Source organism: Streptomyces sp. AK010 (genome assembly GCF_014207295.1).
GTDB classification, from domain to species: domain Bacteria; phylum Actinomycetota; class Actinomycetes; order Streptomycetales; family Streptomycetaceae; genus Streptomyces; species Streptomyces massasporeus.
Map to the genome: position 1 here is coordinate 203,787 of NZ_JACHCX010000011.1, position 48,011 is coordinate 251,797.

Annotated in this window: 46 protein-coding genes and 1 pseudogene (1 of these 47 only partly in view); 27 read left to right on the forward strand and 20 right to left on the reverse strand. The window is 69.8% G+C overall.

Translation table 11 applies throughout. The annotated features are described in order from the left end of the window. The 7 genes from HDC93_RS22210 to HDC93_RS22240 form a co-directional block, all read left to right on the forward strand. Positions 1–55, forward strand: partial view of a response regulator transcription factor gene (locus HDC93_RS22210; RefSeq protein ID WP_185012610.1) — the final stretch only. The gene continues 914 nt to the left of window position 1, outside the view; only the last 55 of its 969 coding nucleotides appear in the window; its start codon lies off the left edge, out of view; its stop codon occupies positions 53–55. A 148-nt stretch (positions 56–203) separates the two neighbouring features. Continuing rightward, positions 204–437 (forward strand): hypothetical protein, encoded by a 234-nt coding sequence (locus HDC93_RS22215; protein WP_185012611.1) that lies wholly within the window; start codon positions 204–206, stop codon positions 435–437. Further along, positions 434–1,057, forward strand: a complete 624-nt coding sequence (locus HDC93_RS22220) for a pilus assembly protein TadG-related protein (RefSeq protein ID WP_185012612.1) — start codon at positions 434–436, stop codon at positions 1,055–1,057. The genes HDC93_RS22215 and HDC93_RS22220 overlap by 4 nt, the downstream gene beginning before the upstream one ends. Positions 1,058–1,073: 16 nt before the next feature. Next, positions 1,074–1,655 (forward strand): hypothetical protein, encoded by a 582-nt coding sequence (locus HDC93_RS22225; RefSeq protein ID WP_185012613.1) that lies wholly within the window; start codon positions 1,074–1,076, stop codon positions 1,653–1,655. Positions 1,656–1,663: 8 nt separating this feature from the next. Further along, positions 1,664–2,317 (forward strand): OmpA family protein, encoded by a 654-nt coding sequence (locus tag HDC93_RS22230; protein WP_185012614.1) that lies wholly within the window; start codon positions 1,664–1,666, stop codon positions 2,315–2,317. 157 nt (positions 2,318–2,474) lie between these two features. Then, on the forward strand, positions 2,475–5,015 hold the full coding sequence (locus tag HDC93_RS22235; RefSeq protein ID WP_185012615.1) for a hypothetical protein: 2,541 nt from the start codon (positions 2,475–2,477) through the stop codon (positions 5,013–5,015). Positions 5,016–5,061: 46 nt separating this feature from the next. Continuing rightward, the gene (locus tag HDC93_RS22240) at positions 5,062–5,799 is read left to right on the forward strand and encodes a hypothetical protein (RefSeq protein WP_185012616.1); all 738 of its coding nucleotides are present in this window, start codon (positions 5,062–5,064) and stop codon (positions 5,797–5,799) included. Positions 5,800–6,120: 321 nt separating this feature from the next. Here HDC93_RS22240 and HDC93_RS22245 read toward each other — a convergent pair whose 3' ends face one another. Together HDC93_RS22245 and HDC93_RS22250 are read right to left on the reverse strand one after the other, a co-directional pair. Beyond that, on the reverse strand, positions 6,121–6,315 hold the full coding sequence (locus tag HDC93_RS22245; protein WP_030842601.1) for a hypothetical protein: 195 nt from the start codon (positions 6,313–6,315) through the stop codon (positions 6,121–6,123). Positions 6,316–6,325: 10 nt separating this feature from the next. Beyond that, complete coding sequence (locus HDC93_RS22250) at positions 6,326–7,177, reverse strand: helix-turn-helix transcriptional regulator (protein WP_185012617.1); 852 nt, start codon at positions 7,175–7,177, stop codon at positions 6,326–6,328. Between the two features lie 291 nt (positions 7,178–7,468). On the opposite strand from HDC93_RS22250, the gene HDC93_RS22255 reads away from it, so the two are divergent. The 4 genes from HDC93_RS22255 to HDC93_RS22270 all read left to right on the forward strand — a co-directional run bounded on the left by HDC93_RS22255 (position 7,469) and on the right by HDC93_RS22270 (position 12,272). Next, positions 7,469–7,969 (forward strand): ATP-binding protein, encoded by a 501-nt coding sequence (locus HDC93_RS22255; protein ID WP_185012618.1) that lies wholly within the window; start codon positions 7,469–7,471, stop codon positions 7,967–7,969. Positions 7,970–8,389: 420 nt separating this feature from the next. Then, positions 8,390–10,921, forward strand: coding sequence for a Tox-REase-5 domain-containing protein (locus HDC93_RS22260; RefSeq protein ID WP_185012619.1), 2,532 nt, complete (start codon positions 8,390–8,392; stop codon positions 10,919–10,921). Between the two features lie 18 nt (positions 10,922–10,939). Continuing rightward, positions 10,940–11,668 (forward strand): Imm52 family immunity protein, encoded by a 729-nt coding sequence (locus HDC93_RS22265; protein ID WP_185012620.1) that lies wholly within the window; start codon positions 10,940–10,942, stop codon positions 11,666–11,668. A 148-nt stretch (positions 11,669–11,816) separates the two neighbouring features. Beyond that, positions 11,817–12,272 carry a hypothetical protein gene (locus tag HDC93_RS22270; RefSeq protein ID WP_185012621.1) on the forward strand — a complete coding sequence of 152 codons (456 nt, stop codon included), beginning with the start codon at positions 11,817–11,819 and terminating at the stop codon, positions 12,270–12,272. 181 nt (positions 12,273–12,453) lie between these two features. Here the strand turns inward: HDC93_RS22270 and HDC93_RS22275 are convergent, their stop codons facing one another. Further along, complete coding sequence (locus tag HDC93_RS22275) at positions 12,454–12,855, reverse strand: DUF192 domain-containing protein (RefSeq protein ID WP_185012622.1); 402 nt, start codon at positions 12,853–12,855, stop codon at positions 12,454–12,456. Between the two features lie 340 nt (positions 12,856–13,195). On the opposite strand from HDC93_RS22275, the gene HDC93_RS22280 reads away from it, so the two are divergent. The 6 genes from HDC93_RS22280 to HDC93_RS22305 all read left to right on the forward strand — a co-directional run bounded on the left by HDC93_RS22280 (position 13,196) and on the right by HDC93_RS22305 (position 20,474). Continuing rightward, complete coding sequence (locus HDC93_RS22280; RefSeq protein ID WP_260419701.1) at positions 13,196–14,080, forward strand: LLM class flavin-dependent oxidoreductase; 885 nt, start codon at positions 13,196–13,198, stop codon at positions 14,078–14,080. Between the two features lie 89 nt (positions 14,081–14,169). Next, positions 14,170–14,646 (forward strand): GNAT family N-acetyltransferase, encoded by a 477-nt coding sequence (locus HDC93_RS22285; protein ID WP_185012624.1) that lies wholly within the window; start codon positions 14,170–14,172, stop codon positions 14,644–14,646. Positions 14,647–15,443: 797 nt separating this feature from the next. After that, entirely contained in the window at positions 15,444–16,217 is a 774-nt protein-coding gene (locus tag HDC93_RS22290) for an isoprenyl transferase (protein ID WP_031103025.1), read from the forward strand. A 342-nt stretch (positions 16,218–16,559) separates the two neighbouring features. Further along, positions 16,560–17,885 carry a PhoH family protein gene (locus HDC93_RS22295; protein WP_185012625.1) on the forward strand — a complete coding sequence of 442 codons (1,326 nt, stop codon included), beginning with the start codon at positions 16,560–16,562 and terminating at the stop codon, positions 17,883–17,885. A 452-nt stretch (positions 17,886–18,337) separates the two neighbouring features. After that, positions 18,338–19,030 carry a transglycosylase SLT domain-containing protein gene (locus HDC93_RS22300; protein ID WP_185012626.1) on the forward strand — a complete coding sequence of 231 codons (693 nt, stop codon included), beginning with the start codon at positions 18,338–18,340 and terminating at the stop codon, positions 19,028–19,030. 136 nt (positions 19,031–19,166) lie between these two features. Further along, complete coding sequence (locus HDC93_RS22305) at positions 19,167–20,474, forward strand: AI-2E family transporter (RefSeq protein ID WP_185012627.1); 1,308 nt, start codon at positions 19,167–19,169, stop codon at positions 20,472–20,474. Between the two features lie 80 nt (positions 20,475–20,554). Here HDC93_RS22305 and HDC93_RS22310 read toward each other — a convergent pair whose 3' ends face one another. Together HDC93_RS22310 and HDC93_RS22315 are read right to left on the reverse strand one after the other, a co-directional pair. After that, the gene (locus tag HDC93_RS22310) at positions 20,555–21,088 is read right to left on the reverse strand and encodes an alkyl hydroperoxide reductase (protein WP_185012628.1); all 534 of its coding nucleotides are present in this window, start codon (positions 21,086–21,088) and stop codon (positions 20,555–20,557) included. Between the two features lie 6 nt (positions 21,089–21,094). Next, positions 21,095–21,649, reverse strand: a complete 555-nt coding sequence (locus tag HDC93_RS22315) for a peroxiredoxin (RefSeq protein WP_030842656.1) — start codon at positions 21,647–21,649, stop codon at positions 21,095–21,097. A 133-nt stretch (positions 21,650–21,782) separates the two neighbouring features. Between HDC93_RS22315 and HDC93_RS22320 the strand changes: the two genes are divergently transcribed. After that, positions 21,783–22,733: a LysR substrate-binding domain-containing protein gene (locus HDC93_RS22320; protein ID WP_185012629.1), complete on the forward strand. Its 951-nt coding sequence runs from the start codon at positions 21,783–21,785 to the stop codon at positions 22,731–22,733. A gap of 28 nt (positions 22,734–22,761) precedes the next feature. Here the strand turns inward: HDC93_RS22320 and HDC93_RS22325 are convergent, their stop codons facing one another. From HDC93_RS22325 to HDC93_RS22345, 5 genes are all read right to left on the reverse strand, one after another. Next, positions 22,762–25,104 carry an ABC transporter permease gene (locus HDC93_RS22325; protein ID WP_185012630.1) on the reverse strand — a complete coding sequence of 781 codons (2,343 nt, stop codon included), beginning with the start codon at positions 25,102–25,104 and terminating at the stop codon, positions 22,762–22,764. Further along, positions 25,101–25,790: an ABC transporter ATP-binding protein gene (locus HDC93_RS22330; RefSeq protein ID WP_185012631.1), complete on the reverse strand. Its 690-nt coding sequence runs from the start codon at positions 25,788–25,790 to the stop codon at positions 25,101–25,103. Before HDC93_RS22330 ends, HDC93_RS22325 begins: the two co-directional genes overlap by 4 nt. Beyond that, positions 25,787–26,311 carry a PadR family transcriptional regulator gene (locus HDC93_RS22335; RefSeq protein WP_031103036.1) on the reverse strand — a complete coding sequence of 175 codons (525 nt, stop codon included), beginning with the start codon at positions 26,309–26,311 and terminating at the stop codon, positions 25,787–25,789. The genes HDC93_RS22330 and HDC93_RS22335 overlap by 4 nt, the downstream gene beginning before the upstream one ends. A gap of 128 nt (positions 26,312–26,439) precedes the next feature. After that, entirely contained in the window at positions 26,440–26,706 is a 267-nt protein-coding gene (locus HDC93_RS22340) for a hypothetical protein (protein WP_185012632.1), read from the reverse strand. Continuing rightward, positions 26,703–27,638 (reverse strand): SPFH domain-containing protein, encoded by a 936-nt coding sequence (locus HDC93_RS22345; RefSeq protein ID WP_185012633.1) that lies wholly within the window; start codon positions 27,636–27,638, stop codon positions 26,703–26,705. The genes HDC93_RS22340 and HDC93_RS22345 overlap by 4 nt, the downstream gene beginning before the upstream one ends. Positions 27,639–27,899: 261 nt before the next feature. Here HDC93_RS22345 and HDC93_RS22350 point away from each other — a divergent pair, with 261 nt between their 5' ends. Further along, positions 27,900–30,188, forward strand: coding sequence for a transglycosylase domain-containing protein (locus HDC93_RS22350; RefSeq protein WP_185012634.1), 2,289 nt, complete (start codon positions 27,900–27,902; stop codon positions 30,186–30,188). Positions 30,189–30,256: 68 nt separating this feature from the next. On the opposite strand, the gene HDC93_RS22355 is transcribed toward HDC93_RS22350, so the two are convergent. From HDC93_RS22355 to HDC93_RS22370, 4 genes are all read right to left on the reverse strand, one after another. Further along, a complete protein-coding gene (locus HDC93_RS22355; RefSeq protein WP_185012635.1) occupies positions 30,257–32,401 on the reverse strand; it encodes a SpoIIE family protein phosphatase in 2,145 nt (714 codons plus the stop codon). 322 nt (positions 32,402–32,723) lie between these two features. Beyond that, positions 32,724–33,416 (reverse strand): DUF402 domain-containing protein, encoded by a 693-nt coding sequence (locus HDC93_RS22360; RefSeq protein WP_185012636.1) that lies wholly within the window; start codon positions 33,414–33,416, stop codon positions 32,724–32,726. Positions 33,417–33,499: 83 nt separating this feature from the next. Beyond that, on the reverse strand, positions 33,500–34,903 hold the full coding sequence (locus tag HDC93_RS22365) for an aspartate ammonia-lyase (protein WP_185012637.1): 1,404 nt from the start codon (positions 34,901–34,903) through the stop codon (positions 33,500–33,502). A gap of 318 nt (positions 34,904–35,221) precedes the next feature. After that, a complete protein-coding gene (locus HDC93_RS22370) occupies positions 35,222–36,892 on the reverse strand; it encodes a fumarate hydratase (RefSeq protein WP_185012638.1) in 1,671 nt (556 codons plus the stop codon). 164 nt (positions 36,893–37,056) lie between these two features. On the opposite strand from HDC93_RS22370, the gene HDC93_RS22375 reads away from it, so the two are divergent. Continuing rightward, a complete protein-coding gene (locus HDC93_RS22375) occupies positions 37,057–37,776 on the forward strand; it encodes a DUF1707 domain-containing protein (RefSeq protein ID WP_185012639.1) in 720 nt (239 codons plus the stop codon). A 114-nt stretch (positions 37,777–37,890) separates the two neighbouring features. Further along, positions 37,891–38,268, forward strand: coding sequence for a WhiB family transcriptional regulator (locus HDC93_RS22380; protein WP_097219911.1), 378 nt, complete (start codon positions 37,891–37,893; stop codon positions 38,266–38,268). Positions 38,269–38,390: 122 nt separating this feature from the next. On the opposite strand, the gene glpX is transcribed toward HDC93_RS22380, so the two are convergent. Further along, positions 38,391–39,425: a class II fructose-bisphosphatase gene (gene glpX / locus HDC93_RS22385; protein WP_030842703.1), complete on the reverse strand. Its 1,035-nt coding sequence runs from the start codon at positions 39,423–39,425 to the stop codon at positions 38,391–38,393. A gap of 126 nt (positions 39,426–39,551) precedes the next feature. Between glpX and HDC93_RS22390 the strand changes: the two genes are divergently transcribed. After that, a complete protein-coding gene (locus tag HDC93_RS22390; protein WP_185012640.1) occupies positions 39,552–40,076 on the forward strand; it encodes a DUF4245 domain-containing protein in 525 nt (174 codons plus the stop codon). Between the two features lie 57 nt (positions 40,077–40,133). Here the strand turns inward: HDC93_RS22390 and HDC93_RS22395 are convergent, their stop codons facing one another. From HDC93_RS22395 to HDC93_RS22410, 4 genes and pseudogenes are all read right to left on the reverse strand, one after another. Then, a complete protein-coding gene (locus tag HDC93_RS22395) occupies positions 40,134–40,724 on the reverse strand; it encodes a malonic semialdehyde reductase (RefSeq protein WP_185012641.1) in 591 nt (196 codons plus the stop codon). A 147-nt stretch (positions 40,725–40,871) separates the two neighbouring features. Beyond that, positions 40,872–41,117: an exodeoxyribonuclease VII small subunit gene (locus HDC93_RS22400; RefSeq protein ID WP_185012642.1), complete on the reverse strand. Its 246-nt coding sequence runs from the start codon at positions 41,115–41,117 to the stop codon at positions 40,872–40,874. 9 nt (positions 41,118–41,126) lie between these two features. Then, positions 41,127–42,335, reverse strand: coding sequence for an exodeoxyribonuclease VII large subunit (gene xseA / locus HDC93_RS22405; protein WP_185012643.1), 1,209 nt, complete (start codon positions 42,333–42,335; stop codon positions 41,127–41,129). Positions 42,336–42,396: 61 nt separating this feature from the next. Beyond that, positions 42,397–43,241 (reverse strand): annotated as a pseudogene (locus tag HDC93_RS22410) (hypothetical protein). Positions 43,242–43,344: 103 nt separating this feature from the next. On the opposite strand from HDC93_RS22410, the gene HDC93_RS22415 reads away from it, so the two are divergent. Next, complete coding sequence (locus HDC93_RS22415) at positions 43,345–44,370, forward strand: 4-hydroxy-3-methylbut-2-enyl diphosphate reductase (RefSeq protein ID WP_185012644.1); 1,026 nt, start codon at positions 43,345–43,347, stop codon at positions 44,368–44,370. Positions 44,371–44,438: 68 nt separating this feature from the next. Further along, positions 44,439–45,185 (forward strand): polyphosphate--glucose phosphotransferase, encoded by a 747-nt coding sequence (gene ppgK, locus HDC93_RS22420; RefSeq protein WP_185012645.1) that lies wholly within the window; start codon positions 44,439–44,441, stop codon positions 45,183–45,185. Between the two features lie 70 nt (positions 45,186–45,255). Here the strand turns inward: ppgK and HDC93_RS22425 are convergent, their stop codons facing one another. Then, entirely contained in the window at positions 45,256–45,849 is a 594-nt protein-coding gene (locus tag HDC93_RS22425; RefSeq protein WP_185012646.1) for a DUF6542 domain-containing protein, read from the reverse strand. Positions 45,850–46,017: 168 nt separating this feature from the next. Between HDC93_RS22425 and ychF the strand changes: the two genes are divergently transcribed. From ychF to HDC93_RS22440, 3 genes are all read left to right on the forward strand, one after another. Beyond that, positions 46,018–47,106, forward strand: coding sequence for a redox-regulated ATPase YchF (ychF, locus tag HDC93_RS22430; RefSeq protein ID WP_185012647.1), 1,089 nt, complete (start codon positions 46,018–46,020; stop codon positions 47,104–47,106). 199 nt (positions 47,107–47,305) lie between these two features. After that, on the forward strand, positions 47,306–47,587 hold the full coding sequence (locus HDC93_RS22435; RefSeq protein WP_185012648.1) for a type II toxin-antitoxin system Phd/YefM family antitoxin: 282 nt from the start codon (positions 47,306–47,308) through the stop codon (positions 47,585–47,587). After that, positions 47,584–47,838: a Txe/YoeB family addiction module toxin gene (locus HDC93_RS22440; protein ID WP_185012649.1), complete on the forward strand. Its 255-nt coding sequence runs from the start codon at positions 47,584–47,586 to the stop codon at positions 47,836–47,838. Before HDC93_RS22435 ends, HDC93_RS22440 begins: the two co-directional genes overlap by 4 nt. The last annotated feature ends 173 nt before the right edge of the window (positions 47,839–48,011 follow it).

The window sequence follows — 48,011 nt, forward strand, 5'->3', positions numbered from 1 at the left end:
GGCCGCCGCGAAGTGGATCGGCACGGCGCCGGACGCACACCGGGGACGGGGGTGACCTCCGGTGACGCGATGGGGGGACTGCCGACGGCTGGGCCCGGTCGATTGGGCCCGGAATTGGGCCCAGGGGCCCTCTGGCGGACAGGGTGTTCCGCCGTACGTTCCTCGTGTCGAAAGCGACACAGCCGAAACCGGAGGGGAACACCATGAGCGACCTGATGCTGAAGACCGCCGTCGCGACCAAGGTCCGCATGAACGGCTGGAAGAACACGACGGCCGAGGCGATGCGCCGCCGCGCCGGCGACAGGGGGCAAACGGCGGTCGAGTACCTGGGCATCATCGCGGTGGTGGTGGCTATTGTGCTGGCGATTACGGGTACCGACATCGGTCAGACGATCCTGGACAAGATCAAGGCACAGGTCGCCAAGGTCGCTCCTTGACGCGAATCAGCCGGTACGGCGATACAGGGCAGGCTTTCCCCATCTACATCACTGTGGTGGGGGGCCTGCTCTTTCTCGCGTTCGCGTACTTCGCGGTGGGCCAGGCAGCGGCAAATCGAAACGGTGCCCAGACGGCCGCCGACGCGGCGGCCCTCGCCGCAGCGCAGGACAGGCGGGAGCAGCTCGCCGATGCATGGGTGAAGGACTTGCTCGATCCGGCCAAGTGGCAACGCATTTTCGATGGGAACGCAGAAGGACTTGGTCCCTCGTGTTGGCGTGCACAGCAGCTGGCCGCACAGAACGATGCTCAGGTGACCGGTCAGGGTTGCGTTCCGGATGGGCCTCTAAGCTTCACGGTCGAGGTCGAAACGAACAAGTCCGTAGGTGAATCCATAGTTCCCGGTACGGAGAAGCAGAAGTCGAACGCGACCGCCACAGCGGTGATCGAGCCTCTGTGTACCTTCGACCTCCCGGACGATGGCAGCGATGAGAAACTTCCTGCGCTCACCTGCGACGAGGATAAGAAATGGGACTTGGACGCGGATGATCCCGCACTCATCCCGAAGCCCGAGGACCTCTTCGACGTACACCTGGCCGAACCACAAGCGAACGACGAGTGATGAAGGAAGCGGAGAGATGAGCATTCGGTTCACTGCGAAGGCCCGCAGGGGGATGGTCGCACTGACCGTTGCGACTGGTTTGGCCCTCGGTGCGGCCGGCTGCGGCGGCGGTGGAAGTGACGACAAGAAGCCCGAGAAGTCGGCGTCCCCCTCCAAGGACGATGGATCCAAGCCGAGTGCTCAGGAAGGAACGTCTCAAGATCCGTTGGCCGAAATGAAGGGGCCACAAGGCCTCCTCCTTCAAGTCACGTCGGCCACTCGAGACTCCGGCGGATTCGTCACAGTGAACGGCGATCTGAAGAACGACGGTTCGGAAACGGTGGTCGTCCCCTCCAATCTGAGCGGCAACGAGACAGAGATCATCAAGAACGGCAGTTCACTGGGCGGAGCCACGTTGGTGGACTCCAAGGGCAAGAAGCGCTACTACGTGCTTCGCGACACGGACGGCCGTCCACTCACCACAACAGGCCTTCCGACCCTCAAGGCCGGTGAAACCGTGCCGGTGTTCATGCAGTTCCCGTCCCCGCCGACCAGCACGACCGAAGTCGGCCTGCAACTCCCGGGTTTCCCCACCTCCACCATCACGATCTCCGGGTGAGGCCCACCATGACCGTTGTCCGCACTCCGTCATCGGTGGGAGCACCTCGTCTCGCCCTGACTCTTACGGCAGCCACTGTCATGGTCGCCACCAACTTGTTCGGCGCCGTGTCGGCACATGCCGCCGACGGCCCCAGCGTGCCTCCGGGGACCGAGGCGACTGCCACAGCGCCCGTAGAGGTGGATCCGAACGACCCTGACCTCAAGATCCCGGACGGCGCCACCCTCGCCGAAGCCAAGGTCCTCGACATCAAACAGGTCGTCGAAGATCAAAGCGGCGACGAACGCCGTGAAGACACCAACGCCGACGTCAAGTTCGCCCTCCAGGCCGAGGTCCTCTTCGGCAAGGACAGCGCGAAACTCAGCGGCGAGGCGAAGGCCCGGATCTCCGCGATCGCCGAGGAGATCAAGACGCAGAACGCGACGAAGATCCGCGTCTTCGGCTTCACGGACAACCTCGGCTCCTCAGCCCACGGCGACGTCCTGTCCCGGAAACGAGCCGACGCCGTGCAGAACGTCCTCGATCAGGAACTGACCGACTCCAACGTCACCTACGAGGTCCGCGGCTACGGCGAGCAGTACCCCATCGCCGACAACTCCTCGGAGAGCGGCCGAAAGAAGAACCGCCGGGTCGAGGTCTCCTTTCCGCGCACAGAGAGCTGAGTCACCGAAAGTGGGCCCAGGGTTGGGGCCACGGGCCCACGTGTGACTGATCGACGTTCCTTAGCCTCGGCTCAATGCCCGTCGTGAAAGGCCGTTTTCCCGAGCTGAGCTGAGGTCGCGCATGTCCCCTGCCGGTGACCGGATACCCCCGTACGGAATGGAGGGTGCACAGAACAGCCCGTCCTGGGAACGGCACTCGCCGTTGCCGAGGGAACTGGGCTGGGCGCAGGTACTGCTGTGGGTGCAGTTCGCGCTGACGGCGCTGTACGTGATCACCGTGCTGTCGGTGGTGACGTACTACTCCGGGGAGATCTTCGGGATCCTGGTGTACGACTCGCTCCCCAGCGTGGTCGGTGTCTACCTGGCCCGGCGCCTGTGGCAAGGCGGGGTGTGGACGAGCCGCGCACTGATCGCCGAACAGGCGTGGATCGTGTGGCTGTCGTTCGGCACGCTGATGCACGGCGACCTGCGGGGCATCACGCAGGCGGCGATGCCGGTGGCGGTCATCGTGCTGTTGCGCCGGGCCCGGTCGCGTGAATGGTTCGAGAGTCCTCCCGAGGACAGGGAGGAGCGGCGGGCGTTCAGCCTGGCGAGGATGATCCGCTGGCGGCAGGACGAGGGCCAGACCGCGGTGGAGTACGCGGGGCTCATCGCGGTCGTCGCCGCGATCATCGTCGCGCTGTCGGTCGGCGGCCTCGGCGGACGCATCGCTGACGGCATCCAGTCGGCGATCTGCTCGGTGACAGGCACGGCGTGCCGCGCTCCGCAGGGCGACGGAACGGAGACGGGCGCGGCCGGGGGCAACGACGCCGCGCACCAAGGCGATGCGGACGCAGGTGCCGACGGCGGCAACGGCGCGAACCCGGACGGCGGCACGGCCACGAACGACGATGCGGGCACCGGCGACTCGGGAACCCAGGGCGACTCGAGAACCCAGGGCGGTGCGGGCGGCCAGGGAGACACCGAAGCCGGCGGCGGCACGGCAATCGACGGCGACACGGAATCCCGCGACGGCACGGGCGTCGGTGACACGGGCGGCAGCGGCATCCCCGCGTCGGCCCAGATCATCACCTACGAGGGCGCGGGCCCTGACGACACGATCCCGCTCGCTCCGGGCCCGTTCGAGGACAAGTCCCTATGGGACGACGTTCACGACCAGGAGCGCCACGACAAGACGTTCATGGACCATTTCCGCGGCTTCTTCGTGGCCCCGACCAAGAGCTTCCTGGCCAGCACGATGGACGTCGTCAGCGACCCGGTCGGCTCGATCAAGGACACCTGGAACGGCCTGAAGGGCTACACCACGAACTGGTGGGGCGACAAGGCCGACGAACTGGGTGAGGAGTGGGACAAGGGGAACCACGTCTCCTCCGTATGGGGCTGGGTCAATTCGCCCGAGGACTTCGTGTCCGACCTGGCGGTCGACACGATCGTCGACAAAGGGAACTGGGAGAAGGGCAACTACGGCGCCTCCATCGGCAACACCATTGTCGGCGTCATCGGCATCTTCAGCCCGAAGACCATCACGAAGTTCACTAAGTTCAAGAATCTGGCCGAGGTCGGTGAATCCCTCGACAAGGCGGCGGACGCGGCCGAGAAGGCGCGCAAGGCGGCCAGGGCAGGCGACTTCGACGGCGTGAGGAAGGCCGCGGACGCGGCGCAGAAGCACGCCGACGAGGCGCAGAAGAAGGCCGAGAGGAACGGCAGCTGCACGATCGCGATCGGGCGCATTCCGTACGGCGGTGGTGGCGGCCTGCGAGGAGTCCCTGGCACCGGCACAGGCGTCCTGGCGGCTCCGCAGGCCGGCCGGATCGTCGTCGCCGCAGGCGGCAAGGAGTGCACGGGCGACGACGCCGACGACGCACGCCAGGCCCAGCAGGAGGCGCTCGACGCCAGGGCCGAAGCGGCGAAGGCCGCACTGCGGGAGCGGGGCTCTTCGGTGCCTGAGGACCAGATCGACGGGCTCGTCAACCGCGCCAAGGACCCCCCGGAACCCGGTGAGATCAGCAAGAAGGACGCGGCCGACTCGCTCGACGAGATCACCGACCTCGCACGCCGCGAAAACGTCAACGGCGATGCCGCCGCGGCGCTGGAAGGCAAGGTCGCCAATGCCTCCGACGCCAACAAGCTTGCCGAGGCACGCGCGGAGGTGAACGCCGTACGCCGCGCTGCCGACGACGCGGCCCCCGGAACCCACGTAGACGCCGGAGTCGGCGGCAAGATGAACCGCAAGGAGGCTGACCTGGGCAACGGGGAGAAGGTGAATCTCGACGAGATCCCGGACGCGGACGTGGTCTACAAGGACAGGAACGGCACCGTGCACGTCAAGGAGGTCAAGAACGCCGGCTCGGCCACGCGCAAGGCGGAATTCGCCAACCAGGTCGAGAGGCTCAAGAAGTGGGCGAGCAAGGAGCCGGGCCGCAAGGCCACCGTGGAGATCGAGACAGCGGACCGCTGGACGTCGGTCTTCAGCGAGTTCAAGCCCGCCCGGAACGGCAAGCCGGCGAAGGACACCAGGACGGCGGCCGGTGAGATGGCCAAGAACGGTGTGGACGCGAAGGTGGCGGGCCAGGGTCTGTCCGCCGACCAGCTCGGCAGGATGCAGCGTTGCATCGACGAGCGGACGGCGAACGGCACGATGGAGTGGTCGAAGATGAAGGACCCGGACAGCGCAAAGGCGTACCTGGGCATCGAATGAGACGAACGAGTGGACGACAGCCACGAGACATGGCAGGACGGCGGAGATGAGCGAGTCGGACGCGGAGTTGAGTGCCGAGGCGATGTGGGATCCGCAGGTCGCGCGATGGCGTGATCAGGAGGGTGACTACGTTCTGCCCCGCGCCCTTCGGTCCTTGCCACAGCCTTGGGACGAGGGCGACTGGGGTCGGATCGGGGACCTGCCGCGCACCGATGAGCGGGTGGCGGAGGCTCGGCAGGTGGTGACCGAGCTGCTGGAGGACCCGGAGTTGGCGCCGGATGTGCCTCAGCCGCCGTCTCCGGGCCTGTTGTGGCACGTGTGGGAGGAGTTCCACCAGGCGGTGGGGGAGAGGATGCCCTGCACGAGCCAGGTGACGTGGGCCGGTGTGGACGAGCTGGTGCGCGAGTGGCGGGGACGGGAGAGGCTGTACCCGCTTCAGCGGCATGTCGTTGAGCACGTCGAAGCGGCGATACTCGCCATGATCCCGCGGCTGCGGGACGACATCGCCGACTCGGTGTTCCGCTGGCTGGCCCTGGACTCCGACCCCGGCCGTTTCGCCGACTGGGCGGTGGATGCGGCCGAGCGCTGCGTGATCGAGGACATCGGCGCGGACTCTGCCATCGAGCTGCTGGGCGCGATGGGGAGTCCTGAGGCCAGGGCCGCTCTGGATCGCCTGTCGGTGAAGCCGGGCGGTCCGGCGAGTTGGGACAACGCGGAGGCGGCACAGGGGAAGCTCTTCGATCCGGGGACGGAGAGGCGGAGCGGCAGTAGGCGCGGAAGCTGAAGGAAAGGGCGAGTAGCCTCTCCTGCCCCTACCTGTACAAGAGCTTCCCTACACGTGGGGCTCCGGCTTCCGGTGGCCGCAGGAGTTGCCCGAGACCGGCGAAAACCGTGGGTCTTCGAATGGAGCAGGAGCGTCACGACAGGACGTTCATGGAGCCCCAGTTCCAGCTGTCCTTGATCGAGCCCACCGGGTCGTCGACGAAGTCCATCGTGCTGGTTCCTGAAGCCGCAACAATGGCGTCCCGGGGGCGGGCAGGCCTGGCAGGCCCTCGGCGGACGGCTCCGCCGAGGGGCCGACCGACAGGCCACGCCTGCGGTCGGCCTACAGCAGGTGGTCGGCCTTGCCCGCCTTGATGTCCCGGATGAGCGTCCGGAGGGCATCGCGGCTGTCGGTCAGATGGTGCTCCTCCTGCCCGGCGACGGCGATATAGGCGTTGCCTTGCGCGTCGGTGCCTATGCGGAAGCAGTTGTTGCCCTCGCCGCAGAAGGGCTCTTCCCAGGTGATGCCGGCGGTCATGGTGGCTCCTTCAGAGTTCACGGGCGATGTTGCGGATGAGGTCGCGGGAGGCTGCCGAACGCAGCGCCGCGTCGTCCATCCAGTCCAGATGGGCACGGTACTTCGTGAGCTGAGCCTCCGCGCCGGTGAATTCCGGCCCGTGCGCGGAGTCCAGTTGCACGGTGTCCAGCTTGGGTACGGCCCCGTCGGCATACAGCAGTGCGTGCCCCGCCCCTGGAAAGCCGCTCACGCTCGTCGGAACGACCCGCACATCGACGCTGTCGCGCTCGGACTGCGCGGCCAGGTGCTCCAGCTGTCGCCGAGTCGCCTCAGCGTCACCGTAGGGCATGCGCAGCGCGGCTTCGTGGACGTAGGCGACGTACGGAAGCGGCACGGTCCGGTCGAACACCTGCTGCCGCTCCATACGATGGGCCACTCGCAGCTCGACTTCGAGCCGACTCAGCCGGGGGAGTACGGCGACGAAGACGGCGCGGGCGTACTCCTCGGTCTGCAGCAGCCCCGGTACGTGCATGACCTGAGCCGTGCGCACGCGCGTGGCATGCCACTCCAACTCGGCGATGTCCAGCAGCCCGGCGGGCAGCGTGCCCCGGTACTGTTCCCACCATCCCCGCTCCTTGCCCTCGGCCATGGTGACCAGTGCTGAGACGTAAGTCCCGTCCGTACAGGCATAGTTACAGGCAAGGGTGCGAATGCGGTCGGCCGAGAACGGCCGGATTCCCGACTCCATGTTGGACAGCCGTGTCCGGTCAATGCCGAGCAGGCCGGCGGCGTACTCCGTGGTGACACCCGCCGCGAGCCGCATCCTGCGCAGCTCCGCCCCCAGTCGCTTCTGCCGCTCCGTCGGCGTGCTTCTCGTCCCCATATTGCCCCTTCTTCACCGTGTGAGTCTCAGTTTGCCGGTGGGTAGTGCCTTCTACGCCTCATAGGTAGGGGTAATTATCTCTGAATCGTTGGACACGGTGACTCCGCTGTACCTACAGTCAGTGACAGGTCGATCACACCGCCCCGCCCGTCGGAAGCGCATCGCGTGAGCCTGCCCGCAATCTCCTGCCCTGGGAGGGCTGGGCTCGCGTCAGGGAGACAGGCCACCGCTCGGATTCGGAGACGGAGTTCGTTCCTCACCATCCACCTGTACGCCAAGGGAGTTGCCGCCATGCCCGCACCCTTCACGACCTGCCCGCCTCCGTCCGCCACGGACACGGACCTTCCGCCCAACCGCCCCACCCCCGAAACCCTCGCCTACAGCTTCACCCTCCCCGCCGCCCCGCAGAGCCCGTTCATCGCACGCGCCGCAACCAGAACGGTCCTGCGAGCCCACTCCCTCGACGACCTCACGGACGCGGCGGTCCAGGTGGTGAGCGAGCTGGCGGCCTGCGCCTGCCGTTTCACCCCCGCCGCCGAGGTCTACGTGTCGCTCCGCTACCGGGACGGCGACCTGCGCGTGATCCTCTATGACGGCCATCCCCGCCACCTCAACCCCCGCCTCGCCGCGGCCTGCGAGTCCCGTCGCCGGGCCGCCCTGCGGGTCCTGTCCTGCGTGGTGAAGTCCTGCCGCGGAGACTGGGGATTCGGCGAGGCCCGCGAACCGGGGGGCGGCACCAGGATGTGGGTGGTACTGCCGAGGGAAAGCGCGAGGTCGTACCTGTACGGCTGAGTCGTCCTACGTCGCAGCAGAGGGCAAGCAAGCGCGGAGGCACGTCGCTGCCGGTTCTTGAAGCGTGGTGCCTGTGTCAGCCGCAACGGGCCCATACCTTGCAGGAATTGGGCCTGGGGTTGGGTCCCTGGGCCCAGGTGGCCTGCCGTGACCGAAAGTTACGCTCTGGACCTGGATCGACGAGGGGGATCGAGGTCATCCGGAGCAGCTGGGCGCGGCAGCGCCTGCTCGTTCACGGGCCCACGGAAGCGTGGAGCCAGGGCTGTATGACGTACGTGAGCGGGCCCCAGGGCGGATGCCGTCACGACTCGACGCACAAGTCTCTGCAGCCGTAGCCGCCTTCGCACCCACTCCTGGGGCGCGCCCTTACGACCCTCCTTCCCCTGACTCGTCCTCCTGCTCGGCGAGTTGAGGAGTGGCATGTCTGCGTTCGGGGGCGTTCCGGTGTTCGGGGGCGAGGGATGGTCGTCGACGGGGAGTGGGCGGCGCCGGGAGCTGCCTGGATCGCTGTCGGTCGCGTTGGTGCTCGTCCACACGCTGTTCGCGTTCACGGTGCTGGGCGGGATCGGTCTGCTGTTGACGGCGGCGTCGCTGGACGCCGTGGACGTTCGGCTGCTGGCGCAGGTGGCGTTCGCGGCGGCGCCGGGCACGATCGGGTGGGTCCTCGCGCGCAGGTCCTGGTCAGGCGGCGTGTGGGTGTGGCGGGGCCTTCTCGCCCTGCAGGCATGGCTGATCGCCGCTGCGCTGGGCAACGTCGGAGACGGCTCGGGGCGAGGCTTCACGCAACTCTTCCTGCCCGTCCTGATCGTCGTGTTCCTGAGCCGTCGGGAAAGCCGGGAGTGGTTCCGGCTGCCGGATCCGGAGCGAGCGGATCGTCGCCCGTTCTCGATGGCGCGGATGATCCGCTGGCGGCGGGACGAGGGCCAGACGGCGGTGGAGTACGCGGGGCTGGTGGCCGTGGTCGCGGCGATCATCGCCGCGCTGGTGGTCAGCGGGCTGGGGACGCAGATCTTCACCGGACTTCAGTCGGCGGTGTGCAAGGTCACCGGTACGGCGTGCCCGGCGGCGGGATACGGCGGTGGGGAGGTACAGGCCGGGGACGGCGCGGACGGGACTGACGCTGAGGGCCCCGACGGCTCCGGGCCGGTCGGCCAGGACCAGGAGGGCCAAGACCAGGGTGGCCAGGGCGACGGTGATCAGGGCACCGGCGGTCAGGGCCGGGGTGATCAGGGCACCGGCGGTCAGGGCGACGGCGGCCAGGGTGACCAGGACGGTGGAGCCGGTGACGGCGGTACCGGGAGCGGCGGCACCGGAGGAACCGGGCCCGGCGGAGCCGACACCGGAGGAACTGGACCCGGCGGAGCCGACACCGGAGGGACCGGGCCCGGCGGAGCCGACACAGGAGGTCAGGACACCGGCGGATCCGGCTCGGGTGGCCGGACCGGCGGGGACAGCGGAGGGAACGGTTCTGCCTCGCAGGGCGTCGACGGCGGACCCGGCGGCGGATCCGGCGGTGTTACCGGCCAGGACACCGGCGCCTCCTACACCGAGGAGACCGACGAGGAGAAGAACGACGCGGCAGAGGGCGAGCCGGGCTGGGAGGAGGACGAGCAGGCCGCCGAGGACGGCGTCGACGAAGGCGGCGACGAGGGCTGCACCTCAGGCTTCGGGGCCTTCTTCGGATGCGTGGGGGACCAGTTCAAGCAGGTGGGACAGGGTCTCTTCGTCGACGGCATCTGGGGTGACGTCACGGGCATCTGGGACACGGTCACCGACCCGGGCAAGGCGTGGGAGGGCCTGAAGGACTACGGCAGCTCGCTGGGCGATCAGTGGTCCGAGGATGCCGAGGACGCGTCCGGGAAGTGGGCGAACGGCGACTACTTCGACGCGCTCACCGACTGGGGTGGCGCGTCGTGGAACACGGGCGTCACGGTCCTGGACGACATGTTCGTGGGCGACGAGGTCCGCGACCAGTGGAACAACGGCGAGAAGACCCGAGCGGCCACGAACGTCGTCTGGAACGTCGGCTCGCTCTTCATCCCCGGCTATGGCGAAGCCAAGATCGTTCAGAAGCTGGGCAAACTCGGGAAGCTCGGCAAGCTCACCGAGAACGCCGCGGAAGCGGCGGCGGATGCTCGGAAGGCGGCCAAGGCCGGTGACGTCGACGCCGTCGAGAAAGCGGCGAAGGAGACCGACGAGGCGGCGGACGCGGCCGAGGAGAGGGCGAGGCAGTCCGGCTGCACCATCACCTCCGCTCCCGGCCGCCGTGTCCCGTACGGCGGCGGCACCCCGGGCCTGACCGGGTCGGCCGGCGGCGGCACCACCGTCCTCGCCGCCGGAGTGTCCCGTTCCCCGTACGTCGTGCTGGCCGAAGGGGGCTGCGACGAAGAGGCCAAGAAGCAGGCCGAGGAAGCCCGCAAGCAGGCCGAGGAGGCCGAGAAGGCCGAGAAGGAGGCGAAGAAGGAGGAAAGCCGCAAGAAGGTCGCCAAGTGGAAGAGGCCGTCCTGGTACAACGACCTGAAGAACCCGCGGAAGGGCTCCAAGGACGGTGGCGACGGCCACTGGAAGGCCAAGAAGGCGGTGGCGTACTGGCCGAAGTCAGAGGTGTGGATGCGCTACCAGGAGCAGGTCTCCAAGGTGAAGCGCGGCAAGGAATACGCTGTCAAGGACCCGAAGACCGGCAGGGACGTCGACTTCGACGGGTGGGATTCGGCACGGCAGACTTACGTCGAGGCGAAGTTCGGCTACAGCGACAAGGTGCGGGCGGACGGCACACTCGAACCCGCTCAAGCGACCAAGTTCGTCGAACAGGCGCGGCGGCAGCTGAGCGCGGCGAACGGGAAGCCGGTCGAGTGGAACTTCTCCAACAAGGCGGTGGCCGAGGCGGCGGAGGAAGCCTTCGACGATGCCGGTATCGGGGTGGTCGTCAAGTACACGCCGTGGGAGAAGTGAAAGACGGGAGTGCGGATCATGAGTGCGGTGACGGTGGCTGTGCACTGGTGGGCCAGATCCGAGACGCCGCAGGAGCAGGCGGAACGCTGGCTGGTGCTCCTCGCCCGGCTGACGGAGCTGTCCGACGGTGAGCTGACGGAGTGGCGCTGGGACGTGGACGATGACGGCCCCGGTCCCCTGGTGCCCCGGAGCGCGGATGAGTTCGCGACAGCGCTCCAGGCGGCGAACACACATGACGACGTCGACGTCATCGGCTGGACAGCCCACGTGGTCGGACGCCGACAGGACGGCGGCTACGTCCAGGTGTGGATCTCGGCGGGCGGCACGAACGAGCACAGCCCGTTCTTCGTGATCGTGAAGCTCTTCCCCGGGCCCGGAGCGTCGGCCTCGCCGCTCGCGGACCGTCTCGCCGAGACCCTCGCCGCGCTCGCGGGGGCCTGGGACCCGGACACCGGTCTTGCCTACGATCGTGAACTGTTCAAGACCGTCAAGACCACCTATGGTCTGCCGGCCCCCGCCCCCCGCTGCGGCTGGTCGGTCTACCTCTCCGAGAACCGCGCCGCGCGCGTCCCCGGCGACCTCACGGCCCGACGGCTGCCCACCGAGCACGGCGGACTCGTCCTGGACCTCGCGGCGAGCCCCGGCGAGACCCCGGCCACCGAAACGGTCCTTGCCGCCCACAGAGCCCTCGCTGGGAGCGGCGCCTTGGACCCCATGCCCGTACCCGCAGCGAGTGCGAAGCTGTGACGACGAGGGCCTGCGAGCGGTTCGAGGCCTCCCGGAGTGCCGGGCGACGAGAGGCGCCGCTGACGCCACCGGCCGTCGGCCCGGACAGCGGCTGCACCGTCGCCGAGCTTGAGGGCCGGCGGTGAACGACGAAGGAGTGAGCCCCTCGATGAGCGTGCAGCGGCATCTCGCCCGGATCAGCGAACTCCTTGCCCGCCCCCTGACCGGGAGCGACGCCCACCACCTCGTGATCTTGCGCGAGAGCCGTGACTTCGCTCCGCCGAACGACGACTGGGACGAGCTCACGCGGACCAGTGAGGAGTTCGAGGGGGAGCTGATCGCCCTGGCAGCTGCCTTGGACGCCCGATGGGGCCCGCACGCCACCCTGTCGATGGAGGGTTACGTCCAGACCTTCATGGATCCGGACGACGACGACCTCCCGCCCTTCTTCCGGTACCTGTGCGAGAGCGGATACTTCGGCGACCTCCTGTACTGGCGGGTCGGCGACCGTCTGCTCGCCGCGAGCGTCGGCCACGAGGACAAGGAGGAGCCGGTCGTGCTGTTCGCGCGGGTGACCGCTTCCGGGGAGGGATTCCCCACGCCGGAGCGAGCGGGCCCCGGGTAGGCGCCTGGGCCGCTGTCGGCTGATCCCGTGTTCGAAAGGCGGTCCGGGTGGACTGCCACGCGCTGACGCACTCGTGTCCCGGCCGCGCCCGCGCTTCCCATGACACTGGCCGCCGACATACTGCGCGCGGCGCGGCCTTCTCCCCCGACTCGGCCGACCGCCACCCCTGTCACGAGCGGGTTCAACCTGCGCCGGTGTCGTGCGCCTGACTCCGCGCCACGACAACGTCCACCCGAGTCCCTTCCCGCACCCCCCACCCACTCATCGCCCCGGCCTCCGCCTCCACCACATGCCGGGCCCGCGGCCGAGGCATCCCCAGCCGCCCGGGTCGCATGGTGCGCACGGCGACGACGCGAAGGTGCCGATCGAGATAGGCGACGTCGATCGCCATGCGCATCCGAAAGGTGTGCACGCTGTTGGCGGGGGAGAGCAGGATCGCCCCATCGAGGGAGTCACGCCCCAACAGCCCCCTGGTCCGGGCCCGATAGGAGGCGGCGATCTCCAACGGCACCCGGACGGACGCCTCGCCACCACCCCCGTGCACGACCAGCTCCCCACGCCCGTCCCGCCAACGCCGCCCCATCCGGGCCCCCTCCGACCGTGCCGCATGCCAACGGCTCTCCGCCCCGAAGGTATCCGCAGACAGCAGCCCTCACATGGGCCCACGGACCCAGGCCCGACAGCCACTCGTGAGAGGGGCGGCCCCCCCCCGGCCGGTGCGCATCACGTGTCGCTCGCGCCCCGGCCTGGGTAGGAAGAGCGGCATGACCCCACTAGTGCCGCGGCAGGCAACGTTTGCCCGTCAAGGAGCGGCGTCCGGTGCGTGCTCTCGGCGTGCCGGGTGCATGCCCTCGTACTGGATGTACTTGGGTTTGTGCCCGGTGCGGCGAGAGTGCGTGCCGGGCGTCGCGACGGGGCGAACGTTGCCTGCCGCGGCACTAGGTGCCGTGTTCCGTCCCCAACTCGCCCCCGAGCGACTCCGACGTGTGGCCAGGCTGGCCGATGACGCCGGGCTCGATGAGCTCTGGCTCTGGGAAGACTGTTTCAGAGAAGGCGGTATCTCCACCGCCGCCGCTGCCCTGGCGTGGACCGAGCGGGTGCGGGTCGGGGTCGGGCTGTTGCCCGTGCCGCTGCGGAACGTGGCCATCACCGCCATGGAGGCCGCCTCGCTGCACCGGATGTTCCCCGGGCGGGCGATCCTCGGTGTGGGGCACGGCGTGCAGGACTGGATGGGGCAGGTCGGCGCCCGCGTGGAGTCGCCCGTCACCCTGCTGCGAGAGCATCTCCACGCGCTGCGGGCCCTGCTGGCCGGTGAGCGGGTCACGGTCGACGGGCGGTACGTCAAGCTCGACGACGTCGCTCTCGACTGGCCGCCGGACGGCCCGCCCAGCGGCGTGCTGGCCGGGGCCACCGGACCGCGGTCGCTGCGGCTCACCGGCGAGGCCGCCGACGGCACCATCCTCACCGCCTCCACCAACGCCGAGGGCGTGCGCGCGGCACGGCAGCTCGTCGAGGAGGGGCGGGCGGCGGCCGGCCGTGGGGCCGGGCACCACCCCGTCGTCGTCTACCTGCTCACCGCCACCGGGCCCGACGCCGACACCCGGCTGCGTGCGGAACTCGTCGCCGAGGGAGTCGACTCCGTACCGGACCTCGGAGTCGCCGGGGACGCCGGAGCCGTCGCGAAGGCCGTCGAGCGGCTCGTCGAGGCCGGGGCCGACAGTGTCGTCCTGCAACCGACGGCGGACGAACCCGACCCGGAGGGGTTCGTGCGGTTCGCGGCGGAACAGGTGCGTCCGCTCGTTCCCTGAGGCGCGCTCGTTCCCCGAAGCCCGCTCCTCCCTTGAGGCCCGCTCGTTCCCTGCGGCCCGTTGTCAGTGGTCGCTGCCACACTCCGGGCATGAGCGATGACGACGTGGACGTGCGCCTGCGAGACGTGGTGGAAGACGACCTCGAGTTCTTCCTGGCGTACGAGCACGATCCGGAAGCCGTTCGGCGGTCGAGGTTCACCCCTCGGCCGCGCGAGGCGTTCCTGCGGCACTGGAAGACCAAGGTCCTCGGGGACGACACCGTCTTCGTGCAGGCCGTGACCGTCGACGGCGAGGTCGCCGGCAGCGTCGTCGCCTGGTGGGAGGCGGACCGCCGCTTCCTCGGGTACTGGCTCGGCCGCCCGTACTGGGGCCGCGGCATCGGCAGCCGGGCCCTCTCCCTCTTCCTGGAGCGGGAGCGGAACCGGCCTCTGCATGCCGACCCCGTCATCGACAACACCGGCTCCGTACGCCTCCTCGAGAAGCACGGCTTCCAGCGGACCGGCACCGTCCGGCACGGCGAGGACGAGCACGTCATGCTCGTCCTCGCGGGAGCAGAAGGCGCGTGACGTCCCCGTCCGCCCCCTGTCACCATCGGCCCATGCGGCTCGCGCGGCACTTCTTTCACCCACTGCACTTGCGCATCTTCCGACGAGAGTTTTCACATCGTTATCGCTCGCAGCTCGCCTCCGCGTCGCCGCTCACGTAGGTTCGGAGCGGGGTAATTCGCGTGAGCAAAGCTGCGCGGGCGGTACCGCGCAGTGGAGGGGGCTGCGCGGTGCCAGGGCCTCCCGGTCGAGTCGGTCCACCGGCGATGTCGATTCGGCAAAGGGGCGAATCGGAGCCGACCCGGGGGCTGGTGAAGGCCGGGTGGCGGTCAAGGGGGCGTGCGCGGCCGGTTCACCCGTCGGGGGGATGCCGTGACAAGTCACCCGACTGGCCCCCAAGTGGCGTCAAATTCTCCGGATCTCGTCCCGGGGTGCCCGATTCCCCAGCGTATGCACGGTGTTTCAGCCAGAAGCGAGCCCTGGACGAGGGATTCCGTGAGCATCGCCGCGTTGCCGGGCGATTCCGGAGAGTAGTTGTGGCACGCCGATGCACGCAGCATCACTTACGAAGGGTTATGGTGGAACCCCCCCCTCGGGCCGGTCCGTCTCCCCCCCACGGACCGGCCCGTTTTTCTTGCTCCGCCGGGCGGCTCGAACCACCGGCCGGAACCGATCGTTCCGCCCCTGTTGGCGGCCCGGGGCCGCGGCGGGGGTAGGCTTCGCCCCCGGGGACCGCCATACGGGCAGGGACCGCCCGCGGCCAAGACCGGGCCGCACGCCGCGGCCTGTCCGATCCGTACGGAGGGGCTGACAATCACGTGAACCTGCGCGACAAGCTGCGCGGCCTGCTGGTCAGGCTGTACGCACGCCGGGTGGAAGGTCACCTGGACCACGCTCAGGTGCCCAAGCACATCGGCGTCATCATGGACGGCAACCGGCGCTGGGCGAAGGCCGCCGGTTCCAGCACCGTCGACGGTCACCGGGCCGGGGCCGGGAAGATCGAGGAGTTCCTCGGCTGGTGCACCGAGACCGACGTCGAGGTCGTCACCCTCTGGCTGTTGTCCACGGACAACTTCGACCGGCCGCAGGAAGAGCTCGTCCCCCTGCTCGGCATCATCGAGGACGTCGTCCGCACCCTGGCCGCGGACGGCCGCTGGCGCGTGCACCACGTCGGCACGCCCGACCTGCTGCCCTCCGCGATGCAGACGGTCCTCAAGGAGGCCGAGGAGACCACGGCGCACGTCGACGGGATAGTGGTCAACGTCGCCATCGGCTACGGCGGACGGCAGGAGATCGCCGACGCCGTGCGGTCGATGCTGCTCGACGCCCAGGAGAAGGGCACCTCGATGGAGGCGCTCGCCGAGGCCGTCGACACCGACATGATCGGGCGTCACCTCTACACGAGCCATCAGCCCGACCCCGACCTGGTGATCCGCACCAGTGGCGAGCAGCGGCTGTCCGGATTCATGCTCTGGCAGACCGCGCACTCCGAGTACTACTTCTGTGACGTGTTCTGGCCGGCGTTCCGCAAGGTCGACTTCCTGCGCGCCATGCGCGACTACGCGGCCCGCCACCGGCGCTACGGCGGCTGACACCCCCGGAAGCACAGGACGTCCCACGTCGCAACACCTCCCGGTACCCCCTTGAAGACGGGCGTAACACGGAGTTCACCGGGTTGCCGTCATATGCCGTGGCATGGCGACGCTCGTTCGAGGGCATAACCCAGACAGGTCGACGCCCGAACCACGGGTGTCGGATCTCAGCGGACGGCACGGGGCCGTCCGCCCGGGAGGCCCTTTGCACCAGCCCGATCGTGCGGTCACAGCACGGACGAAGAGGCGGAGGGCCGGTTCTCGGCCCGCGCAGGGCGGCCGACGACCGGTCCAGCTCCATACCGTCGCTCCCCGACCTCATCCGAGGGGGTACGTCCTTCCGTGGTGACCAGCACAAAGCGCCACAAGCCCGACCGGCGCACCTATGTTCTCGACACCAGCGTCCTGCTGGCCGACCCGAACGCCCTGAACCGCTTCGACGAGCACGAGGTCGTGCTCCCCATCGTCGTGGTCACGGAACTGGAGGCCAAGAGGCACCATCCCGAACTCGGCTACTTCGCCCGGCAGGCCCTGCGTCTGCTCGACGAGTTCCGCGTCCGGCACGGTCGCCTCGACGCCCCCATCCCGATCGGGGATCTGGGCGGGACCGTCCGTGTCGAGCTCAACCACTCGGACCCCAGCGTGCTGCCCAGCGGCTACCGCCTGGGGGACAACGACTCCCGCATCCTCGCGGTCGCTCGCAATCTGCAGGCCGAGGGGTTCGACGTCACCGTCGTGTCAAAGGACCTCCCGCTCAGGATCAAGGCGTCCTCCGTCGGACTCCTCGCCGAGGAGTACCGCGCGGAACTCGCCATCACGGACTCCTCCGGCTGGACCGGTATGTCCGAACTGACCCTGCCCGGCGAGCAGGTGGACATCCTCTTCGAGGAAGGGCACGTCCACGTCCCCGAGGCCGCCGGCCTGCCGGTGCACACGGGCCTGATGATCCAGTCGGAGCGCGGCAAGGCACTCGGCCGGGTCACCCCCGACGGCGACATCCGTGTCGTGCGCGGGGATCGTGAGGTGTTCGGCATCAAGGGCCGCAGTGCCGAGCAGCGGATCGCGCTCGACCTGCTGCTCGACCCGGACGTCGGGATCGTGTCGATGGGAGGCCGGGCCGGCACCGGCAAGTCGGCGCTGGCGCTGTGCGCGGGTCTGGAGGCGGTGCTGGAGCGCCGTCAGCACCAGAAGGTGATGGTCTTCCGTCCGCTGTACGCGGTCGGCGGGCAGGAGCTGGGTTATCTGCCGGGCTCCGAGGCCGAGAAGATGAGCCCCTGGGCGCAGGCCGTGTTCGACACGCTGTCGGCGGTCACCAGCCGTGAGGTCATCGAGGAGGTCACCGCGCGCGGGATGCTGGAGGTCCTGCCGCTCACCCATATCCGCGGCCGCTCGCTGCACGACGCGTTCGTGATCGTGGACGAGGCCCAGTCGCTGGAAAGGAACGTACTTCTTACCGTTCTGTCCCGGATCGGGTCCAATTCACGGGTGGTTCTCACCCATGACGTGGCCCAGCGGGACAACCTCAGGGTCGGCCGGTACGACGGTGTCGTCGCCGTCGTCGAGAAGCTGAAGGGTCATCCACTCTTCGCGCACGTGACCCTGACGCGGTCCGAGAGGTCCCAGATCGCCGCGCTTGTGACCGAAATGCTCGAAGACGGGCAGATCTGACCGACTGCACCAAGTCGTGGCGGTTATCCGATAGTTGGCGCCGTCCGGAAAAGGCCAAGAGCCTAGCCGGGCGGCGCCTTCGCATGTAGGCGTTTGTGTGAATCCCCCGCGTCAAAAGGGATGTGAGCTTTCACACGCAACTCGGAATTGCCTTGCCCCGTCCGGTTACGGCAGAGTCTCACTCCTGTCAGGCCCCGCATACGACACACCTGTACCCCTGGGGGTACCGCCCACGGCCTTAAGGCAGTGGGGGAGGTACGGCACCATAAAAGCATCAGCATCAACTGCATAGCGATGTCGTATGCCGCCCGAGCTACACACGGCGCTCCCTCCGGGGGAGTTGCCCACCGGGCCCGCGCCTCCCGTGACCCCGCAGTTGGGGAGGTCAGTGCCAGGGGCACGATTGCGTCCGCGAGGGTCACCGAAGCGGGCGATGCTGGAAGGAAAACCGTGTGAGCCGGATCTCGGTCCGGGGATTCGCAGTGGCTTCGGCCACGGCGGTCACCGCTGTCGGAAGCGTCGTCGGCGTTGCCTCGGGCAGCACCGCGCAGAACAACGACGCGGAGGCGACGGCAACCGGCGCCACGCTGCTCGCGGACATCCCCGCGGGCCAGCAGGCCCAGGTACAGACCGCGTCGCTGACGCAGCAGGCCGACGCACAGGCCATCCAGGCGGACGCGAGCGCGAAGAAGGACGCCGAGGAGGCTGCCCGCAAGGCCGCCGCCGAGACGGCCATCGCGAAGAAGGAAGCCGCGGAGAAGGCCGCCGAGGCAGCGGCCAAGGAGCGCGCGGAGGCCAAGGCCGCCGCCAGCCGCTCCAAGGACATCGCCGACTTCCCCGTCGCGAGCTCCTACAGCATCGCCCAGATCCAGGCGATGGCACGGCAGCTGGTGCCGTCGGGTCAGTTCCAGTGCTTCAGCAACATCGTGGACCACGAGTCCGACTGGAACTACAAGGCGGTCAACCCCTCCTCGGGGGCCTACGGCATGTTCCAGGCGCTGCCCGGTTCCAAGATGTCGTCCGTGGGCGCCGACTGGCGGACCAACCCGGCCACCCAGATCAAGTGGGGCCTGAACTACATGAACGACCGCTACGGCAGCCCCTGTGAGGCTTGGTCGTTCTGGCAGGCCAACAACTGGTACTGAGCCGGCCGGCCCACGGCCGAACCCGTCCTTCGCGCGAGCCCCGCACCGTCGTCCGGTGCGGGGCTCGCGCCATGTACGGTCGGACGGACGGCTCCCCGGGGGAGTGGTGCGCCAAGACGGGGGAAGAGGACGGATCATGTCGCGAGTGCCAGGGTGGCTCGGCCGGCTCGGTGCCGGGCTGAGCGAGATGAGCGAGCGGTACAACGAACGCCGCGCCGAGGCCGAACGGGAGCGGGACGACGCCGACTCCCCGACGCTCGCCGACGAACACGTGCCGCCGCCCCCGGACTACGCACCCGACGTCCCCGCCCGCCCCGATCCCGCGCTGGCCGTGCCGTGGGGCGTGCGGGTCGCGGCCGAGGCGGGCTGGCGGCTCCTCGTCCTCGCGGGCACCCTGTGGGTGCTGATGCGCGTCATCAGCGCCGTCCAGCTCGTGGTGCTCTCGTTCGTCATCGCGCTGCTCATCACCGCGATGCTGCAGCCGACCGTGGCGCGGCTGCGGCACCACGGCGTGCCGCGCGGGCCGGCGACCGCCCTGACGGCCATCCTCGGCTTCGTCGTCATCGGCCTCATCGGCTGGTTCGTGACCTGGCAGGTCATGGAGAACATCGACGACCTCTCGAACCAGATCCAGGACGGCATCGACGAGTTGCGGAACTGGCTGCTGAACAGCCCCTTCCACGTCACCGACAAGCAGATCAACGAGATCGCCAAGAACCTGCGTGAGGCGGTCGGGGCCAACACCGACCAGATCACCTCGGCGGGCCTGGAAGGCGTGACCGTCGTCGTCGAAACGCTCACCGGGATCCTGCTGGCGGTCTTCTCCACCCTGTTCCTGCTCTACGACGGCAAGCGGATCTGGGAGTGGACGCTGAAGCTGGTCCCCGCGGCGGCGCGGCCGGGAGTGGCCGGGGCCGGTCCGGCGGCGTGGCGGACGCTGACGGCGTACGTGCGGGGCACGGTGATCGTCGCGCTGATCGACGCGATCTTCATCGGTCTCGGCATCTACTTCCTCGATGTGCCGATGGCCGTGCCGCTGGCGGTGTTCATCTTCCTGTTCGCGTTCATCCCGCTGGTGGGCGCGGTGGTGTCCGGGGCGCTGGCGGTCGTCGTCGCGCTGGTCACCCAGGGGGTGTTCACGGCGGTCATGACGCTGGTGGTGGTGCTCGCGGTGCAGCAGATCGAGGGGCACATCCTGCAGCCGTTCATCCTGGGGCGCGCCGTCCGGGTGCACCCGCTGGCGGTGGTGCTGGCGGTCGCGACGGGCGGGATGGTCGCCGGCATCGGGGGTGCGGTGGTCGCCGTGCCGCTGGTGGCGGTGACGAACACGGTCGCCGGGTATCTGCGGTCGTACTCGCAGAACTCGGCACTACGGCATTCGGTGCGCCCGCGCGGGGCCACGGCGGTGAGCGCGGAGCCCGGCCCCAAGACGCCGCCCCAGTAGCCGGGCGTCGAAACGCCGGCAGGGCCCCGTCCACCGGTCAGGTGGGCGGGGCCCTGTGATGCGAGGCGTGCGGCCGGGGTTTACTCGGTCAGGACCGCCTCGGCGTCCAGCGTGACGCCGACCGCCTGGATCACGGAGGCGATCTTGAAGGCCTCCTGGACGACCTCGCGGTCGAGGCCCGCCTTGCGCAGGACCTGCTCGTGGGAGTCCAGGCACATGCCGCAGCCGTTGATGGCGGAGACGGCGAAGGACCACAGCTCGAAGTCGACCTTGTCGACGCCCGGGTTGCCGATGACGTTCATCCGCAGACCCGCGCGCAGGGTGCCGTACTCGTGGTCCGACAGCAGGTGACGGGTGCGGTAGAAGACGTTGTTCATCGCCATCACCGCGGCGGCGGCCTTGGCGGCCGTGTACGCCTCCGGCGACAGGTTCGCCTTCGCCTCCGGCTCCAGCTCGCGCAGCACGATCGGGGAGCGCGAGGCGATGGCCGTCGACAGCACCGTGCCCCACAGCTGCTGGGCCGGCAGGTCGGAGTTGCCGATGACCGAGCCCAGGTTGAGCTTCAGGTCCTTGGCGTAGTCCGGTATGGCGGACTTCAGGGCGTCCAGCGACATGTCAGATCACTCCCCGGAGAGCAGCGCGACGGGGTCGAGGGTCTCGTCGCCCTTCGACCAGTTGCAGGGGCAGAGCTCGTCCGTCTGGAGCGCGTCCAGGACCCGGAGGACCTCCTTCGGGTTACGGCCGACGGAGCCCGCGGTCACCATGGAGAACTGGATCTCGTTGTTCTGGTCCACGATGAACACCGCGCGCTTGGCGAAGCCGTCCTCGCCCTCGATGCCGAGGTCGCGCATCAGCTCGTGCTTGGAGTCGGCCATCATCGGGAACGGCAGGTCGCGCAGGTCGTCGTGGTCCTTGCGCCAGGCGTGGTGGACGAACTCGGAGTCACCGGAGAAGCCGAGGACCTGCGCGTCGCGGTCCGCGAACTCCTCGTTCAGCTTGCCGAAGGCGGCGATCTCGGTCGGGCACACGAAGGTGAAGTCCTTGGGCCACGCGAAGATGACCTTCCACTGACCCTCGTAGGTCTTGTGGTCGATCTGCTGGAACTCCTTGCCCTTCTCCAGCGAGACGCAGGCGGTCAGGTCGAACTCGGGGAACTTGTCACCGACGGTGAGCACACACACTCCTTGTAGCGAAGAAACTCCCGGATCGCGGGGGTTTCCCATGGGTTGGACTGTGTTGATGTTGACACAGGCTCGATTGATTACAGAAATAGCTACACTCGGTCGGGTTGATCGGAGGTAGTTATCAGTGACTGTCGGTAATAAGCGCAGGCAGCCCAGCCTGGCCCAGTTTCGGGCGTTCGCCGCGGTGGCCGAACACCTTCATTTCCGTGACGCGGCAGCGGCGATCGGCATGAGCCAGCCCGCCCTCTCGGGGGCGGTGTCGGCCCTGGAGGAGACACTCGGAGTGACGCTCCTCGAGCGTACGACGCGCAAGGTGCTGCTCTCACCCGAGGGTGAGCGGATCGCCGCTCGGGCCAAGGCGGTTCTCGGGGAGGTGGAGGCGCTCATGGAGGAGGCCGAGGCGGTCCGGGCGCCCTTCACCGGGGCGCTGCGGCTCGGCGTGATCCCGACGGTCGCGCCCTATCTGCTGCCGACGGTCCTGCGCCTCGTCCACGAGCGGTATCCGCACCTCGACCTCCAGGTGCACGAGGAGCAGACCGCCAGCCTGCTCGACGGCCTCGCCCGCGGGCGGCTCGACCTGCTGCTGCTCGCCGTGCCGCTGGGCGTCCCGGGCGTCAGCGAACTGCCGCTGTTCGACGAGGACTTCGTGCTGGTCACGCCGCTGGACCACGGGCTCGGCGGGCGGGAGGGCATCCCGCGCCAGGCGCTGCGCGAGCTGAACCTGCTGCTGCTCGACGAGGGCCACTGCCTGCGCGACCAGGCCCTCGACATCTGCCGGGAGGCCGGCCGCGACGACGTACCGGTCACCACGACCGCCGCCGGCCTGTCCACGCTGGTGCAGCTCGTCGCGGGCGGGCTCGGCGTCACACTGCTGCCGCGCACCGCCCTGAAGGTCGAGACCTCCCGCAGCAACCAGCTCCTCACCGGGTACTTCGCCGACCCGGCCCCCACCCGCCGGATCGCACTGGCGATGCGGGTGGGGGCCGCGCGCGGCGCGGAGTACGAGGAACTGGCGGCCGCCCTGCGGCAGTCGCTGCGCCCGCTGCCCGTACGGGTCCTGGAGCAGGACACCTGACGACCCGTACGTCCGGCGCGTACCGCCGCTACTCGGTGCGCAGCCCGTTGGGCCGCATCAGCCTCAGCAGCAAAGGCAGGCTCAGCAGCGTCACCACGAGGACGACTCCGGCGCCGATGCCGGTCATCGACAGCACGCTCGGCCAGTCCACCCGGACCGCGGTGTTGGTCATCCGCAGCAGGACCGCGCCCAGGGCGATGCCCACCGTCGCGGCGAGCAGCAGGCCCAGCCCGATGGGGATCGCCGTCTGCCACAGCACCGACAGGCTGAGGGTGCGGCGCCTGGTGCCGAAGGCGACCAGGGACGACAGCAGCTTGCGGCGTTCGCGCAGCTGCTCCAGTTGCGAGACGAGCAGGCTCGCCCCGATCAGCGCCAGTACGCAGGCGGAGCCGACGGACAGGCCCGTGCGGATGGCGGCGTAACGGTCGTTGCTCTCGATGCTGCGCCAGGTCATGGGCTGGACCGCGGGGTCGAGCCGCGCGGCCGTGTTGCGCACCTGGTCGTAGGCGTCCGGCACCGAGAGGTCCAGGCTCAGGAAGAGCCGCGCGGACGTGAACGCCGCCAGCTTCTCGGGGAGCGCGCCGGGCGTGACCAGGATGCCGCCGCGCTCGTACCCCGTGGGGTCCTCGCGGGACTGGGCCTGGCGGATGTCCTGCGGCACGGTCCAGGAGACCGGGCGCTCGCCCGAGCGTGCGGTGTCGTCGTCCGGTTCGGGTGTCCACAGGGTCGTGCCGGGCTCGGCCAGGTGGTCGCTCGCGCTGTCGTACTCCGAGCCCTTGGCCGCGAAGACGTCCCCGTCGTGGCAGGAGGGGAGGGCAGCCACCTCCCGTAGTGACGCGCAGTCGGCCAGGGTGATCTGGACGGAGGAGTTCTCGCTGCCCCGGTCGAAGAGGTAGACGTCGGACAGTGCGGTGATCTTGCGCACGCCCTCGGTCTCGCGGTACGTGCCGATGATGGCCGAGAGGTCGGAGCCGCCCGGTACGTCGACGCTCATCTGGGCACGGGAGACGTCGTACTGCGACGCCCGGGTGTAGTTGCCGTCCACTCCGGCGAACAGCATCTGCAGGGCGATCGCCCCGGCCACCGCGACCGCGATGCCGTTGACCATCCGGGCCGCCGCTCCACTGCTCAACTGGAGGCGGCGAACGGCCAGTTGCCAGGCGACCCCGCCCGAGCCGAGCCGGGACACGACCGTCTCCACCACCCAGGGGAGCAGTGCCGTGACGCCGACCAGCAGGAGCATCACGCCGCCGACGACGAGGTACTGGTTGAAGTTCCCGCCGGCGTCGCCCTGCCCGATCATCGGGTAGAGCAGCGCGATGCCGCCCAGCGGCAGCAGCAGCCGCCACCACAGCCGGCGCCGTGAGGGCTTGGCCGTGCGCACCACGCCGAGGGGCTCGATGACCACCCCGCGCAGGGCGAGGATCGTCACCAGGACCGCCGCCGCCGGCACCGCCAGCGCGACCAGGACGGCCAGTACCGGAGAGGGGTTCAGATAGCTCGGGAACACGCTGACGTGGAACACCTCGGCGGAGGCGGCCAGTTCGCGCCCGAGCAGGAAGAACCCGGTGCCGAGGACGAGCCCCAGCACCGAACCGGCGAGCGCCTCGCCGGCGGCGATCCGCCGGGTCATCCGGCTGTCGGAGCCGACCAGGCGCAGTGCCGCCAGCCTGCGGTCACGCCGCTCGCCGCCGAACCGCACGGCCGCGGCGATGAACACGGCGACCGGCATCAGCAGCACCACGAAGACGACCAGGACCAGCAGGAGCAGCACCGGGTCCCAGGCGTCGGACGATCCCAGGTCCTCGTTGCCGAAGCGGTCGATCCGGGCGCCGCTCGCGGGGCCCTCCAGCAGCTCGGCCAGCCCCTTGCCGCCCGCGAAGTAGGCGAGTTCCTGCGAGCCGACCAGCCCCTGCTCGCCGATGGTGCCGGCGATGCGGTAGTCCAGCCGCTCCCGCAGCAGCCTGCCGTCGTCGGAGGCGAGCAGCTCCTTCAGCGCCGGGGAGACGACCATCTCGCCCGTCGCCGGGAACTGTGCGACCCCCGGCGGCAGCGGAGCCCGCGGACCCTCCGGCTCCAGCAGCCTGCCGCGCACGTCCAGGTCCCGGAACGTGGTGTCCGCGTCCACGACCATCAGCGTGTCGTCGGCCTTCGGTATCTCGCGCTGGCTGAACGTGTGGTCGCTGCGCGCCTGCTCGCGCCGGTCCCGTTCCGCCAGCGCGCCCGGGATGGCGGTGGTGAGCAGCAGCAGCGCCACCCCGAGCCCGACACCGACGGCCGTGAGCAGCGACCGTGTCCACCCCTCGCGCCCGCCGGCGAGGGCGAACCGGGCTCCCATGGCGAGGTCCCGGCTCCACTGCCCGATGCTCATACGACGCGCTCCATGTCGCGGGACCTGCCGTCCCGTACGACGATCTCGCGGTCGGAGTACGCGGCCACCCGCGCTTCGTGCGTGACGAGCACCACGGCCGCGCCGGCGGACCGGGCGGCGTCCGTCAGCAGCTCCATCACCCGCTCGCCGTTGTACGAGTCGAGCGCCCCGGTCGGCTCGTCGGCGAAGACGACCCGCGGGTCGGTCACCAGCGACCGCGCGACGGCGACCCGCTGACCCTGACCGCCGGACACCTCGCCGGGCCGCTTCTTGCGGAGGTCGTCGACCTCCAGCCGTTCCATCCAGGCCAGCGCGGCCCGCTCGGCCTCCTTGCGGGAGGAGCCGTTCAGCCGGAGCGGCAGCGCGACGTTCTCCACACAGGTCAGTTCCGGTACGAGCTGCCCGAACTGGAACACGAACCCGAACTCCGAGCGTCGCAGCGCACTGCGCTCGGCGTCGCTCATCGAGGTCACCTCGCGCCCGTTGTACGTGATCGAGCCCGAGTCGGGCATGACGATCCCGGCGAGGCAGTGCAGCAGCGTCGACTTGCCCGACCCGGACGGGCCCATCACGGCGACGACCTCGCCCGGGTGGATGGAGAACTCGGCGCCGTCGAGCGCGGCCGTCGGCCCGTAGGCCTTGCGCAGATCCTGGGCGGTGAGGAGCGAACCAGCGGGAATCGTCACCGGGTCACCGCCTCACGGAGCTTCTCCAGACGCGCCGCGGTCAGCTCCAGCCAGCGCAGGTCCGCCTCCAGGTGGAACAGCGCGTGGTCGCAGATGAGCTGGTCGGCCAGGTCGCCCTTGCGCTTGCGGTCGGTGAGGATCCGCATGCTGCGCAGGTGCTCCGAGCGCTGGGTGTCGAGGATGTCACCGGCGTCGCGGTGGGTGAGCAGCGCGAGGACGATCTTGGTGTAGAGGGTCGACTGGAGGTACGGCTCCGGCTTCTCGGGCGTGGCGAGCCAGCGCGCGACGTCGGTGATGCCGGCCTCGGTGATCGCGTACCGCTTGCGCTCGGGACCGCCGCCCGCCTCGATGCCGTCGACTTCGACGAGCCCGTTCTTCAGCAGCCGGGACATCGTCGAGTAGACCTGGCCGTAGTGGAGGGGCCGGTCATGACCGAACTTCTCGTCGAAGGCCCGCTTCAGGTCGTAACCGTGGCGCGGGCCGGACTCCAGGAGCCCCAGGAGAGTGTGACCGATGGACATGAGCAGGACTGTACATGGGGTGTATACGCGATGTGTATACGCCGGGTGTGCAGCTCATGGCGGGCGGTACGGCTGTGCAGGTCGGGACCGGTTGTCACGGTTCCGCAACAGCCGTGGAGCCCGTGCGCTCAGGGCGGGGGCGAACCGGGGGCGGACCCTCCGGAAGGGCCGGGAGGCCGCCCGCGCCGGGGCAGCGGTCCCGTGTCCCGCGGCAGGCGACCCGCCTCCGCCAGCGCCTTGCGCAACAGGAACTCGATCTGCGCGTTGGCCGACCGCAGTTCGTCCCCGGCCCACCGCGCGAGCGCCTCGTAGACCGCCGGGTCCAGCCGCAGCAGCACCTGCTTGCGCTGCTGCGGCCGGCGCTGCGGGCCCGGACCTTCGCCGGGGACCGTCACTGGTAGAGGGACCCGGTGTTGAGGACCGGCTGCGCGGCCCGGTCACCGCACAGCACCACCATCAGGTTGGAGACCATGGCCGCCTTCCGCTCGGAGTCCAGCTCCACGATGTCCCGCTCGGTGATCCGGGCGATCGCGGCCTCCACCATGCCCACCGCGCCGTCCACGATCTGCCGACGCGCCGCGACCACTGCTCCGGCCTGCTGCCGCTGGAGCATCGCCGAGGCGATCTCGGGGGCGTAGGCGAGGTGCGTGAAGCGGGACTCGATGATCTGCACCCCGGCCGCCTCCACGCGCGCGTGCAGTTCGACGGCGAGCTTCTCGGTGATCTCCTCGGCGTTGCCGCGCAGCGAGAGGCCGTCCTCCTCGTGGGCGTCGTAGGGGTACTCGATGGCGATGTGCCGCACGGCCGCCTCGGTCTGGGTGGAGACGAACTCGACGTAGTCGTCGACCTCGAAGGTGGCCTGGGCGGTGTCCTCGACGCGCCACACCACGACCGCGGCGAGCTCGATCGGGTTGCCGTAGGCGTCGTTGACCTTGAGGACGGCGGTCTCGTGGTTGCGCACGCGGGTCGAGATCTTCGTGCGGGAGGTGAAGGGGTTCACCCAGCGCAGGCCGTCCTGCCGGATCGTGCCGCGGTAGCGGCCGAAGAGCTGGACGACGCGGGCCTCGCCCGGCGCCACCATGTTCAGCCCGCACATGGCGAGGAACGCCGCGAGGGCGACCAGGATGCCGCCGATGATCAGCCCGGCCTTCGCGCCGGTCGCGTCCACCGAGGTGGCGGCCGCGATCATCCCGGCGCCGGCCAGCAGTCCGAGCAGTCCGAGCAGCAGGGCGAGTCCGCCGCCGATGCTGTGCGCGGTGAACTCCCGCACGCGTGGCTCCGGCATCTCCGGCACGTCGGCGGTGGCCTGCGTGTCGTGTGTGGACATGGGTGGTCCCCCGTTCTTCTGTCGAAGCCACTCCTGCATAGCTTCTGTCTATCTAAGTGTTATCACTTTTCCGGGCCCTGGCAACCCTGTGGGTGTCTCGTACGTCGGTTCCGTTGGGATGGGTGCTGATTGTCACGTCCGCAAAGGACCGGATCGGCAGCCCTATCTCTTATCTCCCGGTGTTAGCTTTCTGAGCTGACCTGAGCGGCGAACCTGTGTGACATGTGAGCACACATGAACGAAGCGGAGCAGATCGGACTCATGGGACGAGCGGAAGAAAGACGCGCCCGACAGCGCGGTGGGCGCCGGGCGGCACCCAAGAGCCACCGTTCGTCGGCCGCGGCCGGGAAGAGCGGCATACGCAGGCTCTTCACCTGGAAGAAGATCCTCGGCACCTTCCTCGGCCTGTGCCTGCTGGGCATGGGCGCCTTCATCGTGCTGTACATGGTGATCGACATCCCCGAGGGGAACGCCGACGCCAAGCGGCAGAGCAACATCTACAAGTACAGCGACGGTTCGATCATGGCCCGCGACGGCAAGGTCAACCGCGAGAACGTCGATCTGTCCCGCGTCCCGAAGGAGGTGCGGATGACGTTCGTCGCGGCCGAGAACAAGACCTTCTACAAGGACGTCGGCGTCGACTTCAAGGGCACCGCCCGGGGCCTGTTCAACACGGTCTCCGGCCGGGGCGCGCAGGGCGGTTCGACGATCACCCAGCAGTACGTCAAGAACTACTACCTGACGCAGGAACAGACCGTCTCGCGCAAGCTCAAGGAACTGGTCATCTCGCTGAAGCTGGACCGGGAGAAGTCCAAGGACTACATCCTCGCCGGCTACATCAACACCAGCTACTACGGCCGCAACGCCTACGGCATCCAGGCCGCCGCCCAGGCCTACTACGGCAAGGACGCCGAGAAGCTCACCGTCGCGCAGGGCGCCTACCTCGCCGCGCTGCTCCAGGCCCCCAGCCAGTACGACTGGGCCGTCGCCTCGGAGAACGGTAAGAAGCTGGTGAAGGCGCGCTGGAACTACGTCCTGGACAACATGGTCGAAGAGGGCTGGCTGAGCGCGTCCGAGCGGGCCGGGGCGAAGTTCCCGGTGCCCGAGGAGCCCAAGCCCGCCCCCGGCATGGAGGGCCAGAAGGGCTACCTGGTCAACGCGGCCAACTCGGCGCTGGAGAAGCAGCTCGTCGCCGACGGCACCGCCGACAGCGCCAAGGAGGCCGAGGCACTGGTCAACGCCGGCGGCTGGACCCTGACGCTCAACATCGACAAGAAGAAGCAGGCGGCGCTGGAGAAGTCCGTCCAGCGGCAGCTGAACAGCAAGCTCGACCCCGGCAAGCGCAAGGTCGACGGAGACGTCCAGGCCGGTGCCGCGTCCGTGAACCCCAAGACCGGCGCGGTGGTCGCGATGTACGGCGGCGAGGACTACTTCAAGCACTACATGAACAACGCGACCCGCGCCGACTACCAGCCCGCCTCCACCTTCAAGCCGGTCATCCTGGCCGCGGCCCTGGAGGCGCGGGCGAAGACGCAGAGCGGCAAGCCGATCACCGCGAACACGGTCTACGACGGCACCAGCAAGCGCCAGGTCGTGGAGAACGGCACCAAGGTCGGCTTCGCCCCCGAGAACGAGGACGACCGCGACTACGGCCCGATCTCCGTCCAGACGGCGATGAACAAGTCCGTCAACTCCGTCTTCGCGCAGATGGGCGTCGACGTCGGCATGTCCGAGGTGGTCAAGGTCGCCGGCAAGCTCGGCATGGACACCGAGAACATGGAGGCCGTGCCCGCGCAGACCCTGGGCAGCATGGGCGCGAGCCCCCTGCAGATGGCCGGTGTCTACGCGACCCTCGACAACCACGGCAAGAAGGTCACCCCGGCCCTCGTGAAGTCGGCGGAGCGCCTCAACCAGAACGTCACCATGCCCGACCCGGTCGGCGACCAGGTCATCAGCCGCGAGGCCGCCGACTCGGTCACCTCGGTGCTGACCGGCGTGGTCGACGACGGCACCGCCCAGACGTCCGTGGCCAACAACCCCCGCCGCAACGGCCAGCAGGTCGCGGGCAAGACGGGTACGTCCGACAACAACAAGTCGGCCTGGTTCACCGGCTACACGCCCGGCCTTGTCACCTCGGTCGGTCTGTTCGGCGAGGACGCCAAGACCCACGCCCAGGTCCCGATGTACAAGGCGGGCGGCGAGCCCCGCGTCAACGGCGGCGGGTTCCCGGCGCAGATCTGGGCGGCGTACACCTTCGGTGTGATGGGCGACGTCGACGAGTTCGACCTGGACACCCAGCAGGGCGCAGCCGTCCAGCCGACCTGGACGCCGACGCCCTCGCAGACGCCGACCGAGGAGCCGACCGAGGAGCCGACGACCGAGGAGCCGTCGTCGTCCCCGCCGCCGACGACGGAGAAGCCCTCGTCGTCTCCGCCGCCGTCCCCGTCTACGACACCGCCCACCCTCACCCCGCCGACGTCGCCGCAGACGACACCGCCGGGTGACGGAGGCGACCCGTTCGAGCCGGTCAGGCCGGGCGACGACGAGTAGCCGAACCAGAGACGCGCAAGGGCGCCCGGTGCACACCGGGCGCCCTTCGCCTCGTCCGTACGGCCTCGTCAGCCGCGGTTCAGCTCGAACCACACCACCTTGCCCGTGCTGAGCCGGGTCGCGCCCCAGCGCCGGGCCATCCGGTTCACCAGGTACAGCCCGCGCCCGCCCTCGTCGGTGGCGCGTGCCTGGCGCAGCCGCGGCAGCTGCGGCACGTCGTCGCCGACCTCGCAGCGCAGCACGTCCGTACGCAGCAGACGCAGCGTCACCGGCCGCGAGGCGTACCGCACGGCGTTGGTGACGACCTCACTGACGAGCAGCTCGACGGAGTCGCTGAGCTCCTCCAGGCCCCAGCGCTGCAACGCACGCCGGGCCAGCCGGCGGGCACGGCCCGGGGCGGCGTCCTCCGGCTCCAGGAACCAGTACGCCACGTCGCTGGGGGCGATCCCGTCGAAACGGGCGGCGAGCAGCGCGATGTCGTCGTCCCGGTCACCCGGGCCGAGCATGTCGAGCACCTCGTCGCACAGCGCTTCCAGGGGCGGCGGATGGTCCGGCCCGGTGAGCTGGGCGACCGCGGCGAGCTTCTCCCGCAGCTGCTCGATGCCGGTCCACACATCGCGCAGCCGCGACTCGACCAGGCCGTCGGTGTAGAGCAGCAGGGTCGCACCGGCGGGCGCGTCCAGCTCCACGGCCTCGAAGTCCACGCCGCCGACCCCGATCGGGGCACCGGCGGGCACGCGCAGCACCTCGGCCCGGCCGCCCAGGTGGAGCAGGACGGGCGGCGGATGACCGGCGTTGGCGATGGTGATGCGGTGCGACACCGGGTCGTACACGGCGTAGAGGCAGGTCGCCATGCGGTCCACGCCGAGGCGCTGGGCCTGTTCGTCGAGGTGGTGCAGGACCTCCTGCGGCGGCAGGTCGAGGCCGGCGAGGGTCTGGGCCGTGGTGCGCAGCTGGCCCATGATGGCGGCCGACGTCATGGAGTGGCCCATGACGTCACCGACGACCAGGGCGACCCGGCTGCCGGGCAGCGGGATCGCGTCGTACCAGTCGCCGCCGACCCGGGCCGTCTCGGCGGCCGGCAGATAGCGGGAGGCCAGCCGCACGCCCGTGGGGCGGGGCAGCGTCTCGGGCAGCATGGTGCGCTGCAGCTCGTCCGCGATGTAGGCCTCGCGGCCGTACAGCACGGCCTTGTCGATGCCGAGGGCGCTGTGCGTGGCGAGCTGGGCGGCCACCAGGAGGTCGTCGGCCTCGAACGCGATGCGTTCGGGGCGGCGCAGGAACAGAGCGGCACCGATGACCCGGCGCCGGCCGCGCAGCGGGGCGAGGATCGCGCGCTGTCCGTCCGGCACGGCGAACGCGCCGCCGTCACCCAGCAGCTCCGGCAGCGCGGCGCGGGCCGCGGGGGCGTCGGTGAAGACCGGGCGTACTCCGCGCAGCACCTCGGCGAGCGCGCTGCCGGGCCGCACCTCGCACAGCTCCGCCCCGACCGTGTCCAGCTCGTTCGGTTCGGGCTGCGCGGCCGGCTGGAAACCGTTCTCGGTGTCGCGCTCCGCCGGTATCCGGTCGGTGCGGCGCAGCCGCAGCACCAGCGGGCCGGTGGGCCGCTCGTCGCCGACGGGCAGCGGGTCGCGCAGATAGACCAGGATCGCGTCGGAGAAGGTGGGCACGGTCGCCCGGCACAGCCCCATCACGATCTCGTCGAGGTCGATGCCGCGGGCGATCCGCCTCGTCGCGGCCCCCACGAACCTCAGCCGGTCGCCGTCCCGCCGCATGGGCGTGGGCCGGCCGGGCGGCAGGCCCTGGCCGCTGCGGCGCTCCTGCCCGTCGGTGCTCATCCCGGGCCGGTCCTGTTCGTCCGCCGGCTGGACCGGAATGCCCTCGGGGGCGGGGCGCGGCCGAGGCGTGTCGCGCTCGGCGGTCTGCTCGGCACCCGGCTGGGCGTGCTCGAAGGCGGGGTCGCTCACGGTGTCCTTGCCCTTGCCGAACGGCGTGGAGGTGCCCGGCTCCGACGTGCCCGGCGTGCTGTGTGCCGTCGTGACCGGAACGGTGACATCGCCGCCGGGGCGGCCCTGTACCGGTAAGGCGCCGGCGCCGGGCGCACGCGCCGGTGTCGGGGTATGCACGAACGCCCCGCGGGGATCCACGGGGTCCACGCCCGCCTGGGGGCGTTCGAACGAGGTCGGCTGCTCCGTCACGCGTGTCGAATCCATCCGTCCGGGGCTGCGCGCCGCGCGCGCAGGTGGTCCCGCCGAAACTCCGATACCCGGATTACGTGCCCCAGGAACGGAATTCCCGCGTGGTCAGAGGTTGTTCCTGTGCCACCGGCGGACCGTCTGCGGCCCCCAGGGGCCGTCCGACGGCCCCTGGGGCCCGTGGCGCAGGCCCCGCCGGTGTTGCCCTCGTACCCCTCGCTCACGTCCTGCCGCCCCTCGGTGACGATCGGTCAAGCCCAGCGCGTGTTCGGGTAGTTGCCGCCGCGCGCCCTTGCGGAGGACGATCCTACGTTTCTTGCCCGGGGGCGCATCAAGGGTCTCATGAGGACACATGCGCGGACGTACGATCCCAGTCCTCCGGCAGTGACGGTACCGCCCAGGACGGATCCGGGCGCCAGTGCTGCCAGCCTTCCGAGAACGGCGGCCCCCAGGTGCGGATCACCTCCACCGCGTCCCGCCCCGCCGCCCGTACCCTTTCCGCCTGTCGATCGTCCATCAGCCCGTCCCGCCGGGCCTGGGCGAACTCGTCCTCGTCCCGCCAGTGCCACCTGCGGTCGGGATGGACGGAGATGTCCAGGAAGTGGTCGACGGAGTCGACGCCGCCCGCCCAACGGGTGAGCGGCTCCTCCAGGTTCACGTACCAGTTCTTGAACTGCCAGCCCGGCTCCCAGAACAGCCACACCGACCAGGGCTCGCCGGGCCGGGCCAGCTTCAGCACACCCGTGCCGAACCACCGGTCGCGCTGCACGGTCCGCGGTCGGGTGTAGCGCGACTCCAGCGGTTCCAGATGCACGGGCGTACCGTCGGCGAGCACGGGTTTCACACACTCGGTGCCGGGCGCCAGCCACACGGCGAGCAGGTCGGCGTCGTCCCGGACGACGGTCACGGGGCGTGCGATGTGCACATGCGTGCCGCCGTTCTCCCGGTACCGCCACAGGATCCGGCTCCCGGGCTCCCAGAAGCCTGCCGCACCACCCGTTTCCACGCGTCTCATCGCTCCACCGTCTGCCATGAACAGATATTAGGTGCCGTAGGCATACGACGCTGCGGCGCGTGTCACGGTTCACGCGCCGGGCACACGAACGCGTCCCTTCGTCACGGGTGTGTCATCCGCAGGACATCCAGGGCCTCGTCGAGCTGCTCCGCGGTCAGATCGCCGCGTTCCACGTATCCGCCGGCCAGCACGACCTGACGGATCGTCTTCCGCTCGGCCAGGGCCTTCTTGGCGACCTTCGCGGCCTCCTCGTAGCCGATGTACTTGTTGAGCGGCGTGACGACAGAGGGGGACGACTCGGCGTACTCCCGCGCCCGCTCGCGGTTCGCGGTGATGCCGTCGACGGTCCGGTCGGCGAGCAGCCGGGTCACGTTGGCGAGCAGCCGGACCGACTCCAGCACGTTCTTCGCGATGACGGGCAGCATCACGTTGAGCTCGAAGTTCCCGGCGGCGCCCGCCGCGGCGACGGTGGCGTCGTTGCCGACGACCTGGGCGGCGACCATCAGCACGGCCTCCGGGATGACCGGGTTCACCTTGCCCGGCATGATCGACGAGCCGGGCTGGAGGTCGGGCAGGGCGATCTCGGCCAGGCCCGTGCGCGGCCCGGAGGACATCCAGCGCAGGTCGTTGGCGATCTTCGTCAGCCCGACCGCGATGGTGCGCAGCTGCCCGCTGGTCTCGACGATGCCGTCCCGGGCGCCCTGCGCCTCGAAGTGGTTCCGCGCCTCGGTGAGGGGCAGCCCGGTCGTGCGGGCGACCTCCTCGATCACGGCGGCGGAGAAGCCGGGCGGGGTGTTGATGCCGGTGCCGACGGCCGTGCCGCCGAGGGGCAGTTCGGCGAGCCGGGGGAGGGAGGCCTCGAGCCGCTCGATGCCGTACCGCACCTGGGCGGCGTACCCGCCGAACTCCTGGCCCAGCGTCACCGGCGTGGCGTCCATGAGGTGCGTCCGGCCGGACTTCACGACGTCGGCGAACTCCGCTGCCTTGCGCTCCAGCGAGGCGGCGAGGTGCGCCAGCGCCGGGACGAGGTCGCGCGTCACGGCGGCCGTGGCGGCGATGTGGATCGAGGAGGGGAAGACGTCGTTGGACGACTGGGAGGCGTTGACGTGGTCGTTCGGGTGCACGCCGCTGCCCAGGCGCTCGCTCGCGAGGGTGGCGATGACCTCGTTGGTGTTCATGTTGGACGAGGTGCCGGACCCGGTCTGGAACACGTCGACCGGGAAGTGCTCGTCCCACTTCCCCTCGGCGACCTCCCCGGCGGCCTCCTGGATCGCCCCGGCGATGTCCTTGTCCAGGACCCCCAGCTCGGCGTTGACCTTGGCCGCCGCCCCCTTGATCCGGGCCAGCGCCTCGATGTGCGCGCGCTCGATGCGCTGCCCGGAGACGGGGAAGTTCTCCACGGCCCGCTGGGTCTGCGCCCGCCACTTGGCGTGCGCGGGCACCCGCACCTCGCCCATGGAGTCGTGCTCGGTGCGGTACTCGGTCCTGTCCTGCTCGTCGGTCATCGACGATCACCTCCACGTGTCACAGCGTCCGCGCCGCGACCACTGTTCCCCGTGGAGGCGAATCATCACCGCCGTCGCCAGGCGAGTACGGGACCGAGTACCGGAATGGAGGTGAACGTAGGGGCCGGCGCCAAGCCCGTGAGGCGTTCGAGGATGAGGCCCATCAGGGGCCGATGGCGGACCTGGGGCCTCCGGCCCCTGGGAACGGGGCCGAAGGGGCGGCAGTCCCTGGGGATGGGATGGGACGGGATAGGACGGGATGGGATGGGACGGGTAGGGGCGGCGGGGGCGAAATCCCTCTCCCGCCGCCCCGAGGTACTACGCCAGCCCGGGGCCCCGCACCGGGATCGAGGTGAAGGTCGGCGCCGGCGCCGGGTCCTGGAAGAAGTCGTTGCCCTTGTCGTCGACCACGATGAAGGCCGGGAAGTCCTCCACCTCGATCTTCCACACGGCCTCCATGCCGAGCTCCTCGTACTCGACGACCTCGACCTTCTTGATGCAGTCCTGGGCGAGGCGGGCGGCCGGGCCGCCGATGGAGCCGAGGTAGAAGCCGCCGTGGGCGTCGCACGCGGCCGTGACCTGCTTGCTGCGGTTGCCCTTGGCCAGCATCACCTTGGAGCCGCCCGCCGCCTGGAACTGCTCCACGTAGGAGTCCATCCGGCCGGCCGTGGTCGGGCCGAAGGAGCCCGACGCGTAGCCCTCGGGCGTCTTGGCCGGACCGGCGTAGTACACCGGGTGGTCCTTCAGGTACTGCGGCATCTCCTCGCCCGCGTCCAGCCGCTCCTTGATCTTGGCGTGCGCGATGTCGCGGGCCACGACCAGCGGGCCGGTGAGGGACAGGCGGGTCTTCACCGGGTACTTGGTGAGCTCGGCGAGGATCGTGTCCATCGGCTGGTTGAGGTCGATCTTGACCACGTCGGAGGACTCGTCGAGGTGCTCGTCGGTCGTCTCCGGCAGGAAGCGCGCCGGGTCCGTCTCCAGCTGCTCCAGGAAGACGCCCTCGGCGGTGATCTTCGCGACGGCCTGGCGGTCGGCGGAGCAGGACACGGCGATGGCGACCGGGCAGGACGCGCCGTGCCGCGGCAGGCGCACCACGCGCACGTCGTGGCAGAAGTACTTGCCGCCGAACTGCGCGCCGATGCCGATCTTCTGCGTCAGCTCGAAGACCTTCTCCTCCAGCTCCTTGTCCCGGAACCCGTGCCCGAGCTCGGAACCCTCGGCCGGGATCTCGTCCAGGTAGTGCGCGGAGGCGTACTTGGCGGTCTTCAGCGCGTACTCGGCGGACGTGCCGCCGACCACGATCGCCAGGTGGTACGGCGGGCAGGCCGCCGTCCCCAGCGAACGGATCTTCTCCTCCAGGAACTTCATCATGGAGGACTCGTTCAGGACGGCCTTCGTCTCCTGGTACAGGAACGACTTGTTGGCCGAGCCGCCGCCCTTCGCCATGAAGAGGAACTTGTAGGCGCCGCCGTCGGCCGCGTACAGCTCGATCTGCGCGGGCAGGTTGGAGCCGGTGTTCTTCTCGTCCCACATGGTGAGCGGGGCCATCTGCGAGTAGCGCAGGTTCAGGTTCTTGTACGCGTCGTAGACGCCGCGGCTCAGGGCCTCCTCGTCACCGCCCCGCGTCAGCACGTTCTGCCCGCGCTTGCCCATCACGATCGCGGTTCCGGTGTCCTGGCACATCGGCAGCACGCCGGCAGCGGCGATGTTCGCGTTCTTCAGCAGGTCCAGCGCCACGAACTTGTCGTTGGACGACGCCTCGGGGTCGTCGATGATGCGGCGCAGCTGCGCGAGGTGGGCCGGGCGCAGGTAGTGCTGGATGTCGTGGATGGCCTCCTCGGCGAGCTTGCGCAGCGCCTCCGGCTCCACCTGGAGGAAGGTCCGCCCGTCCGGCCCCTCGACCGTGGAGACACCCTCGGAGGTCACCAGCCGGTACGGGGTGGTGTCCTCTCCCTGGGGGAGCAGATCGGTGTACGCGAACTCAGGCATCTCGCCCATTCCTCACTCGACAGACGCGGCCCGCCTCCGTTGGCGGGCGCCAACCAGCGTAGAACCTGCCGCTGACGGCGAGCTTGTGAGGTAAGGCTCAGTTCGTCACACTCGGCCGCGAACCAGGGGTGTCGCGATCTATCGTGTTTCGGTACGCTGCTGCCGTGGACCTCTCGAAGCAGGACCTTCAGAAGCAGGAGCCCGCCGGCGCCGCGCTCCGCGCCTCCGATGCAGCGCTCCGCGCCTCCGACGCCGAGCGCGACCGCATCGCCGACATCCTGCACGACGCCCTGGCCGAGGGCCGCCTCACCGCGGACGAGCATGCCGAGCGCGTCGAGGGGGTGCTGCGCGCCAAGACCGTCGGCGAGCTGGAGGTCTTCATCCGGGATCTGCCCGCGGCCCACCGCCAGGGTCCCGGCCCCGTCCACGCCCCGGCCCCCCTGCGCCCCACGGCCGGCGCCATCCCGATCGACGCGGACGACAACGTGGTCGCGGTCTTCAGCAGCGCCGTCCGCAAGGGCCGCTGGCGCGCGGGCCGCCGGATCCACGCGTACGCGATCTTCGGCAGTGTCGAGATAGACCTCAGCGAGGCCCTCTTCGACCACCAGCAGGTCGTCGTCAAGTCGTTCGCGATCTTCGGCAACGTCGACATCCGCGTCCCGGAGAACGTGTCGCTGCGCGGCACGGGAGGCGGCGTCCTCGGCAGCTTCGAGGTGGCCACCCTCGACTCGGGCGAACCGCAGGCCCCCATCGTCTACGTCGACGGCTGGGCCGTCCTCGGCAGCGTCGAGGCGCGGCCGAAGCGGGGCAAGGTCGTGGCGGACATCCTGGACCGGGTGCACCGCAAGGTCGACAGGAGTTTGCGCAGACACCTGGGGCATTGACAGTCGCGAATCCCCCGGATCCGGCGGTTCGGAACTCAGTGCATAGGCGCGCGCACAGCGGGTAGGCCTTGCTGCATCGTCTCTCGCTCGCGAAGCCGTCGTCAGGAGTAGACCGTGCTGCAACCGCCGCATTCGTCCGTGCAGGTAGCTGCCGTTCCGGCCCCGCGGGTGCCAGCGCGAGACAGGGACCAAGACGCCCCGTGGCACACCGAGGCGGTGTGCCGGCGTGACGAGGCCGGACTGTTCTTCGCCCCCTCCAAGGAGCCGACCGCCGCGCGGCTGTCCCGGGAGGAGGCCGCGAAACGGGTCTGTGCCCGCTGCCCGGTGATGGTCGAGTGCCGCGAACACGCCCTGCTCCAGCCCGAGCCCTACGGCGTCTGGGGCGGCCTCACCGCCGCCGAGCGCCGCGTGGTCCTGGCCCGGCGCCGCCGCCGCGACATGGAGCTGAAGAAGACGGCCCGCCCGGCGGACCAGATAGCGGCGGCAGGCTGACGGCCCAGCACTGCGCAACGAGCACCACCGAGCGCGCCACGAAAGGGCGTCCCCACCGCACCGGGGACGCCCTTTCGTGGCGCCGGCGCCCCGCTCGGGTGCCGGCCTGCTTCGCCCGGGGGCTACTTGCCCTTGTCGAAGTCGATCGCGCTGTAGGCACGCAGCTTGCTCAGGCGGTGCTCGGAGGAGATCCGGCGGACCGTGCCCGACCGCGACCGCATCACGATCGAGTCGGTCGTGGCGGTCTCCGCCCGGTAGCGAACCCCCCGCAGCAGCTCCCCGTCGGTGATGCCCGTGGCCACGAAGAACACGTTCTCGCCGGTGACGAGGTCCTCGGTCGTCAGCACGCGGTCGAGGTCGTGCCCCGCGTCGATCGCCCGCTGCCGCTCCTCGTCGTCCTTGGGCCACAGCTTGCCCTGGATGGTGCCGCCCAGGCACTTCACGGCGCATGCCGAGATGATGCCCTCCGGCGTACCGCCGATGCCGAGCAGCAGGTCGACACCCGTGCCCTCGCGCAGCGCCAGGATCGAGCCGGCCACGTCGCCGTCGGAGATGAGCCTGATGCGCGCCCCGGTCTCCCGGATCTCCTTGATGATGCCCTCGTGCCGCGGCCGGTCGAGGATCACCACCGTCACGTCCTCCGGCGCCGACCGCTTCGCCTTGGCGACCCGGCGGATGTTCACCGACACCGGGGCGTTGATGTCGACGAAGTCGGCCGCCTCCGGCCCGGTGACGAGCTTGTCCATGTAGAAGACGGCGGACGGGTCGAACATGGACCCGCGCTCGGCGGCGGCCAGCACCGCGATCGCGTTCGTCATGCCCTTCGCCGTCAGCGTGGTGCCGTCGATCGGGTCGACGGCGATGTCGCACTCGGGCCCGGTGCCGTCGCCCACGCGCTCCCCGTTGAACAGCATCGGGGCTTCGTCCTTCTCGCCCTCGCCGATGACGACGACGCCGTTCATCGAGACGGTGGAGACGAGGGTGCGCATGGCGCGCACCGCGGCACCGTCGGCGCCGTTCTTGTCACCCCGCCCGACCCAACGGCCCGCGGCCATCGCCGCCGCCTCGGTGACCCGGACGAGCTCCAGGGCGAGGTTGCGGTCGGGGGCCTCGGAGGGCACATCGAGTTCGGACGGCAAGTGATGGTGCTCGGTCATCGGAGCGCACCTTTCTGTACGACGACGGCCGGATGAGGGTGTGTCGCCCGAATATATCTCCGAACCCGCAAAATGAGCAGGGGCCCCCACGGATGAGCGCGGCAGGGACCTGCGACGATAGGGGGCGTGGCAGGCGAGAACGGCAAGCAGAAGACGGCGCGGGACATGGTCCTCTCCATGGGAGTCATCATCCTCGTAGCGGGCTTCGTGTACCTCTTCATCCCGCACGACGACAGTGCGCCCGACGTGAAGGCCGTCGACTACCGCGTCGAACTGCTCACGGCACGCCGCGCGGCCTCCTACCCCGTGGCCGCGCCCCAGGGCCTGTCCGAGGCATGGAAGGCCACCTCCGTCCGCTTCCGGGGTGACAAGTTCGACGCCTGGCACCTCGGCTTCCACGATCCCGAGGGGGAGTACGTGGCGGTCGAACAGTCCACTCAGCGGCGGCCCGTCTTCCTCGACGAGGCGACGCAGGGTGCTCAGAAGACCGGGAGGACCGAGAAGATCGGCGACGGCACCTGGACCCGCTACGAGGGCGGCCGGTACGACGCGCTGGTCCTGGAGGGCACCAAGGGCTCGACGACGGTCGTGACGGGCACCGCGTCGTTCGCACAGCTGGCGAAGATGGCCGAGGCGCTGCAGACGAAGTGAACACACGCGAGGAAGGCCCCCGGTGCCGGGGGCCTTCCAAATGTGCGCGGGGGCGGCTCAGACCGTCGTGATGACCTGGTCGAACTCCAGGCGCGGGGAGCGCGGGTGCCAGGCGTCCGGGCCGGGGCGGCCGATGTTGACGACCATCAGCGGGGTGTGGTCGTCGTCCAGGAACTCCTTGCGGACGCCCTCGAAGTCGAAGCCGGTCATCGGGCCGGCGGCGAGACCGGCGGCACGGACACCGACAATGAAGTACGCGGCCTGGAGGGCGGCGTTCAGCGCGGCGGCGTTCTCGCGGACCGGGCGCTCGGTGAAGAAGACGTCCTTGATCTGCGGGGCGGCCGGGAACAGCTGCGGCAGCTCCTCGTGGAACTCGTTGTCCGCGGAGAGGATCGCCACCAGCGGGGCGCTCGCCGTCTTGGGCCGGTTGCCCTCGGCCATGTGCGCCACCAGGCGCTCGCGGGCCTCGGGGGAGCGGACCAGGGTGATGCGCAGCGGGGTCTGGTTGAAGGCGGTCGGGCCGTACTTGACCAGGTCGTAGATCGCCTGCACCTGCTCGTCGGTCACCGGCTCGTCGGTGAAGGTGTTGGCGGATCGGGCCTCGCGGAACAGCAGGTCCTGGGCGGCGGGGTCAAGAACGAGAGACATGAATGCACTTTCTCGCGACGGTCGGTCCGGAAGATCGGCTGACGTCTTCGACCGTACGCGAATGAAGTTCAACGTTCAATCAAGCTCGGGGTGTGGTGATTCGCTTCACAGCGGGCTTCCGTGGATCACACAGGGTGCGCCGGAGGGCTACTCGGCGTCCCCGTCCCCCGCGGCCTCCTCCGCCAGCGCCGCGTCCAGCCGCGCCCGGGCCCCGTCCAGCCAGCGCCGGCACACCTTGGCGAGCTCCTCGCCGCGCTCCCAGAGCGCGAGGGACTCCTCCAGCGTCGTACCGCCCGCCTCCAGGCGCCGGACGACCTCGATCAGCTCGTCCCGCGCCTGCTCGTACCCGAGCGCCTCGCCGGTGCCCGGTGTCTCATCAACCTCGCTGGTCATCCACCCACCTTATGTGTCCACTCGTACGGAGAACTCACCCTCGGAGACCCGCGCGCGCAGGGCCTCGCCGGCCCCCACCTCGCCCGGGGCGCGGACCACGTGCCCGTCCGCCTTCTGCAGCACGGCGTACCCGCGCTTCAGGGTCGCGGCAGGGGAGAGGGCCACCACGCGCGCGTGCGTGTGCGTCAGCTCCGAGTCGGCGCGGTCGAGCTGATGCCGCAGACAGCGCCGGCCCCGGTCGAGCAGGTCCGCCACCTGGCCGGCCCGCACGTCGATCATCCGGTGCGGATCCTCTATCGACGGCCGCGCGAGCGCGTGCGCCAGCCCGCGCTCCTCTCGCTCCACCAGCGCCGCCACACACCGCCGCGCCCGGTCCCGCAGCAGCCGCACCCGCTCGTACTCCTCGCCGACGTCCGGCACGACCTTCTTCGCGGCGTCGGTGGGGGTGGAGGCGCGCAGGTCGGCGACCTGGTCCAGCAGCGGGCTGTCCGGCTCGTGCCCGATCGCGGACACCAGGGGCGTACGGCACTGCGCGACCGTCCGGATCAGCTGCTCGTCGGAGAACGGCAGCAGGTCCTCCACGCTGCCGCCGCCCCGGGCGACGATGATCACGTCCACGTCGTCGATCGCGTCGAGCTCCTTCACGGCCTGCACGAGCTGAGGCACGGCGTGCACACCCTGCACGGCGACGTTGCGCACCTCGAAGCGGACGGCGGGCCAGCGGTGCCGGGCGTTCTCCAGGACGTCCCGCTCGGCGGCCGAGGCCCGTCCGCAGACCAGCCCGATCAACTGCGGCAGGAACGGCAGCGGCTTCTTGCGCTCCGCCGCGAACAGCCCCTCGCGCGCGAGGGCCTTCTTCAGCTGCTCCAGGCGCGCGAGCAGCTCACCGACCCCGACGGGCCGTATCTCGGCGGCCCGAAGCGACAGCTGGCCGCGCGGGGCGTACCACTCGGGCTTCGCGAGGACGACGACCCGGGCGCCCTCGCTCACCACGTCCGCGACGGCGTCGAACACCTGCCGGTAGCAGGTGACGCCGACGGAGATGTCGTACGACGGGTCCCGCAGCGTCAGGAACACCACACCCGCGCCCGGCCGCCGCGACAACTGCGTGATCTGCCCCTCGACCCACACCGCCCCGAGCCGGTCGATCCAGCCCCCGATGAGCCGCGACACCTCGCCGACGGGCAGCGGTGCTTCCGGAGTCGTGTTCACAGCCATGCGGCGAGGGTAGTGGGCGGCACCGACAACCCGGCTCAACCACCCTGCCGGCACCGGCACCTCACGGGGGCGGCGGCACCGCCCGCCGGCTTCCCTGCACCGCCGGCACCGCCAACCCCACCACCAGCCACACCGCACCCACCACCTGGGCCGTTCCCGACGCCTCCACGATCACGGCGATCGTGATCGCCGCTCCCGCCGCCGGAGCCAGCACATGGCGCCACCAGATCACCGGGCCGCCCCGGCGCTTGACCGCGAACCAGCCCACCACGCTCGCGTGCGGCATCGTGAACGCCGTCAGCGCGCCCACGTCGACCACCGGCACCAGCTGGTCCATGCCGTCGTCGTGGCGGGCCGCCCACACCGCCGCCACCAGGGTCACCACGGCCGCGCACAGCAGTGCCCCCCGGGGCACCCCGTCGCTCGTCCGGGACAGCAGGTGCGGCAGCCGCCGGTCACGTCCCACGGCGAACAGCAGCCGGCCCGCGGCGGCCTGCCCCGCCAGCGCCGCGAACGCCGCACCATCGCCTCGCTGTCGCGGCCCCGGAGAACAGAAAGGCGACCGCCGGGATCAGGACGTAGTCGAGCATCGTCATCCGGCCGGCCGCGAACCCGGCCCCCGTTCCCGAGCCCGGCACGCGCGTAGGCGAACACCGAACCCGCCCGGGGGACCACCCGGACCATCTGCGCGTAGCTGAACGCGGTGAACGCCATCGCGTCCGTGGCGACGACGGAGACCAGCGCGACCGCGCCGTGCGACTTGGCGTCCAGCGTGCCGAAAACCCCCACCGGGGCCATCGGCGCGGTGAACAGCAGTCCGTGGACGACCAGGTCGCGAAAGCCGAGACTGCGCCGCAGCGCGGGCTCCCGCTCGGCCGTACGGGCCTGCGTGCCGGACTCGGACATCACGCCTCCGCTCCCGCTGTACGTCACTCGCGCCGCGCGATGTCAGTCTTCCCGGGGGGCTCCACACGGACGCGATCTTTGACCCGCCGAACGCGGCCTTACGATGGGACGCATGTCTGCTTCGCCTGGCCGCCGTGTCCTGCTCGCCGCCCCCCGTGGCTACTGCGCGGGTGTGGACCGCGCCGTGATCGCCGTCGAGAAAGCCCTGGAGCAGTACGGCGCTCCGGTGTACGTCCGGCACGAGATCGTCCACAACAAGTACGTCGTGCAGACCCTGGAGAAGAAGGGAGCGATCTTCGTCGAGCAGACGGAGGAAGTGCCCCCGGGGAACATCGTCATGTTCTCCGCGCACGGCGTGGCCCCCGTCGTCCACGAGGAGGCCGAGCGCGGCAAGCTCGCCACCATCGACGCAACCTGCCCCCTGGTCACCAAGGTCCACAAGGAAGCCGTCCGCTTCGCCGGCGAGGACTACGACATCCTCCTGATCGGCCACGAGGGCCACGAGGAGGTCATCGGCACCTCCGGCGAGGCCCCCGACCACATCCAGCTCGTCGACGGCCCGGGCGATGTGGCGAAGGTCGAGGTCCGCGACCCCTCCAAGGTCGTCTGGCTCTCCCAGACCACCCTGTCCGTCGACGAGACGATGGAGACCGTCGACGCCCTGAAGGACAAGTTCCCGCAGCTCATCTCCCCGCCCAGCGACGACATCTGCTACGCCACGCAGAACCGCCAGCTGGCCGTGAAGCAGATGGGCGCCGAGTCGGAGCTGGTCATCGTCGTCGGCTCGCGCAACTCCTCCAACTCCAAGCGGCTCGTCGAGGTCGCCAAGATCGCCGGCGCCCGCGAGGCCTACCTCGTGGACTTCGCCGACGAGATCGACGAGGCCTGGCTGGAGGGCGTGACCACGGTCGGCGTCACCTCCGGCGCCTCCGTCCCGGAGATCCTGGTCGAGCAGGTCCTGGAGTACCTCTCCACGCGCGGCTTCGAGGACGTCGAGATCGTCAAGGCGGCCGAGGAGTCCATCACGTTCTCCCTGCCCAAGGAGCTCCGCCGCGACCTGCGCGAGGAGGCCGCGATCCTGGCCGCCGAGCGCGGTGGCGCCGGGACCGGTGAACATTCCGGGGAGTGATCGGGGACAGGCCGGGCAGCACCGCTGTCCGGCCTGTGACTGTCAGTCGTTCGTCGTAACGTAGGGCCATGCAGATCTTCGGAGTGGACATCGGCGGATCCGGGATCAAGGGTGCCCCGGTGGACCTGGACAAGGGCGACCTCGCGCAGGAGCGCCACAAGGTCCTCACCCCGCATCCGGCCACGCCCGACGCGGTGGCCGACGGCGTCAAGCAGGTCGTCGACCACTTCGGCTGGACGGGCCCGATCGGGGTCACCTTCCCCGGCGTGGTCACCGACGGAGCCACGATCCGCACGGCGGCCAACGTCGACGACAGCTGGATCGACACCGACGCCCGCGCGCTGCTCGGCGAGCGGCTGGGCGGACTGCCGGTGACAGTGGTCAACGACGCGGACGCGGCGGGCGTCGCCGAGATGCACTTCGGCGCCGGCCGCGACCACCGGGGCACGGTCATCCTGCTGACCCTCGGCACCGGCATCGGCAGCGCGGTCTTCGTCGACGGCGTGCTCGTCCCCAACACCGAGCTGGGCCACCTGGAGCTCGACGGGCACGACGCCGAGAAGCGGGCCTCCAGCAAGGCCCGCGAGGACCACGACATGACGTGGGAGCACTGGGCGGTGCACCGTGTGACCAAGTACCTCGCCCATGTCGAGATGCTGTTCTCGCCGGAGCTGTTCATCATCGGCGGCGGCGTCAGCCGCAAGGCCCACAAGTTCCTGCCCTCCATCGAGGGCATCAAGGCGGAGATCGTCCCGGCGCAGCTGCAGAACAACGCGGGGATCGTGGGCGCGGCGATGCGGGCGGCCGGACACTAGCCGCATCCGCAGGTGCCGCCCGCCCCGGGGACGGAGCCTGGGGCCGGCGCCCCCCTCGAACCGCGAGAGGTCAGACCGGCGGCCGGACCCCTGCCGTCCGTCGCCGGTGCACCAGCCGGATCCGCCGCACGATCACGAGCAGCCCGGCGACGAGAGTGCCTCCGTACAGCCAGCCTGCCTGCGTGGCGAGTGCCGTCACCAGGCCCATCAGCGTGCCGCCGGTCCCGTCCTCGCCGTCGGCCATGGGCAGCAGCCCCACGGCGAACGCGATCGGCACCACGACGGGCGCGGTCATCAGGTCCCTCCGGCGCACCCAGAGGGCGGTCAGCGCACTCACCGGCAGGAACAGCACGCCGTACGCCGTCAGGGACGCCCCGAACAGCGCCGAGCAGAGCGCGCCGAGCAGGAACATCACCACCGCGCAGAACAGCCCGCTGCCCAGGCCGGTCAGCCGTGGGTTCGGCAGCCCTCGCGCGGCGGGTGCCGGAGCGGGCGTGGGCCGTCGTACCGGCACCGGACGGCGCCGCGGCCCCGGCGGCCGGGCCGCACGCACGGGCTCGCCCCCCGCTCCCCGTCCCGCCTGTGACGGCACGGGTTGCCGGGGCGGCCTGGGCCGGTCCCGTCGCGGTCCGTACTGGGGAGATCGCGTCCTGTATTGCTCCACCGCACCAACTTAGGTCGTTCAATATGCCGAATAGGCCTTCAGACACGCCGTCGGCCGCGGCTTGGCCAAGCGTTCGATACGTCGCCCGGGTGGTTCCGGACACGCCGTAGACTGGTGGATCGGCCGGTCCTCTGGCCCTCTGGCCCTCCACTCACGGGAAGTCGCAACGTGTCGCTCACGATCGGAATCGTCGGTCTGCCGAATGTCGGCAAGTCGACCCTGTTCAACGCCCTGACCAAGAACGACGTGCTGGCGGCCAACTACCCGTTCGCCACGATCGAGCCCAACGTGGGCGTGGTCGGTGTCCCCGACCCCCGCCTGACGAAACTGGCGGAGATCTTCTCCTCACAGCGGGTCCTTCCGGCCACGGTCGACTTCGTCGACATCGCCGGCATCGTGCGCGGCGCCTCCGAGGGTGAGGGCCTGGGCAACAAGTTCCTCGCGAACATCCGCGAGTCCGACGCGATCTGCCAGGTCATCCGGGCCTTCAAGGACGAGAACGTCGTGCACGTGGACGGCAAGGTCTCGCCGAAGGACGACATCGAGACGATCAACACCGAGCTGATCCTCGCGGACCTGCAGACCATCGAGAAGGTCCTGCCGCGCCTCCAGAAGGAGTCGCGCATCAAGAAGGACATCGCGCCGAAGGTCAAGGCCGTCGAGGAGGCCAAGGAGATCCTGGAGAAGGGCGACACGCTGTTCTCCGCGGGCATCGTCCAGGGCTCCGGCAACGAGGAGCTCCTGCACGACCTGCACCTGCTCACCACCAAGCCGTTCCTCTACGTCTTCAACGTCGATGAGGACGAGCTGACCGACGAGGACTTCAAGAACGAGCAGCGGGCCCTGGTCGCCCCGGCCGAGGCGATCTTCCTCAACGCCAAGCTGGAGGCGGACCTCGCCGAGCTCGACGAGGACGAGGCGCTGGAACTCCTCCAGTCCGTCGGCCAGGAGGAGCCGGGCCTCGCGACCCTGGCCCACGTCGGCTTCCGTACGCTGGGCCTCCAGACGTACCTGACCGCAGGCCCCAAGGAATCCCGCGCCTGGACCATCAAGAAGGGCGCCACGGCCCCCGAGGCCGCCGGCGTCATCCACACCGACTTCCAGAAGGGCTTCATCAAGGCGGAGGTCATCTCCTTCGGCGACCTGGTGGAGACGGGTTCGGTGGCGGAGGCCCGCGCGAAGGGGAAGGCGCGGATGGAGGGCAAGGAGTATGTGATGCAGGACGGGGATGTGGTGGAGTTCCGCTTCAACGTGTGAGCGGATGAAGTAGCAGCACGTTGACGACCGGACAACCATGCAAATCAAGTGAGGTCGACTCCTCCGAGTGCCGACCCCTCACTGTGTCCCGTGGTGGGATGGTGCTGTGTTTTCTGGTGGTCCGTCACCTGATTGGCTCTGTGTGAGGCGACCATGAGTGGTACGTTATTCGGTACCACTTGATGTAGGGAGTCAGCTCATGTCGATAACTGCGAGCGAAGCGCGCAAGGCTCTCTTTCCGCTGATCAAGAAGGTCAACGACGACCACGAGGCCATCGAGATCGTCTCCAAGCATGGCAACGCCGTGCTTGTCTCGGCCGAGGACTACGCGGCGCTGCGCGAGGGCTCGTACCTGCTGCGCTCGCCTGCGAATGCGCGGCGACTGCTCAAGGCTTACGAGAATGCCCTGAGCAACGTCGATGTGTCGGAGCGCGCGCTGATCGATCCCGATGTGGCGGATGTTGCTGAGAGTGGCGCGTGAGGCTTGTCTTCGAGGACCAGGGCTGGGAGGACTACACGTCCTGGCTCAAGAACGACCGCAAGATGCTCGCTCGGATCAACAAGCTCATCGAGGACGTCAAGCGTGACCCCTTCACGGGGATCGGCAAGCCCGAGCCGTTGAAGTACCACTTGCCGGGGGCGTGGTCGAGACGGATCGACGATGAGCATCGCCTTGTGTACCTGGTCACGGACAAGGAGATCGTGACCCTCGCCGCCCGCTACCACTACTGACCCCTAAGGGGTCCTTTCACTATGAGCGTCCGGGTCGCGCGGCCTGGCACCGCACCTCGCCGCGTTGCCGAAAAGCCCTATTGATCCGAAACGGTAGGTGTTCTGGGTCGTTGATCCCTGCGTGAGTGAACTGGTGGGGGACGCGCGGCAGTTGTCGCCGTCGGCGCAGGAGG

What these genes read in the sequence shown, in the direction of transcription:
- HDC93_RS22310 (WP_185012628.1), bottom strand. Translation starts at nt 21,088, where the DNA reads ATGTCGCTGGACGCCCTGAAGTCCGCCATACCGGACTACGCCAAGGAC.
- HDC93_RS22255 (WP_185012618.1), top strand. Translation starts at nt 7,469, where the DNA reads ATGCCCGCACCCTTCACGACCTGCCCGCCTCCGTCCGCCACGGACACG.
- HDC93_RS22400 (WP_185012642.1), bottom strand. Translation starts at nt 41,117, where the DNA reads ATGACCAGCGAGGTTGATGAGACACCGGGCACCGGCGAGGCGCTCGGG.
- HDC93_RS22240 (WP_185012616.1), top strand. Translation starts at nt 5,062, where the DNA reads ATGAGCGAGTCGGACGCGGAGTTGAGTGCCGAGGCGATGTGGGATCCG.
- HDC93_RS22365 (WP_185012637.1), bottom strand. Translation starts at nt 34,903, where the DNA reads ATGACCGACGAGCAGGACAGGACCGAGTACCGCACCGAGCACGACTCC.
- HDC93_RS22370 (WP_185012638.1), bottom strand. Translation starts at nt 36,892, where the DNA reads ATGCCTGAGTTCGCGTACACCGATCTGCTCCCCCAGGGAGAGGACACC.
- HDC93_RS22260 (WP_185012619.1), top strand. Translation starts at nt 8,390, where the DNA reads ATGTCTGCGTTCGGGGGCGTTCCGGTGTTCGGGGGCGAGGGATGGTCG.
- HDC93_RS22345 (WP_185012633.1), bottom strand. Translation starts at nt 27,638, where the DNA reads ATGTCCACACACGACACGCAGGCCACCGCCGACGTGCCGGAGATGCCG.
- HDC93_RS22435 (WP_185012648.1), top strand. Translation starts at nt 47,306, where the DNA reads ATGTCGATAACTGCGAGCGAAGCGCGCAAGGCTCTCTTTCCGCTGATC.
- ppgK (WP_185012645.1), top strand. Translation starts at nt 44,439, where the DNA reads ATGCAGATCTTCGGAGTGGACATCGGCGGATCCGGGATCAAGGGTGCC.
- HDC93_RS22325 (WP_185012630.1), bottom strand. Translation starts at nt 25,104, where the DNA reads ATGAGCATCGGGCAGTGGAGCCGGGACCTCGCCATGGGAGCCCGGTTC.
- HDC93_RS22355 (WP_185012635.1), bottom strand. Translation starts at nt 32,401, where the DNA reads ATGGATTCGACACGCGTGACGGAGCAGCCGACCTCGTTCGAACGCCCC.
- HDC93_RS22360 (WP_185012636.1), bottom strand. Translation starts at nt 33,416, where the DNA reads ATGGCAGACGGTGGAGCGATGAGACGCGTGGAAACGGGTGGTGCGGCA.
- HDC93_RS22270 (WP_185012621.1), top strand. Translation starts at nt 11,817, where the DNA reads ATGAGCGTGCAGCGGCATCTCGCCCGGATCAGCGAACTCCTTGCCCGC.
- HDC93_RS22350 (WP_185012634.1), top strand. Translation starts at nt 27,900, where the DNA reads ATGGGACGAGCGGAAGAAAGACGCGCCCGACAGCGCGGTGGGCGCCGG.
- HDC93_RS22395 (WP_185012641.1), bottom strand. Translation starts at nt 40,724, where the DNA reads ATGTCTCTCGTTCTTGACCCCGCCGCCCAGGACCTGCTGTTCCGCGAG.
- HDC93_RS22305 (WP_185012627.1), top strand. Translation starts at nt 19,167, where the DNA reads ATGTCGCGAGTGCCAGGGTGGCTCGGCCGGCTCGGTGCCGGGCTGAGC.
- HDC93_RS22250 (WP_185012617.1), bottom strand. Translation starts at nt 7,177, where the DNA reads ATGGGGACGAGAAGCACGCCGACGGAGCGGCAGAAGCGACTGGGGGCG.
- glpX (WP_030842703.1), bottom strand. Translation starts at nt 39,425, where the DNA reads ATGACCGAGCACCATCACTTGCCGTCCGAACTCGATGTGCCCTCCGAG.
- HDC93_RS22230 (WP_185012614.1), top strand. Translation starts at nt 1,664, where the DNA reads ATGACCGTTGTCCGCACTCCGTCATCGGTGGGAGCACCTCGTCTCGCC.
- HDC93_RS22335 (WP_031103036.1), bottom strand. Translation starts at nt 26,311, where the DNA reads ATGTCCATCGGTCACACTCTCCTGGGGCTCCTGGAGTCCGGCCCGCGC.
- HDC93_RS22415 (WP_185012644.1), top strand. Translation starts at nt 43,345, where the DNA reads ATGGGACGCATGTCTGCTTCGCCTGGCCGCCGTGTCCTGCTCGCCGCC.
- HDC93_RS22215 (WP_185012611.1), top strand. Translation starts at nt 204, where the DNA reads ATGAGCGACCTGATGCTGAAGACCGCCGTCGCGACCAAGGTCCGCATG.
- HDC93_RS22275 (WP_185012622.1), bottom strand. Translation starts at nt 12,855, where the DNA reads ATGGGGCGGCGTTGGCGGGACGGGCGTGGGGAGCTGGTCGTGCACGGG.
- HDC93_RS22265 (WP_185012620.1), top strand. Translation starts at nt 10,940, where the DNA reads ATGAGTGCGGTGACGGTGGCTGTGCACTGGTGGGCCAGATCCGAGACG.
- xseA (WP_185012643.1), bottom strand. Translation starts at nt 42,335, where the DNA reads ATGGCTGTGAACACGACTCCGGAAGCACCGCTGCCCGTCGGCGAGGTG.
- HDC93_RS22285 (WP_185012624.1), top strand. Translation starts at nt 14,170, where the DNA reads ATGAGCGATGACGACGTGGACGTGCGCCTGCGAGACGTGGTGGAAGAC.
- HDC93_RS22225 (WP_185012613.1), top strand. Translation starts at nt 1,074, where the DNA reads ATGAGCATTCGGTTCACTGCGAAGGCCCGCAGGGGGATGGTCGCACTG.
- HDC93_RS22235 (WP_185012615.1), top strand. Translation starts at nt 2,475, where the DNA reads ATGGAGGGTGCACAGAACAGCCCGTCCTGGGAACGGCACTCGCCGTTG.
- HDC93_RS22245 (WP_030842601.1), bottom strand. Translation starts at nt 6,315, where the DNA reads ATGACCGCCGGCATCACCTGGGAAGAGCCCTTCTGCGGCGAGGGCAAC.